General features: G+C 38.6%; 57 protein-coding genes, 4 tRNA genes and 1 pseudogene (2 of these 62 running past the window's edge). 14 read left to right on the top strand and 48 right to left on the bottom strand.

What is annotated here, in order from left to right; translation table 11 throughout:
• The 35 genes from alaS to rpsL all read right to left on the bottom strand — a co-directional run.
• Positions 1-534: the 5' portion of an alanine--tRNA ligase gene (alaS, locus tag LBE40_RS02320; RefSeq protein WP_004859132.1), read on the bottom strand. It extends 2,130 nt beyond the left edge of the window; only the first 534 of its 2,664 coding nucleotides appear in the window; its start codon is at positions 532-534; the stop codon falls past the left edge of the window.
• 199 nt (positions 535-733) lie between these two features.
• On the bottom strand, positions 734-1,777 hold the full coding sequence (gene recA / locus LBE40_RS02315; protein ID WP_004859134.1) for a recombinase RecA: 1,044 nt from the start codon (positions 1,775-1,777) through the stop codon (positions 734-736).
• Between the two features lie 588 nt (positions 1,778-2,365).
• Positions 2,366-3,679 carry a replication-associated recombination protein A gene (locus tag LBE40_RS02310; protein WP_004859137.1) on the bottom strand — a complete coding sequence of 438 codons (1,314 nt, stop codon included), beginning with the start codon at positions 3,677-3,679 and terminating at the stop codon, positions 2,366-2,368.
• An 8-nt stretch (positions 3,680-3,687) separates the two neighbouring features.
• The gene (locus LBE40_RS02305; RefSeq protein ID WP_004859138.1) at positions 3,688-5,082 is read right to left on the bottom strand and encodes a DegQ family serine endoprotease; all 1,395 of its coding nucleotides are present in this window, start codon (positions 5,080-5,082) and stop codon (positions 3,688-3,690) included.
• A gap of 257 nt (positions 5,083-5,339) precedes the next feature.
• A complete protein-coding gene (rplQ, locus tag LBE40_RS02300) occupies positions 5,340-5,768 on the bottom strand; it encodes a 50S ribosomal protein L17 (protein ID WP_004859141.1) in 429 nt (142 codons plus the stop codon).
• 24 nt (positions 5,769-5,792) lie between these two features.
• A complete protein-coding gene (locus LBE40_RS02295; RefSeq protein ID WP_004859144.1) occupies positions 5,793-6,806 on the bottom strand; it encodes a DNA-directed RNA polymerase subunit alpha in 1,014 nt (337 codons plus the stop codon).
• A gap of 94 nt (positions 6,807-6,900) precedes the next feature.
• A complete protein-coding gene (gene rpsK, locus LBE40_RS02290) occupies positions 6,901-7,290 on the bottom strand; it encodes a 30S ribosomal protein S11 (protein ID WP_004859148.1) in 390 nt (129 codons plus the stop codon).
• 126 nt (positions 7,291-7,416) lie between these two features.
• The gene (rpsM, locus tag LBE40_RS02285; protein ID WP_004859152.1) at positions 7,417-7,785 is read right to left on the bottom strand and encodes a 30S ribosomal protein S13; all 369 of its coding nucleotides are present in this window, start codon (positions 7,783-7,785) and stop codon (positions 7,417-7,419) included.
• Between the two features lie 179 nt (positions 7,786-7,964).
• Positions 7,965-8,543, bottom strand: a complete 579-nt coding sequence (locus LBE40_RS02280; protein ID WP_004859154.1) for an adenylate kinase — start codon at positions 8,541-8,543, stop codon at positions 7,965-7,967.
• A complete protein-coding gene (secY, locus tag LBE40_RS02275; RefSeq protein WP_004859158.1) occupies positions 8,540-9,886 on the bottom strand; it encodes a preprotein translocase subunit SecY in 1,347 nt (448 codons plus the stop codon). The genes LBE40_RS02280 and secY overlap by 4 nt, the downstream gene beginning before the upstream one ends.
• Before the next feature lie 168 nt (positions 9,887-10,054).
• On the bottom strand, positions 10,055-10,522 hold the full coding sequence (rplO, locus tag LBE40_RS02270) for a 50S ribosomal protein L15 (protein ID WP_004859163.1): 468 nt from the start codon (positions 10,520-10,522) through the stop codon (positions 10,055-10,057).
• A 20-nt stretch (positions 10,523-10,542) separates the two neighbouring features.
• Positions 10,543-10,749, bottom strand: a complete 207-nt coding sequence (gene rpmD / locus LBE40_RS02265; protein ID WP_004859165.1) for a 50S ribosomal protein L30 — start codon at positions 10,747-10,749, stop codon at positions 10,543-10,545.
• A 31-nt stretch (positions 10,750-10,780) separates the two neighbouring features.
• Positions 10,781-11,329 carry a 30S ribosomal protein S5 gene (rpsE, locus tag LBE40_RS02260; protein ID WP_004859168.1) on the bottom strand — a complete coding sequence of 183 codons (549 nt, stop codon included), beginning with the start codon at positions 11,327-11,329 and terminating at the stop codon, positions 10,781-10,783.
• Positions 11,330-11,443: 114 nt separating this feature from the next.
• The gene (gene rplR, locus LBE40_RS02255; RefSeq protein ID WP_004859170.1) at positions 11,444-11,806 is read right to left on the bottom strand and encodes a 50S ribosomal protein L18; all 363 of its coding nucleotides are present in this window, start codon (positions 11,804-11,806) and stop codon (positions 11,444-11,446) included.
• Between the two features lie 12 nt (positions 11,807-11,818).
• On the bottom strand, positions 11,819-12,352 hold the full coding sequence (rplF, locus tag LBE40_RS02250) for a 50S ribosomal protein L6 (RefSeq protein WP_004859173.1): 534 nt from the start codon (positions 12,350-12,352) through the stop codon (positions 11,819-11,821).
• Positions 12,353-12,390: 38 nt separating this feature from the next.
• Positions 12,391-12,789, bottom strand: coding sequence for a 30S ribosomal protein S8 (gene rpsH / locus LBE40_RS02245; RefSeq protein WP_004859174.1), 399 nt, complete (start codon positions 12,787-12,789; stop codon positions 12,391-12,393).
• 14 nt (positions 12,790-12,803) lie between these two features.
• Entirely contained in the window at positions 12,804-13,109 is a 306-nt protein-coding gene (gene rpsN / locus LBE40_RS02240) for a 30S ribosomal protein S14 (protein WP_004859177.1), read from the bottom strand.
• A gap of 24 nt (positions 13,110-13,133) precedes the next feature.
• Positions 13,134-13,691 carry a 50S ribosomal protein L5 gene (gene rplE / locus LBE40_RS02235; RefSeq protein WP_004859179.1) on the bottom strand — a complete coding sequence of 186 codons (558 nt, stop codon included), beginning with the start codon at positions 13,689-13,691 and terminating at the stop codon, positions 13,134-13,136.
• Positions 13,684-13,998 (bottom strand): 50S ribosomal protein L24, encoded by a 315-nt coding sequence (rplX, locus tag LBE40_RS02230; RefSeq protein WP_004859182.1) that lies wholly within the window; start codon positions 13,996-13,998, stop codon positions 13,684-13,686. The genes rplE and rplX overlap by 8 nt, the downstream gene beginning before the upstream one ends.
• A 12-nt stretch (positions 13,999-14,010) precedes the next feature.
• Entirely contained in the window at positions 14,011-14,379 is a 369-nt protein-coding gene (gene rplN, locus LBE40_RS02225) for a 50S ribosomal protein L14 (protein WP_004859184.1), read from the bottom strand.
• A gap of 144 nt (positions 14,380-14,523) precedes the next feature.
• Complete coding sequence (gene rpsQ, locus LBE40_RS02220; RefSeq protein WP_004859186.1) at positions 14,524-14,763, bottom strand: 30S ribosomal protein S17; 240 nt, start codon at positions 14,761-14,763, stop codon at positions 14,524-14,526.
• An 11-nt stretch (positions 14,764-14,774) separates the two neighbouring features.
• On the bottom strand, positions 14,775-14,975 hold the full coding sequence (gene rpmC / locus LBE40_RS02215; RefSeq protein ID WP_004859188.1) for a 50S ribosomal protein L29: 201 nt from the start codon (positions 14,973-14,975) through the stop codon (positions 14,775-14,777).
• 12 nt (positions 14,976-14,987) lie between these two features.
• Positions 14,988-15,401, bottom strand: coding sequence for a 50S ribosomal protein L16 (rplP, locus tag LBE40_RS02210; protein ID WP_004859191.1), 414 nt, complete (start codon positions 15,399-15,401; stop codon positions 14,988-14,990).
• A 36-nt stretch (positions 15,402-15,437) separates the two neighbouring features.
• Positions 15,438-16,148, bottom strand: coding sequence for a 30S ribosomal protein S3 (rpsC, locus tag LBE40_RS02205; protein WP_004859193.1), 711 nt, complete (start codon positions 16,146-16,148; stop codon positions 15,438-15,440).
• A complete protein-coding gene (rplV, locus tag LBE40_RS02200) occupies positions 16,148-16,537 on the bottom strand; it encodes a 50S ribosomal protein L22 (RefSeq protein WP_004859196.1) in 390 nt (129 codons plus the stop codon). The genes rpsC and rplV overlap by 1 nt, the downstream gene beginning before the upstream one ends.
• Positions 16,538-16,539: 2 nt before the next feature.
• Positions 16,540-16,818, bottom strand: coding sequence for a 30S ribosomal protein S19 (gene rpsS / locus LBE40_RS02195; protein WP_004855734.1), 279 nt, complete (start codon positions 16,816-16,818; stop codon positions 16,540-16,542).
• A 15-nt stretch (positions 16,819-16,833) separates the two neighbouring features.
• Positions 16,834-17,667 carry a 50S ribosomal protein L2 gene (gene rplB, locus LBE40_RS02190; protein WP_004859199.1) on the bottom strand — a complete coding sequence of 278 codons (834 nt, stop codon included), beginning with the start codon at positions 17,665-17,667 and terminating at the stop codon, positions 16,834-16,836.
• Between the two features lie 22 nt (positions 17,668-17,689).
• Positions 17,690-17,983: a 50S ribosomal protein L23 gene (locus tag LBE40_RS02185; protein WP_004859201.1), complete on the bottom strand. Its 294-nt coding sequence runs from the start codon at positions 17,981-17,983 to the stop codon at positions 17,690-17,692.
• Positions 17,980-18,600 carry a 50S ribosomal protein L4 gene (gene rplD, locus LBE40_RS02180; RefSeq protein ID WP_004859204.1) on the bottom strand — a complete coding sequence of 207 codons (621 nt, stop codon included), beginning with the start codon at positions 18,598-18,600 and terminating at the stop codon, positions 17,980-17,982. The genes LBE40_RS02185 and rplD overlap by 4 nt, the downstream gene beginning before the upstream one ends.
• Positions 18,600-19,343, bottom strand: coding sequence for a 50S ribosomal protein L3 (rplC, locus tag LBE40_RS02175; RefSeq protein ID WP_004859210.1), 744 nt, complete (start codon positions 19,341-19,343; stop codon positions 18,600-18,602). Before rplC ends, rplD begins: the two co-directional genes overlap by 1 nt.
• 27 nt (positions 19,344-19,370) lie before the next feature.
• Complete coding sequence (gene rpsJ, locus LBE40_RS02170; protein ID WP_004855744.1) at positions 19,371-19,679, bottom strand: 30S ribosomal protein S10; 309 nt, start codon at positions 19,677-19,679, stop codon at positions 19,371-19,373.
• Positions 19,680-19,744: 65 nt separating this feature from the next.
• On the bottom strand, positions 19,745-20,920 hold the full coding sequence (gene tuf, locus LBE40_RS02165; protein ID WP_078691533.1) for an elongation factor Tu: 1,176 nt from the start codon (positions 20,918-20,920) through the stop codon (positions 19,745-19,747).
• Positions 20,921-20,983: 63 nt separating this feature from the next.
• A complete protein-coding gene (gene fusA / locus LBE40_RS02160) occupies positions 20,984-23,068 on the bottom strand; it encodes an elongation factor G (RefSeq protein ID WP_004859218.1) in 2,085 nt (694 codons plus the stop codon).
• A 27-nt stretch (positions 23,069-23,095) separates the two neighbouring features.
• The gene (gene rpsG / locus LBE40_RS02155; RefSeq protein WP_004859225.1) at positions 23,096-23,566 is read right to left on the bottom strand and encodes a 30S ribosomal protein S7; all 471 of its coding nucleotides are present in this window, start codon (positions 23,564-23,566) and stop codon (positions 23,096-23,098) included.
• An 18-nt stretch (positions 23,567-23,584) separates the two neighbouring features.
• The gene (rpsL, locus tag LBE40_RS02150; protein ID WP_004859227.1) at positions 23,585-23,956 is read right to left on the bottom strand and encodes a 30S ribosomal protein S12; all 372 of its coding nucleotides are present in this window, start codon (positions 23,954-23,956) and stop codon (positions 23,585-23,587) included.
• Positions 23,957-24,453: 497 nt separating this feature from the next.
• On the opposite strand from rpsL, the gene xth reads away from it, so the two are divergent.
• The 5 genes from xth (at position 24,454) to LBE40_RS02125 (ending at position 28,648) form a co-directional block, all read left to right on the top strand.
• Entirely contained in the window at positions 24,454-25,236 is a 783-nt protein-coding gene (gene xth, locus LBE40_RS02145) for an exodeoxyribonuclease III (protein WP_004859230.1), read from the top strand.
• Positions 25,237-25,370: 134 nt separating this feature from the next.
• Positions 25,371-26,276 (top strand): transporter substrate-binding domain-containing protein, encoded by a 906-nt coding sequence (locus LBE40_RS02140; protein WP_004859232.1) that lies wholly within the window; start codon positions 25,371-25,373, stop codon positions 26,274-26,276.
• A 142-nt stretch (positions 26,277-26,418) separates the two neighbouring features.
• Positions 26,419-27,171 (top strand): amino acid ABC transporter permease, encoded by a 753-nt coding sequence (locus tag LBE40_RS02135; RefSeq protein ID WP_004859236.1) that lies wholly within the window; start codon positions 26,419-26,421, stop codon positions 27,169-27,171.
• A gap of 2 nt (positions 27,172-27,173) precedes the next feature.
• Positions 27,174-27,890 (top strand): amino acid ABC transporter permease, encoded by a 717-nt coding sequence (locus LBE40_RS02130; protein WP_004859239.1) that lies wholly within the window; start codon positions 27,174-27,176, stop codon positions 27,888-27,890.
• 11 nt (positions 27,891-27,901) lie between these two features.
• Positions 27,902-28,648, top strand: coding sequence for an amino acid ABC transporter ATP-binding protein (locus tag LBE40_RS02125; protein ID WP_004859242.1), 747 nt, complete (start codon positions 27,902-27,904; stop codon positions 28,646-28,648).
• 102 nt (positions 28,649-28,750) lie between these two features.
• Here LBE40_RS02125 and LBE40_RS02120 read toward each other — a convergent pair whose 3' ends face one another.
• The 6 genes from LBE40_RS02120 to LBE40_RS02095 form a co-directional block, all read right to left on the bottom strand.
• On the bottom strand, positions 28,751-29,542 hold the full coding sequence (locus LBE40_RS02120) for a tetratricopeptide repeat protein (protein ID WP_004859245.1): 792 nt from the start codon (positions 29,540-29,542) through the stop codon (positions 28,751-28,753).
• A gap of 523 nt (positions 29,543-30,065) precedes the next feature.
• Entirely contained in the window at positions 30,066-32,789 is a 2,724-nt protein-coding gene (locus LBE40_RS02115) for a valine--tRNA ligase (protein WP_004859248.1), read from the bottom strand.
• A 150-nt stretch (positions 32,790-32,939) separates the two neighbouring features.
• A complete protein-coding gene (locus LBE40_RS02110) occupies positions 32,940-33,506 on the bottom strand; it encodes a DUF2497 domain-containing protein (protein WP_004859250.1) in 567 nt (188 codons plus the stop codon).
• Between the two features lie 270 nt (positions 33,507-33,776).
• A complete protein-coding gene (locus LBE40_RS02105; protein WP_004859253.1) occupies positions 33,777-35,093 on the bottom strand; it encodes a TolC family outer membrane protein in 1,317 nt (438 codons plus the stop codon).
• A gap of 33 nt (positions 35,094-35,126) precedes the next feature.
• On the bottom strand, positions 35,127-35,801 hold the full coding sequence (locus LBE40_RS02100) for a protein-L-isoaspartate O-methyltransferase family protein (protein WP_004859255.1): 675 nt from the start codon (positions 35,799-35,801) through the stop codon (positions 35,127-35,129).
• A 213-nt stretch (positions 35,802-36,014) separates the two neighbouring features.
• Positions 36,015-36,088: transfer RNA gene (locus LBE40_RS02095), tRNA-Cys, on the bottom strand.
• Positions 36,089-36,274: 186 nt separating this feature from the next.
• Between LBE40_RS02095 and LBE40_RS02090 the strand changes: the two genes are divergently transcribed.
• Positions 36,275-36,349 (top strand) — tRNA-Asn (locus LBE40_RS02090).
• A 783-nt stretch (positions 36,350-37,132) separates the two neighbouring features.
• On the opposite strand, the gene LBE40_RS02085 is transcribed toward LBE40_RS02090, so the two are convergent.
• The 3 genes from LBE40_RS02085 to ilvA all read right to left on the bottom strand — a co-directional run bounded on the left by LBE40_RS02085 (position 37,133) and on the right by ilvA (position 40,659).
• On the bottom strand, positions 37,133-38,512 hold the full coding sequence (locus tag LBE40_RS02085; RefSeq protein ID WP_040296912.1) for a DEAD/DEAH box helicase: 1,380 nt from the start codon (positions 38,510-38,512) through the stop codon (positions 37,133-37,135).
• A 299-nt stretch (positions 38,513-38,811) separates the two neighbouring features.
• The gene (locus LBE40_RS02080; protein ID WP_004859261.1) at positions 38,812-39,342 is read right to left on the bottom strand and encodes a hypothetical protein; all 531 of its coding nucleotides are present in this window, start codon (positions 39,340-39,342) and stop codon (positions 38,812-38,814) included.
• A 36-nt stretch (positions 39,343-39,378) separates the two neighbouring features.
• Positions 39,379-40,659, bottom strand: a complete 1,281-nt coding sequence (ilvA, locus tag LBE40_RS02075) for a threonine ammonia-lyase IlvA (RefSeq protein ID WP_004859265.1) — start codon at positions 40,657-40,659, stop codon at positions 39,379-39,381.
• Positions 40,660-40,806: 147 nt separating this feature from the next.
• Between ilvA and LBE40_RS02070 the strand changes: the two genes are divergently transcribed.
• Positions 40,807-40,892: transfer RNA gene (locus LBE40_RS02070), tRNA-Leu, on the top strand.
• A 343-nt stretch (positions 40,893-41,235) separates the two neighbouring features.
• Here the strand turns inward: LBE40_RS02070 and LBE40_RS02065 are convergent.
• The 3 genes from LBE40_RS02065 to LBE40_RS02055 form a co-directional block, all read right to left on the bottom strand.
• Positions 41,236-42,189 (bottom strand): outer membrane protein, encoded by a 954-nt coding sequence (locus tag LBE40_RS02065; RefSeq protein WP_004859267.1) that lies wholly within the window; start codon positions 42,187-42,189, stop codon positions 41,236-41,238.
• A gap of 719 nt (positions 42,190-42,908) precedes the next feature.
• The gene (locus tag LBE40_RS02060; protein ID WP_004859270.1) at positions 42,909-43,181 is read right to left on the bottom strand and encodes a hypothetical protein; all 273 of its coding nucleotides are present in this window, start codon (positions 43,179-43,181) and stop codon (positions 42,909-42,911) included.
• The gene (locus LBE40_RS02055) at positions 43,175-45,550 is read right to left on the bottom strand and encodes a mechanosensitive ion channel family protein (RefSeq protein WP_004859272.1); all 2,376 of its coding nucleotides are present in this window, start codon (positions 45,548-45,550) and stop codon (positions 43,175-43,177) included. Before LBE40_RS02055 ends, LBE40_RS02060 begins: the two co-directional genes overlap by 7 nt.
• Before the next feature lie 179 nt (positions 45,551-45,729).
• Here LBE40_RS02055 and LBE40_RS02050 point away from each other — a divergent pair, with 179 nt between their 5' ends.
• From LBE40_RS02050 to LBE40_RS02035, 4 genes are all read left to right on the top strand, one after another.
• On the top strand, positions 45,730-46,104 hold the full coding sequence (locus tag LBE40_RS02050; RefSeq protein ID WP_004859274.1) for a hypothetical protein: 375 nt from the start codon (positions 45,730-45,732) through the stop codon (positions 46,102-46,104).
• Positions 46,105-46,176: 72 nt separating this feature from the next.
• Positions 46,177-48,690, top strand: coding sequence for a protein translocase subunit SecD (gene secD / locus LBE40_RS02045; RefSeq protein ID WP_004859278.1), 2,514 nt, complete (start codon positions 46,177-46,179; stop codon positions 48,688-48,690).
• Positions 48,691-48,791: 101 nt separating this feature from the next.
• Complete coding sequence (locus LBE40_RS02040) at positions 48,792-50,546, top strand: cation:proton antiporter domain-containing protein (protein WP_004859281.1); 1,755 nt, start codon at positions 48,792-48,794, stop codon at positions 50,544-50,546.
• Between the two features lie 15 nt (positions 50,547-50,561).
• Positions 50,562-51,515, top strand: a complete 954-nt coding sequence (locus tag LBE40_RS02035) for a lysylphosphatidylglycerol synthase transmembrane domain-containing protein (protein ID WP_004859286.1) — start codon at positions 50,562-50,564, stop codon at positions 51,513-51,515.
• A gap of 601 nt (positions 51,516-52,116) precedes the next feature.
• Here the strand turns inward: LBE40_RS02035 and LBE40_RS02030 are convergent.
• Positions 52,117-53,670: a TerC family protein gene (locus tag LBE40_RS02030; RefSeq protein ID WP_004859292.1), complete on the bottom strand. Its 1,554-nt coding sequence runs from the start codon at positions 53,668-53,670 to the stop codon at positions 52,117-52,119.
• Positions 53,671-54,147: 477 nt separating this feature from the next.
• Between LBE40_RS02030 and LBE40_RS02025 the strand changes: the two genes are divergently transcribed.
• The 3 genes and pseudogenes from LBE40_RS02025 to LBE40_RS02015 all read left to right on the top strand — a co-directional run.
• A tRNA-Lys gene (locus LBE40_RS02025) sits at positions 54,148-54,223 on the top strand.
• A 968-nt stretch (positions 54,224-55,191) separates the two neighbouring features.
• Positions 55,192-56,427, top strand: a complete 1,236-nt coding sequence (locus LBE40_RS02020; RefSeq protein WP_004859295.1) for an MFS transporter — start codon at positions 55,192-55,194, stop codon at positions 56,425-56,427.
• A 361-nt stretch (positions 56,428-56,788) separates the two neighbouring features.
• Positions 56,789-57,671 (top strand): annotated as a pseudogene (locus LBE40_RS02015) (tyrosine-type recombinase/integrase) (it continues 248 nt past the right edge of the window).

Here is a 57,671-nt window from a genome sequence, read left to right as displayed (position 1 = left end):
ATCATAAAAAATCTCCGAACAAGGACCACAAGGACCTGTATCTCCCATCGCCCAAAAATTATCAGACGTTGCAATACGAACAATTTTTTCATCAGGAAGACCTGAAATTTTACGCCATAATTCAGCAGCTACATCATCACTATAATAAACTGTCACCAACAACTTCTCTTTTGGAAGACAAAATTCTTTTGTTAAAAGATTCCATGATAAAAAAATGGCTTCTTCTTTAAAATAATCACCAAAAGAAAAATTACCTAACATTTCAAAAAATGTATGATGGCGTGCTGTATAGCCAACATTATCAAGGTCATTATGCTTTCCACCGGCACGGACACATTTTTGCGCCGTTGCTGCCTGCTTATAAGGACGCTGTTCAAGTCCAGTAAAAACATTTTTAAACTGCACCATTCCTGCATTTGTAAACATGAGTGTAGGATCATTACGCGGAACGAGAGGGCTAGAAGAAAGAACTTTATGCCCATTAAGATGAAAATAATCTAGGAAAGTTGACCGTATACTATTAACACTATTCATATCGTAACCTGTAGAGTACAGCGCAAAACCATAAAAACAAAATTCCCCTCATTAAATATCCTCTTTTCTACACGTAGAGTTAATTTAATCAAAGGGTGGATTTTTGTTCAAAGAAATTTAGAAATAAGCGATCTTAATATTTTAAAACTCTAACAAATAAAAAAATAAATGACGGCCACACATTCAGACAAGCATTCCATCAAATTTCTTCATCGTTTTCTATACTTTCTGCCCCTACATTTTCTAACAATTCAATCGCAATCAGACCAGCATTTTGACGCAAAGCTGTCTCGATTTCTGTAGCTATTTCTACGTGATCGCGTAAAAACTGCTTCGCATTTTCCCGTCCCTGCCCTAAACGCTGAGAATTATAAGAAAACCATGCACCAGATTTTTCCACAACGCCAACTTTGACACCCAAATCAATTAACTCACCTACTTTGGAAATGCCTTCACCATAAATAATATCAAATTCAACTTGCTTAAACGGAGGAGCCAATTTATTTTTGACAACTTTAACACGTGTCTGATTACCAACAATCATATCCCGATCTTTAATAGATCCAATACGACGAATATCTAAACGAACAGAAGCATAAAACTTTAAAGCGTTTCCGCCTGTTGTCGTTTCGGGAGAACCAAACATGACACCAATTTTCATGCGAATTTGATTAATAAAGATAACCATACAGTTAGAGCGAAAAATTGCTGCTGTTAGTTTTCGCAACGCTTTACTCATTAACCGAGCCTGCAGCCCAGGTAAAGCATCACCCATTTCACCATCAATTTCCGCCCGTGGCGTCAAAGCCGCTACAGAATCAACAACAAGTACATCAACAGCACCAGAACGAACCAACGTTTCTGTAATTTCCAGTGCTTGTTCACCAGTATCGGGTTGAGAAATGAACAAATTTTCTAAATCAACACCAAGCTTACGCGCATAAATAGGATCAAGAGCATGCTCCGCATCAATAAAAGCACAAATCCCACCAATTTTCTGTGCCTCAGCAATAGCATGAAGAGCCAATGTTGTTTTTCCAGAACTTTCTGGTCCATAAATCTCAACAATACGCCCCTTCGGTAATCCACCAACACCCAAAGCAATATCCAAGGATAATGAGCCCGTTGGAATTGTTTCAATTTCAACAACCTGCTCTTTTTGCCCAAGACGCATAATTGAGCCTTTACCAAAAGAACGTTCAATTTGTGAGAGAGCAGCATCGAGAGCTTTTGTTTTATCCACAATTATATCCTTGACCGATTCATAACAACCAAATGCTTAGTGTACACTGTTATTTTAGCTTAACTAAAGTCTTGAATTTAAATTTTCACAGACTATTTCCATTTTTAACCCCACATTGTGTCAACAACAGATCATTACCATAATAGAAAGAATTACTATTCCTTATCTTATGACAAAAAACCTCCATAGTAAGGAAAGAAACTTGGCATATTTATATCTCTCCTCTAGAAAAGAAACAATTTAAATTTCAACACGGTACTTTATATACAGCATTTCTGATACTTTTTTACAAACACTGAAGAAATCATATCTCTTAATCTAATCCCCCCCTATTGATAGCCAAAAAATTTCTCATCAATCAAAACCACAATACATCGCACACAACTGAAATCACAAGTACAAAGCAGCGCATGAATTATAGCTAGACAAATATCTCTTAAATTTGATTTTTAAGGGTATATAAATTCTTACTATGAAGAAATAAGCATTTAAGACATGCCATAGTCTCTTAATGAAATTATAATCACATAACTGACGTAAAATAAGTTTAAGATCCGTAAAAATCATATCTTAATTAAAATTACATTTTTAACTGGTTCGCTTTTTACGCAATTTTTTCCACCACTCAAGACGTTTCGCGATTTCACGTTCAAAACCACGTTCTCGTGGTTGATAATAGCTCTGGCGCCCAAGTTTCTCAGGAAAGTATTCCTGTCCCGAAAAAGCATCTGGTTCATCATGGTCATAACGATAACCATGTCCATACCCTTCTTCCTTCATAAATTTTGTAGGTGCATTCAAAATGTGCTTAGGAGGGGGTAAAGAGCCATTTTTTCGTGCACAATGCATAGCTGCTTTATATGCAAGATATGTTGCATTTGATTTTGGCGCAGTTGCAACATAGAGACACGCTTGTACTAAAGCCAATTCTCCCTCAGGTGATCCTAAATAATCATAAGCATCTTTTGCTGCATTACAAATGACAAGAGCTTGAGGATCTGCCAAACCAATATCTTCAACAGCCATACGAACTAATCTTCGCCCAATATAGAGAGGATCTTCTCCCGCATCAAACATACGCGCCAAATAATAAAGAGCAGCATCAGGATCAGATCCACGAACTGACTTATGCAACGCTGAAATGAGATTATAGTGACCCTCCTGTCCTTTATCATAAATTGGAGCACGACGTTGAATGATTTTTTGCAAAGCAACAGTATCAAATATCTCTCCTTGTCGTGCAGCACACCAAACTTCCTCTGCCAATGTTAACGCTGCCCGCGCATCACCATCAGACATCCCGATCAAAATACCTCTAGCATCATCATCCAAGGGAAGAAGCTTTCCTTCCACTTCTTCCGCGCGTTTCAAAAGCTTGCTCAAGCTTTCATTGTCATGGGGAAGGAACGTCAAAACACGTGCACGAGAAAGAAGAGCAGCATTAAGTTCAAATGAAGGATTTTCTGTTGTTGCACCTATAAGAATGACCGTACCGTCTTCCATGACGGGAAGAAAACTATCCTGCTGAGCACGATTAAATCTATGAATTTCATCGACAAACAAAATCGTTCGCCCCCCAGACATAAAACGAGTCCGAGCAATTTCAAAAATCTTTTTAAGTTCAGAAACTCCAGTAAAAATAGCAGAAACTTGCTCAAAAGAGAAATTTGTTTCAAGAGCTAACAAACGTGCAACTGTTGTTTTTCCTGTCCCCGGTGGTCCCCAGAAAATCATCGAACCAAATGAACCAGCTGCTATCATGCGTGAAAGCACCCCCTCCTCCCCAACTAAGTGATATTGTCCCATTACATCATGAAGAGAGCGAGGACGCATCCTTTCTGCAAGCGGCTGATTTTTATTAACTTGGAAATCAAGCGACGAAGTAAAAAAATCTTTGTTCAAAAAAAACCTCAGCGAATAAATTGGCGAATATACATACCATCACGTTCATATTCCAATTGCCAAATACGCGGACGACTTTGCATAAGAATCTTTTTCAACTGACTGACTGTTTGAATCTTATGGCCATTAACAACACGCAAAATATCTCCTGGACGAAAAATTCCAGCAGCATTGCTCAGTTCGTCAAGATTGGTAATCACAACACCTCTTGCAGATACAGGAAGATGAAAACGTCGACTATTTTGCGGTGTTAAATCTAATACTTCAGCACCGGAAAGAGGACCTTCATCAATAATTTTTTCAGATTTTAAGAATTCAGATTCTGGTACTGATAAAACGGTTATTTCTGTTTTGAAAGTTTTGCCGTTTCGTAAATATTCTAAAGGAAGGCTCTGCCCCATGCCAGCTGTCATCAAACGATATCCAAGGCTATCTGGACTATCAATTCGTACCCCTTGCATACTCAAAATAACATCACCTACTTTCAAACCAGCTTTTTCAGCAGGACTATCTTTGCTAATTTCAATAATAAGAGCACCATAGGGACGTTCTAAACCTAAACCACCTGCAATATCAGGTGTAACATTTTGAAAAGATGCACCAATATAAGGTGGTACAAAATACTTCCCGCCATGTTTAACGGTATCAAGCATCACCTTTACAAGATTCGCCGGAATAGCAAAACCAATCCCTACAGAGCCACCAGAACGCGAATAAATAGCTGTATTAATCCCGATTAATTGCCCTTTCATATCAATCAAAGCCCCACCAGAATTACCTGGATTAATGGCAGCATCTGTTTGAATAAAAAAGTCAAAATCAGAAATACCAACACGTGTACGTGCTTGCGCTGACACAATACCACTTGTAACTGTTTGACCAACACCAAAAGGATTACCAATTGCTAAAACAAGATCACCAACTTCAACTGCATCGGAATCTCCCAAAGGAAGAACGGGAAACTGCGCACCTTTTGCATCAATTTTAAGTACAGCAATATCCGTTGCTTCATCTTTGAGCATAACCTTACTCTCAAATTCTCGTCCATCAGAAAGAGCAACTTTAATTTCATTTGCATCCTTAATGACATGATAATTCGTAACGATCAGACCACGCGTATCAACAATCACCCCAGACCCTAATGAAGATTGCTTACGTACAGGCAGATTGTTTTGAAAACGACCAAAAAACTGCTCAAAAAATGGATCGCCTTCAAAAGGCGAACGCGCTCTAATTTGCCGAGCTGCATAAATATTTACAACAGACGGAATAGTCTTTTTAACTAAAGGAGCAAATGAAAGAGTAATTTCTGACTGTGTTTTCGGAATTTGCGCATATGTACAGGGAAATGATATTTGCGCTATAATTACAAAAAAAAGCCCAACAAAAAGAGAATTCTTCATTATTCGCTCCTTATAAACTAATCTACCCTTTAAGAGAACAGCCACCTCTCATCCCTTATAAATTAAGCGTCTCCATTAATATTTACAATTGAAAATAAAAACAACCTATCTGAACAACAAATATTATAAAAAACAAATAATTCAATATTTTATAACCCCCTTTTTGCTTTTATCACTTAAATAAAGCCTACTCTGTAATGCTAACAAAAAACCGCCCTAAAAGGCGGCCTTCTCAAACACAACGAAAAGAAAATAATTTATGAAGAAGATTCTTTTTCATCTGAAACATCTTCTGCACGTGCACGATCCACAGCACCCTTCGCATCGATATCTCGATCAACAAATTCTATAACAGCCATGGGAGCATTATCACCTGTACGAAACCCTGCTTTCATAATACGCAAATATCCACCGTTGCGCGATGCATAACGCGGCGCAAGTATATCAAACAATTTCGCAACTTTTCCCGCATCACGAAGCGCAGAAATTGCTTGCCGACGCGCATGCAATCCTCCACGCTTACCAAGAGTCACTAACTTTTCAACAATAGGACGAATTTCTTTAGCCTTTGGAAGCGTCGTCACAATTTGTTCATGCTCTATCAGTGAAACCGCCATATTTGCAAACATAGCTTTACGATGACTAGCAGTTCGGTTCAATTTGCGACCTGAATTACTATGGCGCATGAGCCTTCTCCTTAAATTTTAACTTTAATACTGATCTTCATAGCGTTTAGCAAGATCATCGATATTCTCAGGAGGCCATGCAGGAATTTCCATACCAAGATGCAGTCCCATACATGCCAAAACTTCCTTAATTTCATTTAACGACTTTCGCCCAAAATTCGGTGTCCGAAGCATTTCAGATTCCGTTTTCTGAATAAGATCACCAATATAGACAATATTATCATTTTTAAGACAATTTGCCGAACGAACTGAAAGTTCTAACTCATCCACCTTTTTGAGCAGCGCAGGATTAAAAGCAAGTTCAGAATCAGACTCTTCAACAATCTCCTTCTGCGGCTCCTCAAAATTGACAAATAATGATAATTGATCTTGAAGAATACGCGCCGCAAAAGCAACAGCATCCTCTCCATTAACAGCACCATTTGTCTCAATCGTGAGTGTTAATTTATCATAATCCAACACTTGACCTTCGCGTGTATTTTCTACTTTATAAGAGACTTTACGAATTGGTGAGTAAAGACTGTCAACTGGAATAAGGCCTATGGGCGCATCATCGACACAATTACGGTCAGATGGAACATAACCTTTTCCTGTATTAACAATAAATTCCATACGAATCTCAGAACCTTCATCAAGAGTACAAATAACATGTTCTGGATTCAGGATTTCCATATCCCCAACAGTACTTATATCTCCAGCTCTTACAACACCAGGGCCCTCTTTACAAAGGACAATACGTTTAGGTCCCTCTTCTTCCATACGAAGCGCAATTTCTTTGATATTTAAAATAATATCTGTAACATCCTCGCGCACGCCCGGAATTGATGAGAATTCATGCAACACTCCATCAATTTGCACAGCGGTAACCGCGGCACCACGAAGCGAAGACAATAACACACGGCGAAGCGCATTCCCCAACGTTAAGCCAAAACCACGCTCAAGAGGCTCTGCAATCACACTCAAAACATTTGGATTATCATGTGTACAAAATTCAACCTTATTGGGTTTAATCAGTTCCTGCCAGTTTTTCTGGATCATATTTTTATTCCCGTTCTCTAGTTCCGCTACCATTCAATCGTAACGGACAATGTGAACATCAGAGAAGCCTCTGACAACGAAAAAACAACACCAATTAAACACGCCGTCTTTTTCGGGGACGGCATCCATTATGAGGAATTGGCGTTACATCACGAATGGAAGTAATGATAAAACCAACAGATTGCAAAGCACGCAAAGCAGACTCACGACCTGAACCAGGACCACAAACCTCAACCTCCAAGGAACGCATACCGTGTTCCTGCGCTTTTCTAGCACAATCTTCTGCGGCAACCTGAGCCGCAAAAGGCGTAGATTTGCGCGAACCTTTAAATCCCTGAGCACCAGCAGAAGACCACGCAATTGTGTTCCCCTGAGCATCAGCAATGGTAATCATTGTATTGTTAAATGTTGAATTGATATGCACAACACCTGATGAAATATTTTTGCGCTCGCGGCGACGAACCCGTGTGCCTTCCTTGGCCATAGTCTTCCTTTCAACGATCTCTTCACTGCCGTAATACCAGCAGCTCCACCCTCTTTGTTCTTATTAAAAAAACTTTAACAAAAAACAAAACACCTAAAAAAAATAAAACTCTTTTAAAAAAGACTATTATTTTTTCTTTCCAGCAATTGCCTTAGCCGGCCCCTTGCGCGTACGTGCATTTGTATGCGTACGTTGTCCACGAACAGGCAAAGAACGGCGATGACGTAAACCACGATAACAACCAAGATCCATCAAACGCTTAACATTCATCGCAACCTCACGGCGAAGATCCCCTTCAACTTGATAGCCTTGATCTATAGCCTCACGAATTTGCAACACCTCTGCATCCGAAAGCTCATGCACACGACGCCCTATGGGAATGCCAACCTTCTTAGTAATTTCTTGAGCAAATTTTGGTCCAATCCCGTGAATATATTGAAGCGCAATAATTACACGCTTATTTGTCGGGATATTGACGCCAGCAATACGAGCCACGCCTACTCTCCTTGGTTATGTTAAAAATTAACCATAAAATACCTGATGTACCTTACAGAAAAAAACGATCCGGCATAAACACACTCCGAATCCAATCACTTTATTGAAATAAACTGAAGCTGTTTCTGATAGATTTTACCCAAAAAGTCAATACTTTTCATTTATTTCTAAAAAATTCCTTATAGAAGACACTTTTTAATCATGTGTGATATCTCAGTAATATCAATCATCCCATCAATCACTTTCAACAATCCCCTCTCTGAATAAAATTTTGATAAGGGAGCTGTTTTTTCACGATATTCTACTAATCGCTTCGCAAAAGCAACAGGATTATCATCTGAACGAACTTGCCCACCAGCAGCTATAGTTTCCTCAACGCGTTTCTTCATTCTTTCAATCAACGCATCTTCATCAACACTCAATTCAATAACAGCATCAAGCTGCATATTTTTTGACTGCAGAATCTGCTGCAATGCTTCTGCCTGTCCTACAGTCCGCGGATACCCATCCAAGACAAAACCGTTTATACAATCACTTTCGTCAATTCGTTCTGATACAATTTGATTAACAATACTATCAGGAACTAAAGCACCAGAACTCATAACAGCTTTAGCTTTTTTACCAACTTCTGTTTCTCTGGTAATAACTTCACGTAACATATCGCCCGTCGATAATTGAGGGATATGATACTCCTCAGTTAACATTTTAGCTTGTGTACCTTTTCCAGCTCCAGGAGGACCCAAAAGAACAATTCTCATCGATTCCTTCTACCTCCACGAAGTTTTGACTTTTTAATCAATCCTTCATATTGGTGCGCAACAAGATGTCCTTGAATTTGAGCAACTGTATCAAGCGTAACAGTAACAACGATCAACAAAGACGTCCCCCCAAGATAAAAAGGAACCTGTAGTGCAGATATCATAAACTCAGGTAACAAACAAACCAAAATAATATAAATCGCTCCCACAACAGTAATGCGCGTCAAAACATAATCAATATACTCCGCTGTACGCTCACCGGGACGAATACCTGGAACAAAACCAGAATGCTTTTTCAACTGATCCGCCGTATCACTTGGATTAAACACAATAGCTGTATAAAAAAAGCAAAAAAACGCCATTAAAATAGCATAGACAATCATATAAAGCGGCTGTCCGTGACCAAGAGAATAAGAAATAGCCTGAACCCATTGCGGCATTTTGTCAGAAAAATTATTAATAGTTGCAGGCAATAACAACAAAGATGAAGCAAAAATTGGTGGAATAACACCGGCAGTATTTAATTTTAAAGGAAGATGTGACATATCTCCCTGAAACATCTGATTTCCAACTTGACGTTTCGGATACTGAATAAGAATCCGCCGTTGCGCACGTTCTACAAAAACAATAATTCCTATAACAGAAACTGCAATAAGAACGATCGCTATTAACAAAAAAGTTGATAAATCAGCTTGACTATGTGCAGTTAAAAGTTGAGCAAAAGTGGAAGGGAGATTAGCCACAATACCTGTAAAAATAATAAGAGAAACCCCATTACCAACACCGCGTGACGTAATTTGCTCGCCAAGCCACATCAAAAACATTGTTCCACCAACAAGCGTAATAACAGAAGAAACACGAAACATAAACCCCGGCTCCAAAACAATTTGAAGCCCTGTTCCTATACCCGTTTCAAGTGCAACCGCGATACCAAACGCTTGCAGAATTGCTAAAACTACTGTTACGTAGCGAGTATACTGATTAATAACCTTACGACCTACTTCACCTTCTTTTTTAAGGGTTTCTAACGAAGGGATAACTGAGGTTAGCAATTGTACAATAATTGATGCCGATATATAAGGCATAATTCCCAGCGCAAAAATTGCCATGCGCCCAACAGCACCTCCAGCAAACATATTAAACAACCCCAAAACACCAGAAGCATGATGTTCAAATGTTTGGCGTAAAGAATCAATATTAATACCGGGAAGAGAGATATAAGTACCAAAGCGATAAACAAGAAGCGCAGCTAAGGTAAACCAAATACGCTTTTTCAATTCGGTTGCACGTGAAAAAGCCCCAAAGTTTATATTGGAAGCAAACTGCTCTGCCGCTGATGCCATAAAACCTCTCCAATCCCCACTCTAGTTCTTTAAATCACAAAAGCATAACTCCAGAAATTCCTGTCATCATACATAAATAAATACAAAACTTAAACAATTCTCCATAAAAAATATCCCCAAACAAAGAGCATAAAAACTGCTTAGGACATCATTCATGTCAAAATAAGCTCACCGAACAGCCTCAGGAAAAACAACCTGACCACCAGCTTTTTCAATCTTAATACGAGCAGCCTCAGAAGCACCAGACACATGAATTATAATCTTTGCTTTTACCTCACCATCAGCAAGAAGGCGTACACCATCCCTCACACAACGAATAATACCAGCCTCTTTCAGCGCCATAATATCAACAGGTTTCTCAATATCCAACTTGCCTGCATCAACTGCCCATTGAATACGTCTCAGTGAAACTTCGTTATAAGTCTTAGCAAAAAAATTCTTAAATCCACGTTTTGGTAAACGGCGATAGATAGGCATTTGCCCACCTTCAAAACCATTAAGTGAAACACCAGAACGTGAACTTTGCCCCTTTACACCACGTCCACCAGTTTTACCGGCACCAGAACCAATACCACGCCCAACACGTTTACGACCTCTTGTTGCACCTTCGCAATCGCGCAGCTCATTGAGTTTCATATCCTATACTCCCGCAACCGTTAATCTTCATCTATAACGCGAACAAGATGCCGAACCTTAGCAATCATACCTCGCACACAAAGCGTATCCTCTAAAACACGTCGCCGACGTATTTTATTTAACCCGAGTCCCTTCAAGGTTGCACGCTGAATCTGCGAATTCCGAATTGGACTACCAATTTGTTCTACCGTCACAGTTTTGCCATTCTGAGATTTTTTCTGAACCATTTCCTAATTCCCTTTCTGATAATCTCAGAAACTAGCTTTCCGCATCAACTAAATGCCTACGACGTGCCTGCAAAGTTGAATATTTAATACCGCGTTGAACCGCAATATCTCTAGGATGCATTTGATGCATTAAGGCGTCAAATGTTGCACGCACCATGTTATAAGGATTCGACGATCCTAATGATTTTGCAACAACATCCTGCATACCAAGAGTTTCAAAAATAGCACGCATCGGCCCACCAGCAATAATACCGGTACCAGCAGAAGCAGAACGCAGTAAAACACGACCAGCGCCGTGACGACCTTCAAGATCATGATGTAATGTACGCCCAGACCGCAACGGAACATAAATCATTGCACGCTTTGCAGCTTCTGTAGCTTTACGAACTGCTTCTGGCACTTCACGCGCCTTACCATGGCCAAAACCCACACGACCTTTTTGATCTCCAACAACAACAAGAGCAGCAAAACCAAAACGCCGCCCACCTTTCACAACTTTAGCAACACGATTGATATGAACAAGTCTATCGACAAATTCACTATCACGCTCTTCTCGCTCACCACGTTCTTTATGTGCCATTCCTCATTCCTTTTTCTTTTCCGGAAGCACGCTAACAAAGTCCCATCATCAAACCAGAGGAACCCACACGAAACACCCTAAAATCCCCTAACTCAAATTTCTAAACAAAACACTTTAGAAGCTCAAACCACCTTCACGAGCAGCTTCAGCCAAAGCCTTTACTCTGCCATGGTAAACATAAGCTCCACGATCAAAAACTACCTCATTAACACCAGCCTGCTTTGCACGTTCAGCAATTAACTTACCAACAGCAAAAGCTGCCTCTTTATCAGCACCAGTTTTTAAAGACTTCTTTAAATCACCTTCAAGAGTAGATGCTGAAACAAGCGTACACCCACGCAAATCATCTATAATTTGAGCATAGATGTTCTGATTTGAACGATAAACACTAAATCGCGGACGATTACCAGAAACCATTTTAATTCTACGACGAACACGCCGTGCACGACGCTGGATAATGTTCTTAGATGAAACCATAATACAAAATCCTTATTTCTTTTTACCTTCTTTACGAAAGATACGCTCATCTGCATGCTTAACACCCTTACCTTTGTAAGGCTCAGGTCTACGATATTCACGAATCTCTGCTGCAACTTGCCCAACTCGCTGCTTATCAATTCCAGAAATAACAATTTCTGTAGGTTTAGGAACTGATACAGTAACACCCGATGGCACTTTATAAATCACATCGTGCGAAAAACCTAACGATAGCTGAACATCCTTGCCCTGCAAAGCAGCACGGTAACCAACTCCGTTAATCTCCAATCTCTTTTCAAAACCATCTTTCACACCACAAAAGATATTTTCAATCATTGAGCGTGACATTCCCCATTTTGAGCGCGCATCTTTTGACTGATCTCGCGGTGAAACTGATATGACATTTTCCTCAAATTTCACTAAGACTTCATCATTAACAACGTAACTCAATTCACCTTTCGGACCTTTTGCCTTAACCAGCTGACCTTCAACCGTTGCAGTAACCCCAGAAGGAATTGAAATGGGCTTTTTTCCAATACGAGACATTGTTCTAACCTACTTTTCTTTTGTTTTCTTGACATAACTTAGAAAACACGACAAAGGAGCTCTCCACCAACATTCTGTTCACGTGCCTCATGATCTGCCATAACCCCCTTAGGAGTTGATAAAATAGAAATACCAAGACCATTTGCCACTTGAGGAAGTGACTTAGCAGAAACATATACACGACGACCCGGCTTTGAAACACGTGAAATTTCACGAATAGCAGCTAACCCCTCAAAATACTTCAACTCGATTTCAATTTCAGACTTTCCATCACCACAATCAACTTGATTATATCCGCGAATATAACCTTCAGACTGGAGAACATCAAGAACGCGAACACGAAGCTTAGAAGCAGGTGTAACCACTTTTCCTTTTTTACGACCAAGCGCATTACGAATACGCGTTAACATATCACCAAGAGGATCTGACATAGACATTGAGTAATCTCCTCTCACCAACTAGACTTAACAATGCCTGGAATATGCCCTACGGAACCAAGCTCACGCAACGCAATCCGCGACATTTTTAATTTACGATAATAAGCCCGAGGACGCCCTGAAACCTCACAGCGATTACGAACCCGAACTTTTGCAGAATTACGCGGCAACCCCGCCAATTGAACAGAAGCTTTAAAACGCTCCTCAAGAGAAACCTTCTGATCCATAACTATCGCTTTCAAGCGTGCACGACGTGCAGCATAACGCTTTACCATCACCTCACGACGCTTATTTTTCTCAACGGCACTTACTTTGGCCATAATCCTACCTCGCTACATTTGCCGTTACAAACGAAAAGGAAAATTAAAAGCACGCAACAATTCACGTGCCTCATCATCCGTTTTTGCTGTCGTACAAACGATAATATCCATGCCCCAAATTTGATCAACTTTGTCATAGTTAATTTCTGGAAACACAATGTGTTCTTTAATACCCATAGCAAAATTGCCACGACCATCAAAACTTTTTGGATTCAAACCACGAAAGTCGCGAACCCGCGGAAGCGCGATCGTAACAAGACGATCCAAAAACTCAAACATACGATCTTTACGCAACGTAACTTTAGCCCCGAGCGGCATTCCTTCACGAACCTTAAAGGTCGCAATAGAATTACGTGCACGGGTCACAACAGCTTTCTGACCTGTTATTAACCCCAAATCCTCAGCAGCAATAGATGGTTTTTTAGAATCGGCAGTTGCTTCACCAACCCCCATATTAATCACAATTTTATCAACCCGCGGAATTTGCATTGCATTCTTATAATTAAACTTCTCTTGAAGAGCTTTACGAACCACTTCAAAATAATGCATCTTCATGCGCGGCGTTTGTTTTTCCTCAGCCATTAATCAATTCTCCCGAACGCTTGGCAAAACGAACCTTATCACCATCTGCATTCACACGAAAACCTACACGTGTAGGCTTACCATCTTTAGGATCAGCAATCGCCAAATTAGATAGATGAATCGGAGCTTCCTTAGAAACAATCCCAGCCTCTTGTTTTTGCGTTTGACGCTGATGACGTTTAATCATATTAACCCCACGAACAAAAGCCTTGTTTTCCTTCGGATTCACCTTAATTACTTCACCACTACATCCCTTATCCTTACCGGATAAAACAACAACTTTATCACCTTTGCGAATTTTTTGCATACCACCCACTCCTTACAACACTTCAGGAGCGAGCGAAATGATCTTCATATGATTCCTACCACGAAGCTCGCGGGGAACTGGTCCGAAGATACGTGTACCGATCGGCTCTTTCTTATTATCCACCAAAACAGCAGCATTGCCATCAAAACGAATAACACTACCATCTGCGCGACGAATATCCTTAGCAGTACGAACTACTACAGCTTTCATCACATCACCCTTTTTAACACGGCCACGAGGAATAGCATCCTTGACCGAAACAACAATAATGTCACCGACCGAAGCATATTTTCGCTTTGAACCGCCTAACACTTTGATGCACATGACACGACGAGCACCTGAATTATCGGCAACGTCGAGGTTTGTTTGCATCTGAATCATGAATGGCCACCTTCTTTTAATACTTATATCCGGTTATATCTCTACATATCCAGACTTGCCTGCCAAATAACGAAAAATATTGTCCTTAAATCTACCAACGGAAACAAAACCACTGTCAAATTTTAAAACAACAAAGCTAATCAACTACGCCACACTGCCTTTAAAAACAGTCCAACGCTTGTCTTTCGAAATTGGTCTAGATTCCTGAATAGAAACCTGATCCCCAATCTTGAACTGGTTACTCTCGTCATGCGCCTTATACTTTTTAGACTGTCGAACGGTCTTTTTGAGAAGTGGATGAGAATAACGACGCTCCACTTTAACAACCACAGTCTTATCGCTCTTGTCACTAACAACAACACCCTGCAAAATGCGTTTAGGCATAACTTATTTCCTTAAGCCTTACTTTCGTTTATCTTCTGGCGAAGAAAAGTTTTAACACGTGCAATGTCACGACGAACTTGTCTAACACGTGCAGTCTTTTCCAATTGACCTGTTGCTCTTTGAAAGCGCAAATTAAATTGTTCTTTCTTCAACTTCACCAACTCATCTTTCATTTGGTCGAGCGTTTGCGCCCGTAATTTTATGGCTCTCATCGCTTAACCTCTTTATTCAGCAATACGCTGGATGAAACGTGTCTTTATAGGCAACTTGGCAGCACCCAATCTTAGTGCCTCACGTGCCACATCTTCAGGAACCCCATCAAGCTCAAACATAATACGCCCAGGCGCAACACGAGTCGCCCAATAATCTACACTTCCCTTACCCTTACCCATACGAACTTCAGTCGGCTTAGATGTAACCGGAAGATCCGGAAAAATACGAATCCACACGCGACCGGAACGCTTCATATAACGTGTAATCGCACGACGTGCCGCTTCAATTTGGCGGGCGGTAATCCGTTCTGGCTCAACAGCCTTCAAACCGTAAGCACCGAAATTCAAATCCGTACCACCCTTCGAAACGCCGTGAATACGGCCCTTGAATTGTTTACGGAACTTTGTGCGCTTTGGCTGCAACATTGTTCTCTACTCCAAATTCTAGTTCAATCACAAAAACTAAGCATTTTCGCGGCGACGATTCGATGAGGAACCAGAATGATCAACTTCTGTAGCACGACGCTCTGAAGCCATCGGATCATGCTCAAGAATTTCACCTTTAAAGACCCAAACCTTAACACCACAAATACCATAAGCAGTCTTAGCTTCTGCTGTACCGTAATCAACATCAGAACGCAAGGTATGAAGCGGAACACGACCTTCACGATACCACTCCATACGAGCAATTTCAGCTCCACCAAGACGACCAGAACAATTGATACGAATTCCTTCCGCTCCAAGACGCATAGCTGATTGAACCGCACGCTTCATCGCACGCCGAAAAGCAACACGACGTTCCAACTGCTGAGCAATCGATTGCGCTATAATCGTAGCATCAATTTCCGGCTTACGAATCTCCACAATATTCAATGAAGTCTCAGCATTTGTCATCTCCGAAAGCTTACGGCGAAGCTTTTCGATATCAGCACCTTTTTTACCAATAATCAAACCAGGACGCGCCGAATGAATCGTTACACGACATTTTTTATGGGGACGCTCAATAACAACCTTAGAAATAGCTGCTTGCTTCAGCTCTTCAAGCACATATAAACGAATTCTTAAATCCTCATGAAGGAGACGCCCATATTCACCACTATCAGCATACCAACGAGAATCCCAAGTCCGGTTAACTCCAAGACGAAGTCCTATTGGATTGATCTTCTGACCCATTACGCGGCCTCCACTTTTTCGGTAACTTCACGAACAATAATAGTAAGATGCGAAAACGGACGTTCAATCCGACTAGCACGTCCACGACCGCGAACATGAAAACGCTTCATTACTATTGACTTACCAACATAAGCTTCTGCAACAACGAGCGAATCAATATCAAGATCGTGGTTATTCTCTGCATTTGCAATTGCTGATTCAAGAGTTTTTTTCACAGTCTCAGCAATACGTTTACGTGAAAACGTCAAATCAGCTAACGCCACATTCACTCTTTTACCACGAATCATCGCAGCAACCAAATTAAGTTTTTGTGGACTAACACGAATTGTCCGTGCAATAGCTTTTGCCTCATTATCCTTAAGCTGGCGCGGAACCTTAGCTTTTCCCATTACTACTTCCTCTTCGCTTTCTTATCTGCACCATGCCCATAATAAGTCCGAGTTGGAGCAAACTCACCAAACTTATGTCCAACCATCTCTTCAGAAACAGAAACAGGAATATGCTTATTACCGTTGTAAACACCAAAAGTTAAACCAACAAATTGTGGTAAAATAGTAGAGCGACGACTCCATATTTTAATAACTTCATTACGTCCACTTGCACGTACCTTCTCTGCTTTTCCAAGAAGATAGCCGTCAACAAACGGACCTTTCCAAACTGAACGAACCACTTCAGACTACCTTTCTTATTTCTTGCGCTGATGACGCGTACGCATAATAAACTTATCAGTGGCTTTATTGGAGCGCGTACGCTTACCTTTCGTAGGCTTACCCCAAGGAGACACTGGATGACGCCCCCCTGATGTACGCCCCTCACCACCACCATGTGGATGATCCACTGGATTCATAGCAACACCACGAACATGTGGACGCTTGCCACGCCAACGTGACCGCCCAGCCTTACCATCATTAATATTTCCATGATCCGGATTTGAAACAGCACCAACAGTTGCAAAACAGCTGCTAGACACCAAACGCTGCTCTCCAGAATTAAGACGAAGAATAGCCATCCCTTGATCTCGTCCAACCAACTGTGCGTAAGTGCCAGCTGAACGTGCAATCTGACCACCTTTTCCAGGTTTCATTTCAATATTATGGATAATCGTACCCACTGGCATATTACCAAGCGGCATAGCGTTACCTGGTTTAACATCAACATTAGAACCAGCTATAATAGCATCACCCACACCAAGACGCTGTGGCGCAAGAATATAACTCAACTGCCCGTCCTCATAACGAATTAACGCAATAAAAGCAGTGCGATTTGGATCATATTCTAAACGCTCAACTTTTGCAGAAATATTACGTTTAAGACGCTTAAAGTCAACAAACCGATAGCTGCGTTTATGACCACCACCCTGAAAACGAGCAGTAACGCGACCACGATTATTACGGCCACCTTTTGATGACAAGCCCTCAGTTAGAGTTTTTACAGACTTACCCTTATAAAGACAAGAACGATCTACAATAACAAGTTGACGTTGCCCAGGCGTTGTTGGATTAAAGTGCTTAAGTGCCATTATTCTTTATCTCCGAACTTTCTTAAAGACCTGTCGAAACGTCGATAGACTGCCCACTGGCCAACGTCACGATCGCTTTCTTAACATTACTCTGACGACCAACAATGCCTTTAAAACGCTTCACTTTACCCTTACGAATTATCGTGTTAACTGCTTTAACTTTAACGCCAAAAAGGGTTTCAACAGCAGCCTTAATCTCAGACTTCGTCGCTTTCGGCGCAACATTAAAAGCAACCTGATTATACTCAGAAATCATAGTCGACTTTTCAGTAATAACCGGACTAACAATTACATCATAATAGCGAAGATCTGTCATCTAAAACGCTCCTCAAGAAACTCGACAGCTTCTTTTGACAAAACAAGTTTGCTGCGACGCAAAATATCATAAACATTAATTCCTTGAATTGGTAGAATATCAACATTAGGAATATTAGATGCTGCACGAGAAAAATTAATATCAATCTCTTTACCACCAATTAAAAGAGCATTATCAATCCCAAGCTTAGAAAAATGAGAAACAAGCATTTTGGTTTTAGCATCCTTAACGCTCAATGCGTCAACAACAATTAAATCCTTTGCCTTTAATTTTGCTGATAAAGCAAGACGCAATCCAAGCGCACGAATTTTCTTAGGAAGGTCATGCGCATGACTACGCGTCACCGGACCATGTGCCTTACCACCGCCTCGAAACTGCGGTGCACGAGCAGACGAGTGCCGCGCACGCCCAGTTCCTTTTTGTTTAAACATCTTTGCCCCTGTTCGAGATACATCAGAGCGCCCCTGTGACTGGTGAGTTCCTTGCTGACGACGCGCAAGTTGCCAAAGAATAACACGTTGTAAAATATCCTCACGCGGAACAAGACCAAAGATAGCCTCAGAAACCTTTAACTTACCAGCCTCATTACCATCAAGCGTTTTAATTACAAGATCCATTACTCGGCTCCCACAACTTCAGAAGCTTCCATCACCACCGGAGCAACCATTTCAGTTTTCTCCTTCACAATACAACGAATACCAGCAGGCTTCGGCACATTATCAGGAAGAGGTTTCTTTACGGCATCCCGCACTAAAATCCAAGAGCCTTTGGAACCAGAAACAGCACCACGCACCAAAATTAAACCACGTTCAACATCTGTGGAAACAACCTCTATATTCTGTGTTGTTACACGGACCTGCCCCATATGACCAGCCATTTTTTTACCTTTAAACACTTTACCTGGGTCTTGACACTGTCCTGTCGAACCGTGAGCACGGTGTGTAATTGAATTACCATGAGAAGCACGATGCCCGCCAAAGTTATGCCGTTTCATAACACCAGCAAAACCTTTACCGATACTTGTACCTGTTACATCAACTCTTTGCCCCGGAACAAAATGTTCCACTGTAATTTCAGTACCGATATCAAGAAGATTATCGGGACTCACACGAAATTCCGCTATCTTAGCTTTTGGCTCAACGGAAGCCTTAGCAAAATGTCCACGAAGAGCTCGCGAAGTATTCTTAACCTTAGCAAAGCCTACACCTAATTGAACAGCAGTATAACCATTCTTTTCAACTGTACGCTGAGCAACGACTTGACAGTTCTCCAAACGAAGTACTGTTACCGGCACATGCTCACCAGCTTCATTATAAATACGGGTCATGCCCAGCTTCTGTGCTATTACACCTGAACGCATAGGGTCTGTTCCTTCTGTCCTCAAACCTCAGAGCTTAATCTCTACATCCACACCAGCAGAAAGATCAAGCTTCATAAGCGCATCCACTGTTTGCGGCGTTGGATCAACAATATCAAGAAGACGCTTATGTGTACGCATTTCAAACTGCTCACGGCTCTTCTTATCGATGTGTGGCCCGCGATTGACCGTAAACTTCTCAATCCGCGTTGGAAGCGGAATAGGACCACGGACATTTGCTCCAGTACGCTTGGCAGTCGACACAATCTCACGTGTCGATGCATCAAGAATTCTGTGATCAAACGCTTTCAAGCGAATGCGGATATTCTGACTGTTCATGCTCTTTTATTTCCTTGTCATGTAAAGCGCCTTTAATAACTAAAGACGCCCTCAACAACCATTATTTATTCAATGATCTTAGAAACGATTCCTGCACCAACAGTACGACCGCCCTCACGAATAGCAAAACGAAGTTTCTCTTCCATGGCAATTGGAACAATCAAAGAAACATCCATCGCAACATTATCACCAGGCATAACCATCTCTGTTCCTTCTGGAAGCGTAACAATCCCCGTCACATCCGTTGTACGGAAGTAAAATTGAGGACGATAATTCGTGAAAAATGGAGTATGACGACCACCTTCATCTTTCGTTAAAATATAAGCCTCTGCCTTAAAGCGTGTATGAGGTGTAACTGAACCAGGCTTCGCCAAAACTTGTCCACGTTCAATTCCTTCTCGATCAACCCCACGAAGCAACGCACCAATATTGTCACCAGCTTGCCCCTGATCCAAAAGCTTGCGGAACATTTCAACACCTGTAACCGTCGTCTTAGATGTCGGACGAATACCTATAATCTCGATTTCCTCACCAACTTTAATGACACCGCGCTCAACACGACCAGTAACAACTGTCCCACGTCCTGAAATCGAAAAAACATCTTCAATCGGCATCAAAAATGGCTGATCAACTGGACGCTCAGGCGTTGGTATATAATTATCAACTTCACTCATCAGAAGACGAACCGCATCTTCACCAATGCTTTTATCTTTATCTTCAAGTGCGGCCAGTGCCGAACCTTTAACGATTGGTATATCATCTCCTGGGAAATCATATTTTGATAAAAGCTCACGCACTTCAAGCTCAACAAGCTCCAAAAGTTCAGCATCATCAACCTGATCAACCTTATTGAGAAAAACAACAATTGCTGGGACACCAACCTGACGTGCTAGCAAAATATGTTCACGTGTTTGAGGCATCGGACCATCAGCAGCTGAAACAACCAAAATCGCTCCATCCATCTGCGCTGCTCCCGTGATCATGTTTTTCACATAGTCCGCGTGACCAGGGCAATCAACATGCGCATAGTGCCGTTTCTCTGTTTCATATTCAACATGCGCTGTAGAAATGGTAATTCCACGTGCACGCTCTTCTGGTGCCGCATCAATTTGGTCATACGCTTTAAATTCACCAAAATATTTCGTAATCGCTGCTGTTAATGAGGTCTTCCCATGATCAACGTGACCAATCGTACCAATGTTAACATGCGGCTTCGTACGTTCAAATTTGCTCTTTGCCATTTGAGCTCTCCATTTTCCGTCCAAATCAAGGACTAAGTTAAAAATTAATTACACAACCAAAAATCACGCGTATTTCTTTTGAATCTCCAAAGCAACCGCCGAAGGGACAGGCTCGTAATGATCAAACTGCATTGTATACTGTGCACGCCCCTGACTCATCGAACGAAGAGTATTCACATAACCAAACATATTTGCCAAAGGGACCATTGCATTCACAACTGTAGCAATACCACGCGCCTCAGTTCCTGAAATCTGACCACGACGAGAATTTAGATCACCAATGACATCACCAACATAATCTTCCGGAGTCACAACCTCTACTTTCATGATTGGCTCAAGAAGTTGGGCACCAGCCTTCTTTGCTCCATCACGGAAAGCCGCACGAGCAGCAATTTCGAAAGCTAAAACAGAAGAATCAACATCGTGATAACCACCATCGATCAAAGTAGCTTTTACACCAAGCATAGGGAAGCCTGCAAGAGGCCCCGACCCCATAACGCTCTCAATTCCCTTTTGAACACCAGGAATATATTCTTTAGGAACAGCACCACCAACAACTTTCGACTCAAAAATAAAATCATCACCATCATGAGGCTCAAAAATAATCTTTACACGCGCAAATTGTCCCGCACCACCAGATTGCTTCTTATGTGTATAATCAATTTCTGCCGTCTTGGTAATAGACTCACGATAAGCAACCTGAGGCTGGCCAATGTTTGCCTCAACCTTAAATTCACGCCTCATACGATCAACAATAATATCAAGATGAAGCTCTCCCATTCCAGCTATAATGGTTTGCCCCGATTCTTCATCAGACTTCACACGAAACGAAGGGTCCTCAGCAGCCAAACGATTAAGCGCTATACCCATTTTTTCCTGATCTGCTTTCGTTTTTGGCTCAATTGCAATTTCAATAACAGGCTCTGGAAAATCCATCCGTTCCAAAATAATAGGCTTCAAAGGATCACAAAGAGTATCACCTGTTGTTGTTTCTTTAAGCCCCGCGAGAGCAACAATATCACCAGCGAACGCTTCCTCAATGTCCTCACGAGAATTTGAGTGCATTTGAAGCATACGCCCCAAGCGCTCCTTCTTTCTCTTCACAGTATTTTCGAGAGAAACACCTTTTTGAACCTTACCAGAATAAATACGACAAAAAGTTAATGATCCAACAAAAGGATCATTCATAATTTTAAAAGCAAGCATGGAAAGAGGAGCGTCATCTGAAGATTCACGCGTCGCCTCAGATTCAGTTTTCACATCAACGCCACTAATTGCAGGGACATCAACCGGAGAAGGAAGATATGACACAACAGCATCCAAGAGCGGTTGAACACCCTTGTTCTTAAAAGCCGTACCACAAAGAACCGGATGAAACTGAACCTCTATTGTCCCTTTACGAATAAGAGCAACAAGCTGTTCATCGGTTGGCATAACACCTTCCAAATAAGCCTCGGTCGCGGCCTCATCAACTTCAACCGCCATTTCAATGAGTTTTTCGCGGTATTCTTCCGCCTTCTCCTTCAAATCAGAAGGAATATCAACCACTACAGCCGGAGCACCAATAGAACCATCCCACTTTAATGCCTTCATCTCAACAAGATCAACGACACCTTCAAAATCATTTTCAGCACCAATTGGCAATTGCAAAACAAGCGCTTTAGCCCCCAAACGCGAACCAACCATTTCTACACTACGATAAAAATCAGCACCTATTTTATCCATTTTATTAACGAAGACCATGCGCGGCACACGATATTTTTCAGCCTGCCTCCAAACAGTTTCTGTCTGAGGCTCCACACCAGCATTCGCATCCAACAACGCTATTGCACCATCAAGAACACGCAAAGAACGCTCAACTTCAATCGTAAAATCAACGTGCCCTGGCGTATCAATAATATTAAAGCGCCGCTTCCGACCATCCCGCCCTTCCCAAAAGGTTGTTGTCGCAGCAGATGTAATCGTAATACCACGCTCCTGCTCCTGCTCCATCCAATCCATCGTAGAAGTACCATCGTGGGTTTCACCGATTTTATGATTTTTGCCGGTATAAAACAAAATACGCTCAGTCATAGTGGTCTTACCAGCATCAATATGTGCCATAATACCAAAATTACGATAATCTTCAATTTTATATTCGCGAGCCATTGCACTTGCCTTAAATTTTTAACACGCCTACCAACGATAGTGAGAGAATGCACGATTAGCTTCAGCCATACGATGAACATCCTCACGTTTCTTGACCGCAGAACCGCGATTATTCGCCGCATCCATCAGCTCGCCAGAAAGACGATCAATCATTGTCGTCTCATTTCGACCACGCGCCGCTGAAATCAACCAACGAATAGCAAGAGCCTGACGTCGATCAGGACGAACATCAATAGGAACCTGATAAGTAGCACCACCAACGCGACGCGAACGAACCTCAATATGAGGAGCAACATTCTCCAACGCCTGATGAAACAGAGCCACGGGATCTGTTTTTACCTTCTTTTCCACAACCTCAAGCGCACCATAAACAATACGCTCAGCAACTGACTTTTTACCATCAAACATAATGGCATTCATAAATTTTGTAACAACCAAATCACCAAATTTTGGATCTGGATTAATTTCACGCTTTTCTGCTCTATGGCGACGGGACATTGGCTTTGTCTCTCAATATTATTTTGGACGCTTCGCGCCATACTTAGAACGACGCTGTTTACGATTCTTGACACCCTGCGTATCAAGCAAACCACGAATAATGTGATAACGAACCCCTGGCAAATCTTTTACACGACCACCCCGAATCATAACAACAGAGTGCTCTTGAAGATTATGCCCTTCTCCAGGAATATAACCGATCACCTCAAATCCATTTGTCAAACGGACTTTAGCAACTTTACGAAGTGCAGAATTTGGCTTCTTCGGTGTCGTTGTATAGACACGAGTACAAACCCCACGTTTCTGCGGATTCGACTGAAGAGCAGGAACCTTATTGCGCTTAACTGGCGCCACACGCGGTTTGCGAATCAACTGGTTTACGGTAGGCATGCGACCTTCCTCTTTATTCGATCTACGTTCGTCTCACCCACTTGGGCTTTTTCTTTTTTCTCCGATAATCGGAGCAGATACTAATTACACACAAAATCGGGCACGCTTGCTATAAACAGCTTACCCGATCAAAAGCAGAGAAGGCAATAGCCTCTTGCACTGGCATTTGCTTTTAACTTTTAAAAAACCTGTTTGAATGACCCTCTGGATAAAAACCAAAAACACACATCACTCTTACATCGGCCGTGGTAATCTCTAATAGCGAGAACACATACATTCGTCAAGGACTAAAACATCAGAAAGTTTTTAAAAATGAAAAATAATTAACATTGCAAAGCTTTAATCGGACTTCTACAAGAGTTCTTGATAAGCTAGATTACCATAGGAACATCTCCTATACAATAATTTTAAAAGGCCACATAATATCAGGGGCATTTATTTATAAAACATTTCAACGTAGCAATTTAATAAATTGCACACAATTTAAGACAAACACAATGAAAATAGTAACGTGGAATATTGCCGGAATAAAAGCACGACATGAAACATTATATCAATGGCTAAAACACAATCAGCCGGATATCGTCTGTCTACAAGAAATTAAAAGTACCGATGAGAATTTTCCACGCGATGCAATTGAAAGACTAGGTTATCACATAGAGACACACGGACAAAAAAGTTTTAATGGCGTTGCGATTCTCTCTAAAAAAACACCTGATGAAGTGATCCGTCGATTACCTGGCAATGATAATGATGAACAAACACGTTACATTGAAGCCGTTTATTCAACAAATAAAGGCATTGTTCGTGTTGCATCCCTCTATCTGCCAAATGGAAACCCTATCAAAAGCGAGAAATATCCTTATAAAATGGAATGGATGGAAAGATTGTATGTACATGCAAAAAAATTACTTGCGTATGAAGAACCCCTTGTCCTAGCCGGTGATTACAACGTCATTCCTACCCCATTAGATGCAAAAAATCCTCAAGAATGGAGTCATGACGCTTTATTTCTTCTACAAACAAGACAAGCATTCCAACGCATTATTCATTTAGGTTTTTATGATGCCATTCGTAATGTAACAGATACCTCCTCATTCAGTTTCTGGGATTTTCAAGCTGCTGCATGGCACAAAAATAACGGAATTCGCATTGATCATTTGCTCTTATCACCAGAAGCTATTGATCAACTTATCTGCGCTTATAGCCAAACAGAAGTAAGAGGATATCAAAAACCATCAGACCATGTACCCGTTTGGATTCACCTTAATTTCAGTTAGCTAAAGTACAACACCTAATTTTATTGTGATAAAAAATATCCCACCTAGAAAATAAATGTGCTACACCGTGCATAAAAAAATACCTTAAACAATAAAATTAATCACTAAAAATCGTAAATGAATGGAGGACATCAATGAGAAAATCACTGTTAATGTTTATTGCAGCAACTGCCATTGGGCTCACAAGTGTCGCACATGCTGGAAATGATACCCTTGAAAAAATAAAGAAGACAGGAGAGATCACGCTGGGTGTCCGTGAATCATCAGGTCTAGCCTATGCCCTTGGTAATGACAAATATGTAGGTTTCCACACAGAAATGGCAGAGCGTATTATCGACGATATTTCAAAAAAAATTGGCAAACCAATCAAAATTCATTATCTCCCTATCACATCACAAAATAGAATTCCCCTCTTGAAAAATAGTACCTATGATTTTGAATGTGGCTCAACAACAAATAATGTTGCTCGTAGTAAAGAAGCCACATTTGCTTATACCACTTATGTCGAAGAAGTTCGAATTGCTGTAAAGAAAAACTCTAACATTAAATCTCTTGCTGATTTAAATGGAAAAACAGTCGCGACTACCACTGGTACAACGTCTGTTCAGCTTATCCGTAAAAATAAACGTGCAAAAAATATTCACTTTAATGTTGTGAAAGGAAAAGATCACGGAGATAGCTTCTTATTATTAGAATCTGGTCGTGCAGATGCATTTGTTATGGATGCTTCAATTCTTGCGGGACATATTACAAAATCGAAAAATCCATCTGATTATATCATCCTAGATACTGTACTTTCAGTTGAACCTATCGCCTGCATGCTCAGATTAAATGACAAAAACTTCGAACAAGCAATTAATGATAGCATCGTGCGTCAAATCAAAGACGAATCACTTGAAAAACTTTATGATAAATGGTTTATGAAACCAACTCCGCCTGCAAACGCTATTGTCAACCTTCCTTTATCTAAATCAACAAGATATGCTTGGGAACATCCAAATAATAAACCTCGCGAAGACTATACAGAGAATAATTTGTAGTATTAGAAAAGAATAACCACACTCTTTGAAAATTGAGTGTGGTTATATTTTAGTTTATTTTTTAATAAATTCAGCATATGTAAAAATACTGCTGATTTATTATTCTGTTTTGCAGATGACTAAATTTAGGAAATATTAATTAATGGACTTTTCTTTCCTTTGTACAGATGATCTGAACCAAGCACTTGTGGCGGGATGTCTTGGCACTCCTGGTGTAAGTCATACCTATCTAGATACACTGCTTGATGGCTTAAAAAATACAGTTATATTATCGGTCTCTTCACTAATCTTAGCGGTACTTTTAGGCATCATTATAGGAACAATGCGCACTCTACCTAATACTTCCATGATCCGCTGCTTATTACGTGCTATTGGAAGTATGTGGGTAGAGATCATGCGTAACATTCCTTTGCTTGTACAAGTATTTTTATGGTATTTTGTTGTACCTAAAGTTTATCCACCAGCGATGAACTTTTCACCCATTCTCTTAATAACATGTGCCTTGGGATTCTTCACATCCGCCCGTATCGCAGAACAGGTCCGCTCAGGCATTGAAGCGATTCCTTCTGGACAGCGCCACGCAGCTATGGCAATGGGATTTACGACTTACCAAGTTTATCGTTATATCATATTACCGCGCGCTATGCGCACAATCATGCCACCGCTTACTTCAGAAGCAATGGGCATTGTGAAAAATTCGTCTATTGCATTCGCCGTTTCAATAAATGAACTGATGCAATTCCAATACCAAACAATCGAAGAAGTAAGTCATGTTTATGAAAACTATCTCATAGTCACAATTCTTTATATTTTTATAGCCTTATTCGTATTTATTATTATGACAATAATTGAGCAAATGCTCAAAGTTCCTAATTCTCAAACAGAGGAACACTAAATATGATAAATTTTATAACCTCTCAGTTTGGATTTTCTTCTCCTTTCAATTTTTCAGATTTTGATTTTTCATTTTTTACTTTTGATGTATTCTGTTCTTACATCTTATCAGGTTTGCTCTTTAGTATTTTTCTAACCCTTTTTGCGACTGTATTTGGACTTATTTTCGGTACGCTTTTAGCAATGATGCGGCTTTCTTCTATAAAACTACTCTCTTGGCTTGCAATAATTTATATAACTGCCATGCGTTCAATACCGCTTGTTATGGTTATCTTATGGTTTTTTGTCCTTTTACCTTTCCTAACTGGAACATCAATTGGTGCAAATAAATCAGCACTCATTACCTTTACTGCATTTGAAACCGCTTATTTTGCCGAGATTATGCGTGCCGGCATAAATTCTATTTCGCAAGGACAAAAACAGGCAGGGCAAGCTCTCGGAATGACATATTGGCAAAATATGTATGTTGTAATTCTGCCTCAAGCTTTTAGAGATATGCTTCCAGTATTTTTAACACAAGTCATTATCCTCTTTCAGGATACAACGCTTGTTTACGCAATCAGTGGGAATAGCCTTTTGAATGGTTTTGATATTGTTGCTAATAATTTTGGTGTGAAGCAAGAAGCTTATGTCTTGGCAGCTATTTTTTATTTTGTTATCTGTTTCACACTATCGCAAATAGTTCTGTATCTACAGAAAAAAATATCCATTATTCGCTAACAGGAAAAAAAATGTCTAATCATATGATCGAAATAAAAAATGTTTCCAACTGGTATGGCGAAATTAATGTTCTTAAAAACTGCACAGCCAATATTAACAAAGGAGAAGTTGTTGTAGTTTGTGGTCCATCGGGCTCAGGAAAATCAACCTTCATTAAAACTATTAACGCCCTTGTCCCTTTTCAAAAGGGGGAGATTTGGATTAATGGAATACCAGTTCACTCAAAAAAAACAAACTTGCCTAAATTACGCAGCCATGTAGGAATGGTATTTCAGCATTTCGAGCTTTTCCCACATTTGTCTGTCACAGAAAATTTAACAATTGCACAAATCAAAGTTTTAAAGCGCAGCAAAAAAGAAGCACTTGAACGTGGTTTGTTATATCTTGAACGTGTTGGACTCATTGAACATAAAAATAAATACCCTGGTCAACTTTCTGGAGGCCAACAACAACGTGTTGCTATTGCTCGCGCCTTAACTATGAATCCACTCGTTATGCTTTTTGATGAACCAACATCTGCTCTAGATCCTGAAATGGTGGGTGAAGTACTCGATGTTATGATTAGTTTAGCAGAAGAAGGTATGACGATGATTTGTGTAACACATGAAATGGGATTTGCGCAAAAAGTGTCTGAGCGTATTATTTTCATGGATCAAGGAAAAATCCTTGAAGATTGCTCATCTAAAGAGTTTTTTTCTGATCCACAAGCCAGAACACCTCGTACGCAGGATTTTTTATCTAAAATCCTTAGCCATTAACCATCATATTATAATATCCCTAAAAAACATCTCTGTTGTAAGCCAAACATAAGAGATGAAGATTTAGTGCCAGAGAAGCTGCTAAATATTGCAATAAAATATTCAAAAACTGTTATTTTTTAAAATATCACCAACTAGCGACATCACTATACCCTTTTCAAATTCATCACAAATGGCAAAAGCGTGTTCTTGCATAGGACGAATCCAATCCCGATCTTTTACATTCGCTTTTTCATAGGCTGCAGTTAGTAATGCTGTGCCGCGAACAACTTTTCCTGCCTGAAGCAGCATATTCCCAAACATCGCCTGAGCAGGAGGATTTCCTTTTCTTGCAGAAAGCTGGAACCATCGTGCCGCCTGTACAAGGTTTTTTTCTCTTCCCTCCCCCTTTAAAAATATTTTTCCTAAATAGTACTGAGCTTTAGGATTTTTATAATTCACCGCAGCCTGCATATAAAGACGAACAGCATAAGAAGGATTAGGTTTTACAGGTGAATGAGGGATACCTTTTTTTATATAACCCGCAAGTTTAACCAATGCATCAGAAATATAACTTTCATCCTCTGAACCAAGATCAGCACCTTTTTCAACAATATACGCAAAAAAATTGTATGCCTTATAATCATCTTCAGGGACACCATCACCCTCTGCATAGATATAGCCAAGCTTCCAATGTGCACCAATATTTCCCATATCCGCTGCACAACGCAACGCTGAAAGTGCCTGATTTATTTGCCCATTTTTATAAGCAGACATACCACGTTTCAAAAAATAAAACGAATTGTCAATAGCTTTCTGCGCGCTATTTGCATCTATCACACAAGCAAGCAAAAGAGCTCCTCCCAAAGTAGCAATAATCGAGACTTTTTCCCATACTCTAAGCCCGTTTACCATCTAAAACTTCTCCCCTCATCTCAGTTTTAATCATTACATTTATCACAAATTTCTTTTTATGTATTCGAAACCCTTTTAGTAAGAGAAACAAGCTATTTCCAATACCTTATATTCTAGCAGAAAGATGAATAAAACAAAATCTACCAAAATATCTGACAAAAAACTCTCATTTTTATGGACAATGAAACGATTTTTAATCATAAGTTATCGTTCTGTATTTTATATCAGATCTCTTGGTATATAGCATTTGGTTGTTTTAATATTCTCATTATGTTGTTCAATAGAAGAACACATATACTAAAAAGCAGTTTTAGAATAGATTACAATATATGATTAATAAATCATTTAAATGGAGAACAACAAGCAAGATTAGAGGTAAATAAACATAATACAGTATTAACTTACTATTTTATAAACGTAAAAAGATGAAATTAAAGAAAAGAACATTTTTCAAAGAAAACCTATCAATCAGTAACCTAATGGCATGAAGTTGTCCATGGAAAGAATAGAATAAAAGGTCCAATTACACCAATCTCTCTAAAGCAATAGATATTTTTTTTTGCGTAGCACGCAATTCTACAATTCTGTTACGTTCAACCTCAACAATTTCCGATCTTGCATTTGCTATAAATTTTGGATTGTTTAATTTAACCGATATTTTTTCAATATCTTGCTCAATTTTACTAACGTCTTTCATCAAACGAGCACGTTCAGCTTCCAGATCGATCAATTTCCCCAATGGTAAACAAAAAATCGCCTCTCCAAAAATCATTTGCGCTGAAACAGCTGGAACTTTATCAGAAAAATTTATTGTTTCAATACGCGCTAACTTTTTAAGAAGAGTACCATAACGCTGCACACGCTCTTGCGTTAAATCCCCTGCCTCTACAATAACAAGAGGTGCTAATGCCCCTACTGGAATGTTCATTTCAAAACGAACAGACCGAAGCTCACTGACAACATCAATAAGCCAATTAATATCGGCAGCAGCCTCTTCATCTACAAACTCTTCCTCTGGCCATTGTATCAATGCTAGCACATCTTCACGCTTCATGCTTGGCGTTTCTGTAAGAGACCACAACTCCTCCGTCACATGAGGCATAAAAGGATGAAGAAGTTTATAAACCTCATCTAAAACCCAAGCAGTACAGGCTTGAGCCTCACTTTTATCATCCTCATTCGAACCTTGAAAAATAGGTTTGAGAAGCTCCAAATACCAATCACAGAGTGTATTCCAAATGAAGCGATAAAGCGCACTAGCAGACTCATTAAACTTATAATTTTCAATACCAGCGGTCACTAGAGAAACAGTTTTAGATAACTCTGTTAAAATCCAACGATTAAGTGCAAGTTTCACTTTTTTTGGCTTAAAAGTAGGATCATGCTTAACACCGTTCATCTGTGCAAATCGGGTAGCATTCCATAATTTCGTAGCAAAATTACGATAACCTGCAATACGAGAGGGATCAAGTTTTACATCACGCCCCTGTGCCGCCATAATAGCCAAAGTAAAACGCAATGCATCTGCACTATATTGATCAATGAGCTCCAATGGATCAATTATATTCCCCTTCGACTTTGACATTTTTGCCCCCTTCTGATCTCGAACGAGAGCGTGCACATAAACCGTTGGGAAAGGAACCTCACCCATAAAGTGAAGCCCCATCATCATCATACGGGCAACCCAGAAAAAGATAATATCAAATCCTGTAACGGATAGAGATGTTGGATAAAAAGTGGCTAATTCAGTCGTTTTATTGGGCCAGCCTAGCGTTGAAAAAGGCCAAAGAGCTGATGAAAACCATGTATCTAAAACATCTTGATCACGGGTTAATTCAACCATTTCACCATAATGAGAGAGAGCTGAATCCAAAGCTTCTTCCTCACTTTTTTCAACAAAAACCGTACCATCAGGACCATACCAAGCCGGTATTTGATGCCCCCACCATAATTGGCGCGAAATGCACCAAGGTTGAATATTTTGCATCCAATTGAAATAGGTTTTCTTCCAACTATCGGGAACAAATTGTGTTTCCCCTTGACGAACAGCCTCTATCGCTGGCTTAGCTAATTCTGCAGCATGGACATACCATTGATCTGTCAAGAATGGTTCAATAGGTACTCCACTACGATCCCCATGAGGAATAGTGTGTGGATGATCATCCACAGCTGCTAAATATCCTCCCTCTTCCATTAAAGAAACAATCTTATCGCGCGCAACAAAACGATCAGATTTATCGAGATTTTCTACCAATATTTTTAATTCATCCGATAAAATCAAACCATCAAAAAATGCTTCATTCTCACGTAGAAAAATCTCCGCTTTTTTCGTAAAAATATTGATCAAACGTAGATTGTTGCGCTGCCCTACTTCAAAATCGTTAAAATCATGTGCTGGTGTAATTTTTACAGCACCACTTCCTTCATCAGGATCTGCATAAGCATCGCCAACAATCAATAACCTACGACCAACAAGCGGCAAAACAGCGTTTTGACCTATAAGATTTTTATAACGATCATCTTCAGGATTAACCGCAATTCCCGTATCACCAAGCATTGTTTCTGGCCGTGTTGTCGCCACTGTTATAAAAGTTGTGGCATCATTCGGATCAAAAACTTTACCTTCAAGTGGATACCTAAAGTGCCACAAATGGCCTTTGACTTCTTTTTGTTCAACTTCAAGATCCGAAATAGCCGTCAACAATTTAGGATCCCAATTAACCAAGCGCTTATCCTTATATATTAACCCTTGTTTATAAAGTGTAACAAAAACTTCACGAACAGCTTGAGACAAACCTTCATCCATTGTAAATCGCTCACGCGACCAATCACACGAAACACCAAGACGACGCAGCTGGTTTGCAATAACACCTCCAGTTTTGTGACGCCATTCCCAAATACGCTCAACAAATTTTTCTCGACCCATTTCTTGACGCGTAGGCTCTTGACGCTCGGCAAGTTGACGCTCGACAACCATCTGCGTAGCAATCCCTGCATGATCCATGCCAGGCTGCCATAACACATTCTTACCACGCATCCTCTGAAATCTAACCACAATATCTTGAATTGTCGTATTGAGTGCGTGCCCCATATGAAGTGAACCCGTAACATTGGGAGGCGGAAGCATAACACAAAAAGCCTCTGCATCACTTTTTGAACCCGCTCCCGCTTTAAAAGCACCACGAGCCTCCCACCTCTTCGCAACCCGTTGCTCTATGGAAGCAGCATCATAGTTTTTTTCTAACATTCCATCCATCCATAACGCCGCTGAAAAACGCAATATATGATCTAAAATCTGATCATATCCTTTGCAATCCTCACATATTCATATTAAGCCTGCAAAATTGCAAACAAAATCCTTATAAAATAAAATGAAAAACGCAAAAATAACGAAGAGTTAAGACGACTTTTTAATTGCCTTAACAATCTCTTCACGTAAAATATTCTCAAGTAAAACAGGCAATTTAGACTGTAACCATTCTGCTATAGCTGGACGCAAGACATCCTTTGCAATCTTCTCCGCAGAAGAAATACAATATTCAGACAATTCCACATGACCAGCAGCCACATTTTCCGAGTGTAATGTACAAACCTCATCACCATACTCTTTTGTTTTATGAACAGAACGCTGTTCTTCAGAAGAAAACTTCATCTTTTGCATATCCGCACCAACCGTATCACTTCCTTCCACCCTATTCTCTTTCTCTTGTGTTAAAGAAAAATCGTGATTTTCAGAAGAAAGACCAATACGATCAGCCAAAGCCTTCATCGCATCATCAACCGATAAAGCCGTATCATAAACACCTTCCGGTGCGACTGGTGAACGATCTGCAGACGCATTCACTGCAACATCTTCATTTAAAAAGTGATCAGGTTGAACTGCATTTTCTTCGATTATTTCACGAATAGATGTCAAAATTTCATCCATACTTGGCTCACGTAATACGCTTGAACTCTGTACCATACTTTAAAACCTCTCAAAGACGCAACAACAAACAGAATCACACTTTTAGTGTAAGGAAAAGAATCATAAGATCAACATGATCTCCCATTATATTTTCAAACATGCCATTATATTTTCAAACATAATTGTCACGAAGAAGACGCTATACACAACTTTCCTTCTTTATATAAAACAATATCCAACCACTATCTTTTTCAACATGCTCAACTACGGATTTTCTGACCTTTTAAAAATTAAAACTATTTGCAGATTAAAAGCCACTTTTAAGCATTATCGGATATATTTTACTGTTTTTAAACCTAAATAACCTGCAGTTAATTTACCAATAGAAGATTGAACACTATAGCTTGCTATAACAGCATTACGTTCTGCCGTAGCAAGCGCAATCTGAGCATTAATCAACAGAGTTCGAGAATTTAAAACATCCAATGTCGTCGCCTGTCCCACACGATTTTCTTGAAGACGACCTTTAAGAGCAATTTCAGCAGCACGTACACTTTCACGATAAGCAACGACAGATGCGCGTGCCCCCTTTAACTGAAACCAAGCAGAGGTAAGAGACTGTCTTATATTACTATGAGCTAAATCAAGTTGAAGATGAGCTTGTCCAAGTTGTTCCTTGGACTGGCGAATCTGAGCAGATGTACGCCCCCCTTCAAAAATTGGAACACTTAAAGACAATCCTATTGATTTAGAAACACCATCCTCCCCAGCACCATTGTAAATCCGATTATAAGACGCTGTTGCAGAAAAATCAACTTTAGGAAGCAACGCTCCTTCTTTTGCCTTTACATTGTAAAGGCTAGCATCAACCAAATATTTTGCATAAAGAATCGCTGGATGCAATGCAACGCTCATTTGGTAAGCCGCATCAAGACTAACCGGCAAATCTTTTGCCACTGGTGGATATGTTAATTTTTCAGGATCAGAACCAATAACTTGTCGATAAACTGCCTCTGCTGATTTTACATCAGCACGTGCAAGACTCAGTTCTGAAACAGCCACAGAACGCGCAGCTTGCGCTTGGGAAAGATCAACACGCCCTCCCTCTCCCACATCAAATTTTGCCTTATTGGAACGAACTTGCTCTTCAAGAGCCGCCAAATTTTCTCTACGAAGATCAGCAACACGACGTGCTTGATATACATTAGCATATGCTGTTACAGTATCGAGAAAGGTATTTTGCTCAGTATTACGAAGATATTCATGCTGTGCCTGCAGCTTAACCTGAGCTGAAGAAAACATGTTTTGCGTAACAAAACCGTCAAATAATCTTTGATTTAATCTTATTCCTATAGACCCAGAAGTTATATAAGGACCAGACATAGACTTATTCCGCCCATAACTTCCAATCCCCTCAATTTGCGGCAACAACCCCGACCGTGCAATAACTACATCATCACTTGAAATACGTAAAGCTGCCCGCTCACTATTTAATTTAGTATTGTGTATATACGCTTTAGCAAAAGCATCCATCAATGTTTCAGCACCAACCGACCCTGATAGTAAAAGACTCAAAACTAGCAACAAACAGGCTTGAAATTTCTTGTTTATTTTGAACACAATAACACACTCTAAATTAATCATAAAACTATCTTTTATTCACAAACAAAACAAACACTAAAATATAAAATCAGGTGTTTTTAAAAAACTAGGAAGGGGCTTTACAGCGAGATTAAAAGCACAACTAGCCGCAATGATACCATCTTGTTTTACATAGATTCGTGCAACACCGGAATTACCCTGTCCTTCAACCACAACAAGACGTCCAGTGTCTTTCATTTGATCAAAGATCCCCTCCGGAATAAAATCAACTGAACCCTCGATAAAAATCAGATCATAAGGTCCTTCGACGGCATATCCCTGCTCCAAAGGGCCATGAATCACAACCACATTATCATATTGATTACGTTCTAAAATCTTAGCTGCTCGTTCCGAAAGAGCTTTATTATTTTCTAATGCAATCACAGACCGTGCAAGCTTTGAAAGCAATGCCGTACAATAACCACTATTTGCACCAATATCTAAAACAATATCTGATGATTTTACAGCCGCAAGCTGTAATAATTTTGCGAGAGAAGCAGGCCCCATTGAATAGCACGCAGGTAATCCATTTTGCGCAGGACATACAATAATATCGCTATCAAGATAACTTAAGGCTCTTGTATCTTCTGGTATAAAATCTTCACGCGGTACCGTTAAAAAAGCTTCAAGAACCGATAAATCCGTCACATCTACTGTACGAATTTGATTGTCGACCATTTTGCGGCGAAGCTCTGCAAAATCTGCAACCATAACGACCATCTTCTCCTACATACAACAAAAACCACAACAAAACGGCGATAATGAGGGCCTAAAATCTTTTACTGTGGGTGTTACAAAAAAGTACGCTACAGTCAACAATTAGATTCTAACCGCACTATTTCTCGTGATGAAATCTCTTACCATAAAAGAAAGCCGTTTACTTGCGCATATTATCCCCTCAAAGCCATTTTATTTAAAACCAACTGGAGGCCTCGCCCGGAATCGAACCGGGATACAAGGATTTGCAGTCCTCTGCGTAACCATTCTGCCACGAGGCCTCGTCGACAAACATAAAAATGTCAATAAGGGAAGGCAACGCATCCGTCAAGGTATAGAAAATCTTCTCTGCTCTTTTTTCCTCTTCTTCTGCGATTTATGACATTTTTTTTAAAAAAAGTAATTTTATCCTTTGCAAATCAGTATTGCTTTGCTATAGCCCTTGCAGTTGAATAATTTGGCACTGTTCCCCGGTAGCTCAGCGGTAGAGCAACCGGCTGTTAACCGGTTGGTCGCTGGTTCGAATCCGGCCCGGGGAGCCACTCTGTTTTTAATAGCGTTTTTTAAGATTAAAAAGTACAAGTAGATTCAAGAGAACAGAATTTAAAGTACGCTTTTGTAAAGTGCATTATTTTTTGATTTTTCTAGCTATTCTTTGAGTTCTAATAAGTTCTGTTATGAAAAATTATTCAACGAGCCTATGACATATCAACAATCTCATAACTAAACAAATCAATTGAAAGACAATAGTTAAAGTCTTATTATCAGATATTATTCACTTATTATCAAACATAATAAAAATTCCTATTACTCAAAAAATATGGGGGAAGAAGGCAAATCGCCCTGCATTCTGTTCTTCCAATTGCAATGAGTATCAAACGAAAGCGAAAATCTATCAATATCATCTCCAGATATGCCAAAATATTATTGCAATTAAGTTGGAAGGATACTGAAATAATTTTCTTCAACTATAACATATCCTATATTATAAGTCAGCATAAAAAAACAAAATAACATATCCCTATTACTAATTAATGTTTGTATTTATTCACATCTTTAAAAATGGAGTATACACCAATAGATATGAGAGAATAAATTTTTCAAAGTCGCCTCTACTGAGTAATACGAGTGATAATTTCTCTCCAAGAGATTTTTTGATTATACCAGACATGCAAAATGTTTTCATTTTAAAAAATAAGAGCCTTTAAAAAGCTCTCTTATTTTTGCAAGAGTGTTGTTTGTATTTCTCTTTTCTTCATTTAAACTGAGAAGAAATCGAAAAGAAGAAAATATTCTAAGCTCACGATTTCTTCTAAATATTTTACTCAAGCTGCCTTCTGCACTGACTTGCGAAAACGCAAAGATTTCACACGCTTTGCAGCCGCCTTTGCTTTTTTATGTCTTTCATTTGGAGATGGAGAATTTTTGCCCTGTAATTGTTCAGCTTTATCTTTACAATTCAAAAACCGCTTCTGACGTTTAGATTTTCTAAAACAAAGTTTACTGTTTTCGATTTTTTCATCTTCTGACACAATCAGCTTTTCTGGAAATGCAGCAAACTGTACTGGAACAGCTTCACGCACTAACCGCATAGAAATCAAGCGTTCTACAGCACGTAACCGCGCTCCTTCTATTCCTTCATCAAAAAGTGTGAGTGCTTCACCAGACGCACCATTACGTCCTGTGCGACCGATACGATGCACATAACTTTCAGCTTCATCTGGTAAATCGTAATTAATAACATGGCTTATTCCTAGTACATCAATACCGCGCGCTGCAATATCTGTCGCAACAAGAATCCGCACAGCCCGTTCACGAAAAGCTTTTAAGGCAGACTGGCGAGCACTTTGCGATTTATTTCCATGAATTGTCGCAACAGAATACCCTATCTTTGTTAAAGTACGCGTGACAGCATCAGCACCATGTTTAGTTCGAGTAAAAACAATGACCGAAGTGAGAGCTGGATTTGTCAAAAGTTTACCTAAAACATTCTTTTTTTCACTGGTAGGAACGCAATATAATTTCTGAGTGATTTCTGCAACAGTCGTCCCTTGAGGAGTAACCTCTATTTTTACTGGATCATTGAGCAAACACTTTGCAAGTACAGTAATTTCTTTCGGCATTGTCGCAGAAAAAAGCGCTGTCTGACGCTCTTGATGCAAAAGCTTTGCGATTTGCTGTACATCATTAATAAACCCCATATCTAACATACGATCTGCTTCATCCAAAACTAAGAAACGAGATTGAGAAAGATCAACGCATTTTTCACGAACAAGATCTCTTAACCGCCCTGGCGTTGCTATCAAAACATCCACACCAGCTCCTATGCGTTTAATTTGTTTTAAACGTGATACCCCACCAAAAATAAGACATGTTGAAAGATGCGTTCCTCTCGCAGCAACACGAATTGTTTCATCAATCTGAACAGCGAGTTCACGCGTAGGAACCAAAATCAAAGCCCGCGCAGTTTTAGGGCAGCGTTTATCGCCTAAAGCCAAAATCTGGCTTAGAATAGGTAAACTAAATGCCAAAGTTTTCCCAGAACCTGTCTGTGCAATACCTAATATATCATGCCCATTCAACATCACTGGAATAGCTTTTTCTTGAATAGGTGTAGGTTTACTCATACCAGCCATGAGCAAGTTTTTACTCAAAAGAGTAGATAAACCCAACTTTATGAAAATATTTTCTCTATTTATAGTCAAAATAAAATCTTTCCTCAGCTCAACGACTCTAAACAAGTAACAAGCTGAACTCTGTTACTCAAGAATCCGCGCAAAAAAGATCTTGATATTACAAACTTGTGAAGCAACGCCTGAAAGAGCGATTTGCGCACCCAATGAACACCCTGAAATCAAGGAGAAAGGTGCATAAATTTCATTCTACAAAAAGCCAATTAACCAGCTTAAACACCTTCATTTGTATTATCGTAGGATTATGACAAAAAAGCAAGTACTTTGCGAAAGTTATTTATCACAAACAAGAAACACAATGTTTTAATCACTTATTTCTTTATTATTGTCTCCTTCGGTAAGTTTACCCCATTAAAATCAGGATAAATTTCCAGAAAAACTGGATTTTGTAAAGTTTTCTGACCACCATAGATCAAATACCATTGCGTTTTATCAAAAATCGCCAAAGTTTTATATTGGATGATGCGATCTTTCATCTCAAGCGTAGTCGGAATCAAAGCATAAAAAGTACCTTTATCAGTTTGCAAATAGTCTATGTTTGTTTCATCTAAAAGATAAGCACCATCAGGCAAACTCTCAAATTGAACACGCACCTGTTGAAGAAAACTGTGACGTAAATTATCCTCTGTCGTCTTCAATCGGCGCGCCATTTCTTTATAAAGCCGATCAGGCATATAAGCAGAAATAGATGCAAAATTCCCATTTTTTACAGCACTATTAACATCAACAACTAATCTTGAAAGTTCAGCTTTTTGTATTATCGCTGGCTCAAATGCTAAAATCTGTTTAGCAACACTTAAAAACAAGAATAGACTCAGTAAAAAATAAAAAACAGATTTCATTCTTAATATTTCTCGTTTAGCAAAAATTTTAGTTTATCAGATAACAAAATCAAACAATGTTTGATCGTCAGTAATATCACGATAACGCCAACCTAAAGCTTGAAACTTTTTCTCTAAGAGACAAAAGTTATCGTATTTTTTTGTTTCAATTGCAATTAGCACAGAGCCAAAGTTTCTAGCCGATTTTTTAAAATATTCAAAGCGCACGATATCATCATCTGGAGAGAGTTGAGCAAGAAAATTACGCAACGCACCAGGATGTTGTGGAAAACTAAAAATAAAATACTTTCTCAAACCCTGAAAACGCAAAGAACGCTCTTTAATATCTGGCAAACGCTCAAAATCAAAATTACCACCTGAAATAACAAGAAGAATTTTTTTGCCTTTCAACTCTTGAGAAGAAATACTGTTAAGAGCATCGATTGATAAAGCACCCGCTGGTTCAAGGACTACACCTTCAACGTTGAGCATTTCAACCATTGTAGAACAAACACGATTTTCAGGAACTGTAATAACAGAATCGGGTGAAAATTGCTTTAGCATTGTGTAATTTAACGCACCAATTTCAGCCACAGCAGCACCATCTACAAATGTATCGATATTTTCAAGTTTGACACGTTTTCCACTCTTCAAACAAGCAAGCAAACTTGCAGCTCTTTGTGGTTCAACAAAACGAAGCTCGGTTTTCCAACCATATTCACGTAAAAATTTGCTCACACCACTAGCTAAACCACCACCACCTACAGGTACAATCATCAAATCTGGCTCACTCTCCCCATTAAGTTTTTTCCATTGCAAAACAGACTCACAAAGAATCGTCGCCTGCCCCGTAATAATGCGAATATCATCAAAAGGTGGTGCCATCACCCCCCCACTCTCCACAGCAAAAGACTGCGCAGCCGCATAACATTGGTCAAACGTCTCACCAACTAAACGGATATCAATAAACTCTTTACCAAAAACGCGTGTCTTATCAATTTTCTGTTGTGGAGTCGTCACAGGCATAAAAATCACGCCTTTACGCTTAAAATAACGACAAACAAAGGACACTCCTTGTGCATGATTCCCCGCTGATGCACAAACAAATGCAGCATCTTGAGAGATCTTATCAAGCATCTCTGAAACAAAATTAAAAGCACCGCGAATCTTATATGACCGTACTGGTGTTAAATCTTCACGTTTTAAATAAATTTCTGCATCATATTTTTGACTAAGAAAATCATTTCTTTGAAGTGGTGTTTCAGCAAACACATGATGCAAAGCCACCATAGCTTTATTTACGTCTCGAATAAATTTACTACTCATAACACCAATCATTTCATGCTTCGTTAATATTATACAGGCTCCTTCTAACTATAAAGACAACCATTGTCAGTCAGAAATTGAACCAAATACGAAAAGTTCTGCTCTTAATCATTAATTCTTGATTCAATAAAAGATATAGCTTATGAGAGAGCTCTTATCGCGGACGTGATGAAAACGGTAAACATAGCAGACTTAAAATCTGCCGGTCTAAGACCTTGCGGGTTCAAGTCCCGCCGTCCGCACCACAGTATGTGGATTTCCCCTTATTTTCAATAGGTTATTAGATCAAAAAAATTAAACACCTTCTAAACCACCTTTTGCAACTCCATTATAACATTACCAAAGAGCACTTAGCGGACTTGATTGCGAATCTAACTCCTTTTTGAACATGTATTTTAGTCGCGCCAATGACCTTGAAAGTTTTCATTCTAAAAAATGGAAATCTCACAGTTATTCTCACTTCATCACAAGCATTAAAAATTAAAGGCTTCCTTATCTCCACAAAAATAATATTCTATAGGATAGCAAATAAAAACAAAGGCCCCATCAAAGATAGGACCTCTGCAAATCAATTTAAGCTCACAAAAATTAAAATTTATAAGCTACACCAATACGCAAATCATTTGTCTTATACTTAAGTTCAATCTCATCTTTGAATTTCTTTTTACCAAAATCTGAATAACGGTATTCCGCACGTAAAATAACATTATCTGCCACTGCAAAGTCAACACCACCACCCAGAGTATAACCAATCATCATCTTTGTATCATCTGATGTAGCACTAAAGGGCTCTTTTCCAGTAACCGATGTCGACAGTATATCTTGAAATTGCCCATAAGCAATACCACCCGAGATATACGGCATAATACGATCAGCAGAAAAACCAACACGTATCCGTGTGGCACCAACCCATTTCTCTTTTAATTTGTGGCTAACAGTTACGCTGTCCTTTTCTGTCCCTCCTACATCTCTGTTTACCCCATTTCTTAATTTCTTACCCCTTTCTCGTTTGTTCTGTTCCGTAGTTCCCTCATCTGTGTCTGCTCCTCCATCTGTGTCTGTTCCACTCTCTGGAGATTCTGCTGACTTCTTTCCACTCTCTGGAGTCTTTCCACCTCCAGCCGCAGCAGAACCAGCATGATAGACTTTAGTTTTTGTATCTTTTCGACCAGAAAGAAGTATATCTGTGTCAATACCCAAGATAAAATTATTGCCAAGATCCATATTGGCACCTAAATAAAGACCACCTACAAAACCAGAAAGTTCAGGTAAATATTCCTTCTCAAGTGGTACCCACTTTTTATCTTTACTTTCCTTATCAGGAAAAAGAGGAATATCAACATCAGGAGCAGTTGCAGAAAGCTTACTTGAAAAACCACCAACTTGACCTCCGAAATAAAAACCTGTCCAAGAAAAAGGTGGAGAAACAATAACTGATGAAGCAACATGTTCTGGCTGTTCAGGAACAACCACATCTGCTGCCTGTACTATAGAAGCTGAAACGAAAGTAAAAACGAATGCTGTTATAAATTTTGTATTCATAAAATTATACCCCACTGCTATTATTCAAATATAATCAAAAATCACATTTTAAAAAACAAAGTGCTTAAAATTTTACGCTGCAAAATCACATATACTCTTCTATAATTACATCAAAATTTAAGATTAGTAAATAAATTTTAATATTTAATAAATATTAATACTTAGAAATATGAGGTTTTATCCAAAATAGCTGTGATATTTTCTTTTTAAAAATAAAACTATCATACTCTTCTCATTCAAACTGTCGCATCAAAGATCCAAAATTAGTTCATTCAATATTCTGTTTACCTGAAGCATCCCATATGAAATAATGTCGATGAATTTTAACATCATCGTTATTCATCAAATATTACCATAAATACATTAAAAAATAAATTATCTTATTGAATAATAAGAAAAAACGATGTCAAATACATTTATCGTATAACAATAAAATTATTCCATACGTGCAAAATATACAACGAAAGTCACAAAAGAAAATAAACAACTGATTTTATTTCAGTTGTTTATTTTTTAAAAATGTTTAAGGATTAGCACACTGAAAATACATATTTCAGATTCTGCACATAAAAAAATCTATCTATCTTACTTACCCAATGTGCAATCTCATACTAAAATCATAACTTCGCCCCTCTCTATAATCATAAAACTTTTTATGAATGCAAGATGACATCATTGTATTTCCAAATTTTACTGAATAACAAAAACCTTAAATCATTTTATTTGAAAATTGCTCTACCCTTACTGATTTCTATATTATCTTCTGCCATTACTACAAAACGGTCTTTATTAGGAAAAGTAATAAAACACCCCTTCATACAAATTTTAACTGTTTGATGAGCATTCAACGAGATATTTAAAGGTATACTCCCTTCAACAATAATGAGAGATTGTGCCTTTAAATCAGTATTCCTCACCGTTGCTGCAAAAGCTTTCATAATCAAAATATCCAACAGTGCGGCTACCATAAAAATATGAAAATATTTTAGCATTCTAAAATTCCTTCCTCAACAAAACGCTTATATAATACAAAGCGAAGAGTATTAGTCACCTTAGAGGGTGAAGTGATATTAGGCACATAGATAGCCAAATTAAATGAAAATTTCTTACTATCAAATGCAGTAAAACTCACTTGTGGTGCAGGATTTTTTAAAACCCCTTCTGTTGCAGAAGCAATTTCTAATAAAATTTCAACAACACGATCTGGAGCAAGATTGGAGGAAACAGTAACAGGAATGTCAATACGCCCCATTTTACTACGCCGAGTCCAATTACTAACATTATTATTGATAAGACTTGAATTAGGAATAATGATCGTCTTACGCTGAAACGTTTCAAGTTCTGTTGCACGCACACTAATACGTTTAACAATACCACCTACTGATCCAGATTCTACGTAATCTCCTAATTTAAATGGTCTCCCAACCAAAATAATCAGCCCAGAGACAAAATTTTGAACAATATTTTGCAAGCCAAAACCTATACCAAGCGAAAGCCCACCAGCAATAAGCGCAAAATTTTTAAGATCTAAACCTGCCATTGACAGCCCTATCAAAACTGACACGACAACACCGCAATAACTTATAACCGTTTTGATAGAATTACGCACACCAGGATCAAATTCACCATGTGCCAATACAGTGCCATCCAGCCAACCGACAAATTGACGAATGACGAAAAAACAAGAGAAAAAAACAACTATCCCCGTTACAATAGAAATCAAAGAAATAGACACATTTCCAATTTGGAAACCAGTAATCAACTGCCACAACACTGCTCTAAAGTCGGAATACGAAAATCCAAACTGCGCAACAATTGGCATTACACAAAATACGACAACAAAAAAATTGAGGAAAATACTAATAACAACCCCTAATTGATTCATCGTTTTTTCTTCTAAATGCAACCGTTGCATTAAAACATGGCCAACGCTCGTTTTCATAAATTGGCCTTTAGTCCCAAGTACTTGAGCGCTTTTCATCCCCAAATACATTAAAACTAAAAATGCCCCACCGATTATAATTTGCTGCATAATAAAACGTGCCAGACCGACATAGCCTAAAAAATCCATCACAATCAGCAATACTCCCAATAAAATGAGAGGAATACGTATATAAAGTGGCCAAAAGCGCGGCTCTCTCTCTTCACTTTGAAAATCCCCACGTCTAAACCGCAAAGGCACAAACGAAATAATAAACAGTAGTATCGCTACCAAAAAAACAGCAACGAAACTTTTAGCTATTGTCAGAGAAAGAGAGGCTGAAACTATTTGATAAATACTATCGAGAACAGCATCAAATGCCAAAATTACACCTAAAGAAGTAAGTAAAATCACCAATTGATGTGCTGCCGACGGTGCAATATTGAGAAGATGTATATGGGGCATATTCGATGATAAAAGAACAACGGCTAAACGATTTATCAAAAAGATTAATATAATTTGGCACCCTACCATATCAAATACTGTTGTGAGCTTCCCTGGATCCAAACTAAAACCACGGAACAAGAATAATACAAGATAAACGCAAACAACGCATATAAGCGAAGGTAAAAGAACTGAAACAAAAGCGATCAATAAGCGTTGTAAATAAGATACTTCCTCATTGCTCTTGGTAAAGTGGCAGCGCATATGTGCAAGAACTTTATGAGAAAAATAAGAAAGTCCCAAAGCAATTAAAAGCGGAATCAAAAAAGAAAGAAATAATTGTAATAATTTGAAATAAAATACGAAATTCCACCAAGAGCTCAACAGAAAAAGAAAATCAGATGAAGCCTCTTTGGTTTTCTCGGCGAGATGTTTAACCATCGAGAGCGAAAACTCAAGCCTATGTGTAAGTGTGCGTTTAAAAAGCTCTCGAGATTGAGAAATAGCAAGTTCGGCTATTCTATTTGTGGTCAAAAAGATTGCTTCAAATTGAAGCACTATATTATTAATCTTAGCTTTTTTCTCTATTAAATGAGAGCGTTCCTTACTTAAGATTTTCAAGTCTTTTAGGTCATCACGGAGCTCTGTTAATTGATCAAGAAGTGTATTAATATCATTAAGAGGAGTACGCAAAACAAAGGCTTCTTCTATAGCACGTTTAGCGATATCTCGTGCACGCAACCGCAGTTGTGACAAAGAACGCTCATCTTCTAATTTATTTTCAAAGTCTTTTTTTAAAGTTTCTGTATCACGTTCAAGATCCTTAATAATAAGCTGTTTTTGTTGAATAATTTCATCAACTAAGTGAGAAGTTATTGCTTGTTCAATGATTGCATTTTGCGATCCAAGCCCCCCCCATGCACAAGAGCTGAATACAACAATAATCCCCCAAATAAAGAAAAGTATACGTAATTTTTTTCTAAAAAATGAAGACATATCTACCTTAGATGTATAAAGAGGAATCTACCCCCCCCTCTTAGAATATGACATGAGGCAAATATTTTCAACTTTTGTAGAATAATCTTATAAAAGCTTTCCCTCTTCCTATAATACTGATAATAAGAGTGAGACTAATAGTAGTGGACTCAATAAGATTAAAAAGAAGGGATTTGAGCATGCTTTTTTTGCACCTCTATTGCAAAAAAGAAAATTTTCTCCCTTTTGCGACTTGGTTTCTTCTGTCCAGCTTTGGCATATTGTTGGTAAATAATCTAGGAACACGCACCTATTGGCTCAAACAGCCACAAGCAAGTAATGTAGTTAAAACAAATACGCTGGAACTACATAACAAGCATGCCCAATTAAGAGTTGCAACAACTGAGAAGAAAAAGTTTGGAATACTTCATACAGATCCTGTTCTGCCTATCAGTGCTTTTCAAAACATCTCTGCATTAAAGCGCTTTTTAATGAATGCTGTAATTATTTGCAAACAGCTTGGAAATCTTCAAACACAATTTTTTTTAAATAAACGCGCTCCCCCTCTTGGTTGAATTATGCAACTATCATCTTATCTCTGCCTTTAACTTTAATAACTATTAGATTGCCTATTAGCGGAATATATCATGCGTACACCCGGTTGGTTAACTACCCTTTATTGTTTTATCCTTTTAAGCAGCATTTACGTCGCTTTACCCAATTTGTTTTCGCAAGAACAGGTTACAAACTCACAATTCTTAACCAACACCCGTGTGACACTTGGGCTTGACCTTCAAGGAGGCTCTTCTCTCCTACTTGAAGTCGATAGCAAAACATTAAAACGCGATCAATTACACATAATTTTAGCAAATGTGCGTAACATACTCCGTGAAAAACAAATTCATACAACAAGTGTTCGTATCATCGAAGGGGGTGTTGTTGCACTTATTTCTGATCCATCACAAATTGAAAAAGCCCTCTCAGCTTTGAAGACATTGATAACCCCCATACACAGTAGCTTTGGCTCTACAGCCAATGACATCACCATCAGTGTTCAAAATGAAACTATCCGTATCATATTAACTGAAGCTGGTATGAAGGATCGTATTAGCAATGCTGTTGAACAAAGCTTAGAAATCATCCGTCGACGTATAGATCAAGTTGGTGTTAGTGAGCCAGCCATCCAAAAGGTAGGAACCGATCGTATTATGGTTCAACTGCCAGGCTTACAAGACCCAAAGCAGCTGCGTGATCTTTTAGGAACAACTGCTAAGATGTCCTTTCATCTTGTGCCCTCTAATGTGGATATAAATAAACCACCCGCAGGTGTTTCAATTCTTCCTGGATATACGGATGAGACACAACGCTACGCAATTTATAATCAAATCGCCTTAGACGGAAATGTACTGAAAGACGCCCGTGCAGGTTTTGATCCGCAAATGCCAGGACGTTCTATTATTTCATTTACCATGAATTCCGCTGGTGCAAAGATATTTGCAGATATAACACGACAAAATATTAACCGCCCTTTTGCAATCGTTCTTGATAACAAAGTTTTGACAGCTCCTACCATCAATAGCGTCATTCCCAATGGACAAGGTCAAATTACAGGAAATTTTGATCCCAAAGAAGCATCAACTCTGGCTGCGCTCCTCCGTGCTGGTTCCTTACCTGCACCATTAACGGTAATTGAAGAGAGAACTGTAGGCCCAAATCTTGGTGCTGACGCCATCCAAATGGGGCTTTATACCGGCATAATCGGCTTTATTCTTGTTACAGTTTTTATTTTCCTTCTCTACAGAATTTGGGGAATCATTGCGAATATAGCACTAGCACTCCACACTATTTTAACATTTGCTGCACTAAGTCTCCTCGGTGCGACACTCACACTACCAGGTATTGCTGGTATTATTTTAGGCATTGGTATCTCTGTTGATGCCAATATTCTCATCAATGAACGAATCCGGGAAGAAAGCCGAAAAGGTGTCAGCGCCTTTGCAGCCTTAGACCGTGGTTTCAAACACGCTTTCGCAACCATTATTGATGCAAATGTTACTGCAATTATTGCAACTATTTTACTTTTTTGGTTTGGTACCGGTCCTGTTCGCGGTTTTGCTGTAACAATGTTGCTTGGCATTATTATCTCCATGTTCACGAATATCACAATTGTGCGCATCATGATGATTTGGGTAATCCGTAAGTGGAAAATTAAAACTCTGCATCTTCACTCTATTTTCAATATCATTCCACAAAATACAAACTTCCGCTTTATGAAAGCGCGCTTCATTGGTATTGGTGTCTCAATTATTTTATCAATTGCTTCAGTCTTTCTGTTTTTTAAGCCTGGATTGAATTTCGGAATTGATTTCATTGGTGGCAGCCAAATGAGTATTACCACAAAAGCACCGGCAGATTTAGCAACCTTACGTTCTAAGCTTTCTACCCTGAACATTGGTGAAGTTACGTTGCAAAATATTGATAATGCAAACACTGTACTGGTTCGCATGCAGAAACAAAATGGCAGCGAAGCACAACAAAGCATCGTCATTGATAAGGTCAAAACAGCTGTACAAAATATCTATCCTGATGTCACATTCGATCAGATAGAGGTTGTTGGCCCCAAAATTTCAGGCGAGCTTGCCACCGCTGCTTTTACTGCTGTTATTCTAGCTGCAATTGCTATGTCTCTCTATATATGGTTGCGCTTTGAATGGTTCTTTGCAGTTGGAGCAATTGTAACGCTCATCTTAGACACCACCAAAATGATTGGTTTTTTTGCTTTATTTCAATTTGATTTCAATTTAACAGCCATCGCTGCTCTTTTAACAATTGTTGGTTATTCCATAAATGATAAAGTCGTTGTCTATGATCGAATGCGCGAAAATATGCGTCTTTATAAAAAAATGCCGTTGCGAGAACTCATTGATCTCTCAATTAACCAAGTTCTTATCCGCTGTCTCTTTACATCAGCTACCACGGTTCTCGCTATGTTACCTATGGCGATATGGGGCGGAAGCGCTGTCCATAATTTTGCATTGCCCATGGTCTTTGGAATTATAATTGCAACATCGTCCTCTATCTTTATTGCCGCTCCTATTTTACTCCTGTTAGGGGATTGGTGGCGTAGACGGAATAATCGTACAAATACCAAATTAAAATGAAAATGCCATGTCAATTCATATAACGACCACCCTCTTCTTCTCATAAAAAAGTTACAATCGTTTCAACACATTCATTTTTAATAAAAAGTCGTAAATATTCTATGCTCCATGATACACCACTGATTACAACTATTGTCGCAGGTTTATGTTTAGCATTTCTTTTAGGAATGATTGCTAGCCGTTTGCGTATCTCACCACTTGTAGGATACTTGTTAGCCGGTGTTATTGTCGGTCCCAATACAGGTGGCTTTAGAATAGATTCCGTTATTATCAACCAGCTCGCTGAAATTGGTGTCATTTTGCTGATGTTTGGTGTTGGGCTTCATTTTTCATTAAAAGACCTTTTATCTGTAAGAGCTATCGCTATCCCTGCGGCCATTGCACAGATGGCATTTTCTACTTTTCTAGGCTTGTGCCTTGGTTTAATCATGGGATGGGGCTTCAGCGGTAGTTTGGTCTTTGGTTTAGCTTTATCAATAGCAAGTACCGTTATCCTGCTGCGTGCTTTGCAAGAACGCCATCTTATTGAAACAGAAAAAGGACGCATTGCTGTTGGATGGTTGATTATTGAAGATTTAGCGATGGTTCTTATCCTTGTCCTTATACCATCATTAGCAAACGTCCTTAGCAATACAAAAAAAGAAGCGTTTGATCCTCTTGTTCAATGGCTAGACTTAAGTATTTGGGGAATTTTTGGTCTTACTATCCTGAAAGTTATTGTATTTATTGCACTTATGCTAATTATTGGGCGACGTGTTATCCCGTGGTTACTAAAAATGAGTGCACAATCTGGATCACGTGAATTATTTCGTCTAAGTGTCTTTGCTATTGCATTAGGAGTAGCTTTCGGAGCAGCTCATTTATTTGGTGTTTCTCTCTCTCTTGGTGCCTTTTTTGCTGGCATGGTTATGAGTGAATCAGAGTTAAGCCATCGTGCAGCAGAAGAATCTTTACCACTACGAGATGCGTTTTCTGTTCTCTTTTTTGTTTCTGTGGGCATGTTATTTGACCCAGGGAAGCTATTGACTCATTTTTTCCCCCTCTTAGCAACGTTATTCATTATTATACTAGGAAAATCAGCTGTTGCCTTTTTCATCGTTAAAGCTTTTCGCTATTCTAATGCAACAGCTTTGACCATTTCTGCAAGTCTTGCCCAAATCGGAGAATTTTCTTTTATTCTTGCAGGCTTAAGTCTGAGCTTAGGGCTTTTAAACAACGATGCCCACGATTTAATTCTTGGAGGAGCAATTCTTTCTATTTTGCTTAATCCACTTGTTTTCATGGCTTGCAACAAAATTAAAAAACGTCTAGAGAACTCTCCTACAAATTTACAAAATACACAAACAATCATTGATATTGATCCGCAAAATCCTGACAATGAATTTTTACCAATAACCTTAAAAACCAACCATATCGTAATCATTGGCTACGGTCATATTGGTAAATGTGTTGCATTATCTTTAGTAAACAGAGGTGAACCTGTGGTGATAGTGGAAGAATCAAAACGCCTCGCTGACCAAGCGATTACGGATGGCTTCGAGGTGATTTGTGGCAATATCATTCAACCAGAAATAATGAACGCAACAAATATGAGCAATGCACACAAAGTTGTTATTACAATGCGAAGTACCATTGAAGTAGGAGAATGTATAGTGAATATACGTGGTATGAAGAAGGATATCCAGATAATCACGCATGCACTATCCGATGTAGAAACAACTTATCTCGTTGATTTAGGTGCAGATGTTGTAGTAACTGATGGTGAAGAAATTGCCAATGGTGTTATAGAACATTTAACAGGGAAGAGATCTGTAAAAAATATGCAAAATCATGAATTGAATTTACAGAAAATATAAAATGGGTATAGAAGCGTGAAAATAAAGCAATTTATATGGCCATTTATTGGTATCTTAGCAATGCTGGTATCTATCCGCATTCTTTATATAAAGCTCTCTGCCATTTCTTTTAATGATGTATTGGAACGCTTGAGCAATTTAAATGCACAACAATGGCTGTTAGCCTGTTCGTGTTCTCTCTTGGCTTATGCGGCTCTTGCTGGATATGACCGAATTGCCTTGCAGCATCTTGGTCATAAGATTTCTTGGATTTTTATCGCGATATGTTCGTTTACTACTTATGCCCTTTCACATAATATTGGTGCTTCCGTTTTTTCTGGTGCGGTCGTGCGCTATCGCGCCTATAAAATGAAAGGATTAAATGGAACAGAAATCGCGATATTGGTGGGTTTTTGCTCTTTTACCTTTGTGATAGGCACAATCTTACTCTTTGGGATCGTTTTGATTTTGCAACCCGAAATTATCACTCTCATTCATGATGAGCTTCCTGAATGGCTTGGAACAACAATTGGCGCAATCCTTCTTGGTTGTATAGCACTCTATGCTTTTGGCAGCTGGCTTCAATTAAAACCCTTACACTTGGGCAAAAAAATTCAACTTTCCTATCCACGATTAAAAATTGTCATTCAACAGCTCCTTATTAGCCCTTTAGAACTTTTAGCAGCAGCAGGAATTATATACGCGGTTCTTCCACACAACACAGATGTTAATTTTATTTCTGTGCTCGGTGTTTTCCTAACATCTTTTACGATAACTCTTCTCTCCAATGCTCCAGCAGGGGGGATTGGTGTTCTTGAAGCATTATTCATAACAGGTATGCCCAATATAAATCCAACTGATGTTATCGCAGCACTTATTGTATTTAGAATGCTTTATTTGATTATACCGCTTATCATTTCGTTATTTGTTGTAGCAATTTTTGAAGCGCAACAATACTGGAAGCAAGTTCCCAAAACACCACCTGAATAAATAAAAAAAGATCAAAGCCTTTCTCTTTTTTGTACATGTGTAAATAGAAATAACCGCGTTAAACTAGGCTTCTTATGTAAGTTAACGCAATCATTATTCTTCACTTATCTTTTTTATACTAAGTATTAAAGCGCCCTTTTTCTGTACTAGTTCCACTGTATCAAGATACATAAACTTGCAATTTCCCTTTAAAAAGACCTACCTCACCAGTCTACCGAATATCTTTTATAGAAAAATAGTAGATTCTATAACCTTCAATCGATTTTCAACATTGAATATTAGGATTGTCATTTTTTAGTGCAATACACTCTATAATACTTTCCATAAAAGGAGTTCTTTTTTAAGTTTAATGACCATTTCACAAATAGCTCTGCGTCATTTTCTCACTTCTTCCTCTAGTAGATTATCAATAAAAACCCTTCTTTAGCATAAAAATTCATTGATAATTTAACTTTTGCATAGTCCATCCTTTACTCTTAAAACCCCGCTAGAAAACAATGACATCATAATCGAACCACCAATCTCCATATCCTTTCCGCTCTCTACAATAAAAAGATATTTTCCTATTACCTTGCCTATTAAAATAATAAGCTTTTTCCGACTACACGAGAGGAGAGATAAGGACTTTAGATACATTTCGACGATCCATTTCGATAACTTTAAAGCATAGACCGTCAGTTTCAAAGCTTTCCCCCTCATTCGGCAAATGACCAAACTGCCAAAGCATAAATCCTGCCAGAGTAGTATAACGATCTGCCTCATCAACAAGATTACGCCCAAGATAACCACTTAAACGACGAATATCAGCGTATCCTTCAACAAGAAGACTTCCATTTTCAAGTTGTTCTGCTATCATGGGCTCTTCATCATCATCAGGAAAATCACCTGCAATAGCCTCAAGAATATCGGTTGGTGTTGCAATCCCTTCAAAAGAGCCATGCTCATCAACAATAATTGCAAGCTGAATCGAAGAATGGCGTAATTGCTCCATCAATCGTAAAACGCTTGTATTTTCATGAACAACAAGTGGTTCTCGCATAGCTTTTTTCCAATTAATCTTTTTTCCCTCAGCCAAATTCAAAAGAAGATCTTTTGTCAAAGCAACACCAACAAATTCATCCACTTTATCACGTGCAAGAATTAAGCGACTATGTTTAACCTGTTGTAGTTCTTCACGCATTTCATTCTCATCGCCATTTAAATCCAACCACTCAATTTCATTGCGCGGCGACATGATAGAGCGAACAGGACGATCAGCCAAATCAAGAACGCCACGAATCATCTCTTTTTCTTCCGGTCGAAATAACTCAGAAGCTGCAGCTTGTTCAGCAATGACATCTACAGTCTCACCAAGATTACCCTCTTTGTTTCCCCCTCCCAAAAGCCTCAAAACAGCATCAGCTGTTCGACCACGTAGATCATTTGTTGTAATCATCTTTTCACGATTACGACGTCCAATTTGATTAAAAGCTTCAATAAGAACAGAAAAACCGATAGCAGCATATAAATACCCTTTTGGAATATGAAAGCCAAATCCTTCAACAATGAGAGTAAATCCAATCATCATCAAAAAGCCAAGACAAAGAATTACAATAGTAGAATGACGATTAATAAAACGCATAAGAGCGCCAGATCCACACATCATCACACCCATAGCAGCAATAACTGCAATATACATAACCACTGCCTGCTCTTTTATAATCATACCTGTGGCAGTAATAATACTATCTAAGGAAAAAACGGCATCCAGAACCACGATTTGAACAATTACTTGCCAAAAAACAGCATAAGCAACCCTTGTTTTTCTTTCATGCGGTACCCCTTCCAACCTCTCATGTAATTCTAGCGTTCCCTTTGCCAGCAAAAAAGCCCCACCGCCAATTAAAATAATGCTATGCCAACTAAATACAAAAGACGAGAATGAAAGAATTATCGTATCGAGATTCATCACCCATCCAATAACCGTAAGAAGAAAAAGTCGCATAACTAGTGCTAAAGTAAGGCCTATCATGCGCGCACGATCACGCAAATGTAGCGGCAATTTTTCGGCTAAAATTGCAATAAAGACAAGGTTATCTATGCCTAAAACAATTTCGAGAAAAACCAATGTGACCAAACCAAACCACGCATGGGGATCAGTGATCCATTCCATCATAGTTCACCCTTCAAAAATCTCTTTAAAAGCTTAAAAGCGCGCAATTGACAAAACAAATTCATGAGCTTTCATTCGCACAATTGTTCAAGTACATTGAACGCAAAAAGATTTCGCTCAAAGCAAACAACGGCAAAATATCCCTTAAATGCATACAATTACTGATAAAATTTATAAAACAGAACGAAGGCCTAAACTGCTTATAACCACAAGAAGGCTCCTCTGAATTTTGTTCGGGCATTACGCTCGACGATCCTCCAACTATAGTCCCGTATAACAATCAGAACATTTATTCATAGATTCTTCTATAATGGGTTTATTTTTATATAAGATCAAGAGGGGTATCATATTTAATCGTACAGCCAATTAGCCAATTAAGCTATAGACTTTACCATTTTCATATAAAGAACAATAAAATATCTAGACATCTTTCCTTAGGAGCATTATAGATCCGCTCATTCTTATCTTTTGAGATAACGTGGGTGATTAGCTCAGTCGGTAGAGCAGCTGACTCTTAATCAGCGGGTCGTGGGTTCGATCCCCTCATCACCCACCATTCAATTTTATACCATAAACAACTTATTGATATTATATATCTTTTTTAAGGTTCTGGATGCCTAAATAAAAGTAAGGGAATAGGATTTTTTAACATTCCTCTACAAAGCGCGTCTCTTTTCTCCAAGTTTTTCTAAATCCTGTTGTGAAAAACTATGCAAATTTCTAATAAACATGCCACAAATTTCATGGTTAAGTGAATCAAGCGGATGCGCAAAAGAAATACTATTTACCGAAATTTCATCTGATCATTTATGATGAAGCCTATAGAACGACTGGGGCTGTGTTGCAAACAGCCAAGAGTGAATCTGAGTTTATCAAGGTTTATGATAATGGCTTGTGCATAAATATCTTTGTCATTCTAAAATAAATATTTCTACTGCAATCAAAATTAAAATCTGACTTATTTTGATAATTTCCTACTTCAGCAAGAAATTTAAAGCACATCTCCTTATAGGCAATGAGTACCTACACATTGCTATCTTCAGGAAAAAATAACATGATCAATATTTACTTAAAAAGCATCTTCTACCTGTCATCAAGAATAGTGAGTGTTACAGCATTCTTGACAAAAGTAAGTACGGTTCCCTATTTATTCGTGTTGACTTTATCAATTCTTATCAAAAAATATTTATAAAAGAATAAATATAATATTACATTATATAAATATTAATAACAATATCACACTAGTGTGAAATAAAGTGAGATATTTATTGTACTAATATGGTATATTTTAATATAATAGTTTTTACATTATTTATTTTTTTAAAAAGAAACTAATAAAAAAATTATTATATTGCTTTATATTGGTCTAAATGATTGTATCATGATGATTATTTATTTAAAAGTTTTCTATTAACTTATTAAGTGTTTTATTAAAATATACAATTCTTTCGAAGTTCATATAACAAATTGTATTAAATGGAGTGTAACTTTAACTGTAGAAAATTTTAATATCGGATGGTTGATATGAATTTATTTTTTAAAAAGAGTCCATTAACTCTTTTTTGCTCTCTCTTTATTTCTAAAGTTGGTGATTATGCTTATGAAGTTATTTTTGTTTTACTTGTCTTAGAATTAACAGATAACTACTTTTTTACAGGTCTTGTGTATTTTTTTCGATTTATCCCTTTTCTCTTTTTTGGCCCGATAGGAGGTTGGTTAGCTGATAATTTTTCTTTGAAGAAAAATATGATCTTAAGTGAATTTGTTAGATTATTAGCCTCATTATTAGTTTTTATAACCTATATAACAGATACCGCACATATTATTGTTCTTATTTTTGCAGCAATATGTACAACGATAGGAAGAAGTATTTTTCAACCAAGTTTTCAAGCTGCTATTCCGAGAATGTTTTCAATAAATGAGCTTACAAAGGCAAATAGCATTTCACAAATTATAGACGAAACTGCATCCATAATTGGCCCTTTAGTTTGTTCGGTACTGCTTTTTTTAGCAAATAAATCGACAGTACTCATTTTTGATTTTTTTACCTATTTTATATCTATTATAGTGTTATTTAATCTAATGAATTTAAATTCAAGTAAGAATAAACTATTCAATTTTATAAAAATTTATCGAGAAATAGCTTCCTATCTTAAATATATTTCTACAGAAAATAATAATTTATTTATTACGCTCGTTGGCTCATCGTTTGCTATTCTATTTACTGGTGCAACTTTAAGATTTTTAATTCCAGCTTTTGTGCTTTCTGTGGGTGGAGAGGAAAGCTTTGTTAGTTATATTTTTTCTCTCATTGCTGTTGGAACTATTGTAGGTGGTTTATTATATAGCAAAATTATATTAAATGTTACATCATTAAAGCTAATGGTATTTTGGCTTCTGTATGGGGTTATTATGTTTGTTATGCCCTTAGTAGCAGGACTTTATTTAAAACTAATTTTAGGGCTAGCCTTTGTTTTAGGATTTATTGGTGCATTTGTGGATATTAGTTTAGTCTCAGCTATTCAATTATATTCTCGTCGTGATGATTTTGGTAAGAGTTTTGGAACTTTTTCAACTTTAGCGAACTCTGCGGAAGCAATGTCTGGCTTTATTGCTGGACTTTTTGCACTCGTGGGATTAGTGAGCTCTTTTTTAGCTATGTCTGCATTAATTATTTTCACTGGAATTATTGGAGTTATAAAAATTAAGAAAAATAAAGATATAACACCCCTTAACACTACAGTAGATGACGATCATTGATGTATTTGATATCTACATGCTGTTTTTTTTCTAAGACAGTTAGTTCATTATATTCGAAACAAAAGTATTTATATTCCTAAGTGCTTTTTGATGATTTTACGTAGAGTGGTGTTCATTTGCTAAATTTTACAACAGTTGCTTTGTCTTCAAAAGTAACGAAGTAATGGGATTTTTTATCTGTATCAGGCAAAATATTTATTTATAAAGATAAATCGTTGTTTTGTAACTTGAACGAGACTCCCTAATATCGTAAAATTCTCTCATTTTAAACCTGTTTATATTGAATCAATCAAAATCATTTGCTTGCACATTATAAGCGGGATAAGTGTGTGGGTAAAAACACTAGAATAAAAGAGTAAAAATGGCTCTTATGAACCGTCTTAATGCAAGGGCTGTCGCAACATTGGGGGCTGGAAAATATAATGATGGGTGCAGGCTTGCTTCTTCATAAGCGTAAAGATGGAGGTGCTCAATGGATTTTACGCTATACCCTTCATGGGCGCCGCTATGAAATGGGCTTGGGTACCTTGAGAGACGTCTCTTTAAAACAAGCCTGTGAATGTGCAACTGGGTGGCGCTCTGTTTTACGTGAGGGGCGTGACCCCATTAAAGAACGCAATAAACAAAAGCGTGAGGCAATGCGTAATCTCCATTACTTAAAAGATATTGCTTTAGATGCTTTTGAAAGCCGTAAAGCTGAATTAAAAGGTGACAGCAAAGATGGGAACTGGTTTGCACCTTTACGCCTACATATTCTCCCTAAATTAGGCTGTCTGCCGGTTTCAGAGATTACTCAAACAGAGATACGCAATACTCTTGCCCCTATTTGGCATACAAAAGCTAGAACAGCAGAGAAAGCATTGATGCGTCTTAATCTTTGTCTTAAACATGCTGCTGCCTTAGGATTGGATGTTGATTTACAGGCAACAGAAAAAGCACAAGCTTTATTAGGCAAACAACGCCATAAGATCACGAATAGACCAGCTATGGATTGGAGAGATGTCCCTGCCTTTTATCAGGCGCTTTGTAAAACAACAACCATAACATATCTGGCATTACGTTTGCTTATTTTGACAGGCGTTTGCACACGTCCTTTGCGTCATATCAGGTTGAGGGGGATCTATGAACAATCCTTGCTGAAAATATGAAAGGAAGGCGTGATGCTACAACAGAATTTCGCGTGCCCTTATCAACAGAAGCATTAGAAATTTTGAAACAAGCGCGCTTGCTTTTTCGTAATGGTT

The sequence above is a fragment of the Bartonella taylorii genome (assembly GCF_023920105.1).
Classification (GTDB): domain Bacteria; phylum Pseudomonadota; class Alphaproteobacteria; order Rhizobiales; family Rhizobiaceae; genus Bartonella; species Bartonella taylorii.
Note: the sequence above shows the minus strand (reverse complement) of the source record. Positions and strands in the feature narration are given on the sequence as shown.

Excerpts from the sequence above, each read along its gene's own strand:
- rpsL (WP_004859227.1), bottom strand. The coding sequence starts at position 23,956 with ATGCCTACCGTAAACCAGTTGATTCGCAAACCGCGTGTGGCGCCAGTT.
- rpmD (WP_004859165.1), bottom strand. The coding sequence starts at position 10,749 with ATGGTTCAGAAAAAATCTCAGAATGGCAAAACTGTGACGGTAGAACAA.
- rplX (WP_004859182.1), bottom strand. The coding sequence starts at position 13,998 with ATGCAAAAAATTCGCAAAGGTGATAAAGTTGTTGTTTTATCCGGTAAG.
- rpsH (WP_004859174.1), bottom strand. The coding sequence starts at position 12,789 with ATGTCTATGTCAGATCCTCTTGGTGATATGTTAACGCGTATTCGTAAT.
- secD (WP_004859278.1), top strand. The coding sequence starts at position 46,177 with ATGCGTACACCCGGTTGGTTAACTACCCTTTATTGTTTTATCCTTTTA.
- LBE40_RS02050 (WP_004859274.1), top strand. The coding sequence starts at position 45,730 with ATGCTTTTTTTGCACCTCTATTGCAAAAAAGAAAATTTTCTCCCTTTT.
- rplN (WP_004859184.1), bottom strand. The coding sequence starts at position 14,379 with ATGATTCAGATGCAAACAAACCTCGACGTTGCCGATAATTCAGGTGCT.
- rpsQ (WP_004859186.1), bottom strand. The coding sequence starts at position 14,763 with ATGCCTAAACGCATTTTGCAGGGTGTTGTTGTTAGTGACAAGAGCGAT.
- LBE40_RS02055 (WP_004859272.1), bottom strand. The coding sequence starts at position 45,550 with ATGTCTTCATTTTTTAGAAAAAAATTACGTATACTTTTCTTTATTTGG.
- xth (WP_004859230.1), top strand. The coding sequence starts at position 24,454 with ATGAAAATAGTAACGTGGAATATTGCCGGAATAAAAGCACGACATGAA.
- LBE40_RS02040 (WP_004859281.1), top strand. The coding sequence starts at position 48,792 with ATGCTCCATGATACACCACTGATTACAACTATTGTCGCAGGTTTATGT.
- rpsC (WP_004859193.1), bottom strand. The coding sequence starts at position 16,148 with ATGGGTCAGAAGATCAATCCAATAGGACTTCGTCTTGGAGTTAACCGG.
- LBE40_RS02065 (WP_004859267.1), bottom strand. The coding sequence starts at position 42,189 with ATGAATACAAAATTTATAACAGCATTCGTTTTTACTTTCGTTTCAGCT.
- rplB (WP_004859199.1), bottom strand. The coding sequence starts at position 17,667 with ATGGCACTTAAGCACTTTAATCCAACAACGCCTGGGCAACGTCAACTT.
- LBE40_RS02140 (WP_004859232.1), top strand. The coding sequence starts at position 25,371 with ATGAGAAAATCACTGTTAATGTTTATTGCAGCAACTGCCATTGGGCTC.
- LBE40_RS02135 (WP_004859236.1), top strand. The coding sequence starts at position 26,419 with ATGGACTTTTCTTTCCTTTGTACAGATGATCTGAACCAAGCACTTGTG.
- rpsJ (WP_004855744.1), bottom strand. The coding sequence starts at position 19,679 with ATGAACAGTCAGAATATCCGCATTCGCTTGAAAGCGTTTGATCACAGA.
- rplR (WP_004859170.1), bottom strand. The coding sequence starts at position 11,806 with ATGGTTTCATCTAAGAACATTATCCAGCGTCGTGCACGGCGTGTTCGT.
- LBE40_RS02020 (WP_004859295.1), top strand. The coding sequence starts at position 55,192 with ATGAATTTATTTTTTAAAAAGAGTCCATTAACTCTTTTTTGCTCTCTC.
- LBE40_RS02030 (WP_004859292.1), bottom strand. The coding sequence starts at position 53,670 with ATGATGGAATGGATCACTGATCCCCATGCGTGGTTTGGTTTGGTCACA.
- rplD (WP_004859204.1), bottom strand. The coding sequence starts at position 18,600 with ATGGATCTTGTAATTAAAACGCTTGATGGTAATGAGGCTGGTAAGTTA.
- LBE40_RS02305 (WP_004859138.1), bottom strand. The coding sequence starts at position 5,082 with ATGAAGAATTCTCTTTTTGTTGGGCTTTTTTTTGTAATTATAGCGCAA.
- LBE40_RS02280 (WP_004859154.1), bottom strand. The coding sequence starts at position 8,543 with ATGAGAATTGTTCTTTTGGGTCCTCCTGGAGCTGGAAAAGGTACACAA.
- rpsK (WP_004859148.1), bottom strand. The coding sequence starts at position 7,290 with ATGGCCAAGGAAGGCACACGGGTTCGTCGCCGCGAGCGCAAAAATATT.
- secY (WP_004859158.1), bottom strand. The coding sequence starts at position 9,886 with ATGGCATCAGCGGCAGAGCAGTTTGCTTCCAATATAAACTTTGGGGCT.
- LBE40_RS02110 (WP_004859250.1), bottom strand. The coding sequence starts at position 33,506 with ATGGTACAGAGTTCAAGCGTATTACGTGAGCCAAGTATGGATGAAATT.
- LBE40_RS02130 (WP_004859239.1), top strand. The coding sequence starts at position 27,174 with ATGATAAATTTTATAACCTCTCAGTTTGGATTTTCTTCTCCTTTCAAT.
- LBE40_RS02100 (WP_004859255.1), bottom strand. The coding sequence starts at position 35,801 with ATGGTTGCAGATTTTGCAGAGCTTCGCCGCAAAATGGTCGACAATCAA.
- rplV (WP_004859196.1), bottom strand. The coding sequence starts at position 16,537 with ATGGGAAAAGCTAAGGTTCCGCGCCAGCTTAAGGATAATGAGGCAAAA.
- tuf (WP_078691533.1), bottom strand. The coding sequence starts at position 20,920 with ATGGCAAAGAGCAAATTTGAACGTACGAAGCCGCATGTTAACATTGGT.
- rplF (WP_004859173.1), bottom strand. The coding sequence starts at position 12,352 with ATGTCTCGTATTGGAAAAAAGCCCATTTCAATTCCTTCTGGGGTTACT.
- LBE40_RS02105 (WP_004859253.1), bottom strand. The coding sequence starts at position 35,093 with ATGATTAATTTAGAGTGTGTTATTGTGTTCAAAATAAACAAGAAATTT.
- LBE40_RS02080 (WP_004859261.1), bottom strand. The coding sequence starts at position 39,342 with ATGAAATCTGTTTTTTATTTTTTACTGAGTCTATTCTTGTTTTTAAGT.
- LBE40_RS02120 (WP_004859245.1), bottom strand. The coding sequence starts at position 29,542 with ATGGTAAACGGGCTTAGAGTATGGGAAAAAGTCTCGATTATTGCTACT.
- LBE40_RS02295 (WP_004859144.1), bottom strand. The coding sequence starts at position 6,806 with ATGATCCAGAAAAACTGGCAGGAACTGATTAAACCCAATAAGGTTGAA.
- rpsE (WP_004859168.1), bottom strand. The coding sequence starts at position 11,329 with ATGGCACATAAAGAACGTGGTGAGCGAGAAGAGCGTGATAGTGAATTT.
- rplP (WP_004859191.1), bottom strand. The coding sequence starts at position 15,401 with ATGTTGCAGCCAAAGCGCACAAAGTTCCGTAAACAATTCAAGGGCCGT.
- rplE (WP_004859179.1), bottom strand. The coding sequence starts at position 13,691 with ATGGCTGAGGAAAAACAAACGCCGCGCATGAAGATGCATTATTTTGAA.
- LBE40_RS02125 (WP_004859242.1), top strand. The coding sequence starts at position 27,902 with ATGTCTAATCATATGATCGAAATAAAAAATGTTTCCAACTGGTATGGC.
- rplQ (WP_004859141.1), bottom strand. The coding sequence starts at position 5,768 with ATGCGCCATAGTAATTCAGGTCGCAAATTGAACCGAACTGCTAGTCAT.
- LBE40_RS02185 (WP_004859201.1), bottom strand. The coding sequence starts at position 17,983 with ATGACAGATCTTCGCTATTATGATGTAATTGTTAGTCCGGTTATTACT.
- rpsN (WP_004859177.1), bottom strand. The coding sequence starts at position 13,109 with ATGGCCAAAGTAAGTGCCGTTGAGAAAAATAAGCGTCGTGAGGTGATG.
- LBE40_RS02060 (WP_004859270.1), bottom strand. The coding sequence starts at position 43,181 with ATGCTAAAATATTTTCATATTTTTATGGTAGCCGCACTGTTGGATATT.
- rpmC (WP_004859188.1), bottom strand. The coding sequence starts at position 14,975 with ATGAGAGCCATAAAATTACGGGCGCAAACGCTCGACCAAATGAAAGAT.
- rplC (WP_004859210.1), bottom strand. The coding sequence starts at position 19,343 with ATGCGTTCAGGTGTAATAGCACAGAAGCTGGGCATGACCCGTATTTAT.
- LBE40_RS02115 (WP_004859248.1), bottom strand. The coding sequence starts at position 32,789 with ATGTTAGAAAAAAACTATGATGCTGCTTCCATAGAGCAACGGGTTGCG.
- rplO (WP_004859163.1), bottom strand. The coding sequence starts at position 10,522 with ATGAAACTCAATGAGCTGCGCGATTGCGAAGGTGCAACAAGAGGTCGT.
- rpsG (WP_004859225.1), bottom strand. The coding sequence starts at position 23,566 with ATGTCCCGTCGCCATAGAGCAGAAAAGCGTGAAATTAATCCAGATCCA.
- fusA (WP_004859218.1), bottom strand. The coding sequence starts at position 23,068 with ATGGCTCGCGAATATAAAATTGAAGATTATCGTAATTTTGGTATTATG.
- ilvA (WP_004859265.1), bottom strand. The coding sequence starts at position 40,659 with ATGATTGGTGTTATGAGTAGTAAATTTATTCGAGACGTAAATAAAGCT.